Source organism: Vibrio sp. JZG10 (assembly GCF_054064075.1).
Genome location: NZ_JBSUGE010000025.1, coordinates 1 through 57,411 on the forward strand (window position 1 = coordinate 1; position 57,411 = coordinate 57,411).

The 57,411-nt window shown below is 45.1% G+C and carries 56 protein-coding genes and 1 pseudogene (1 of these 57 only partly in view); 18 read left to right on the forward strand and 39 right to left on the reverse strand.

The annotated features are described in order from the left end of the window. Positions 1-223: 223 nt before the first annotated feature. The gene (locus ACWYVB_RS20955; protein WP_104969926.1) at positions 224-1,012 is read left to right on the forward strand and encodes a hypothetical protein; all 789 of its coding nucleotides are present in this window, start codon (positions 224-226) and stop codon (positions 1,010-1,012) included. 172 nt (positions 1,013-1,184) lie between these two features. Here ACWYVB_RS20955 and ACWYVB_RS20960 read toward each other — a convergent pair whose 3' ends face one another. Continuing rightward, complete coding sequence (locus ACWYVB_RS20960; protein WP_258683957.1) at positions 1,185-2,747, reverse strand: sensor domain-containing diguanylate cyclase; 1,563 nt, start codon at positions 2,745-2,747, stop codon at positions 1,185-1,187. Positions 2,748-3,115: 368 nt separating this feature from the next. Between ACWYVB_RS20960 and ACWYVB_RS20965 the strand changes: the two genes are divergently transcribed. Together ACWYVB_RS20965 and ACWYVB_RS20970 are read left to right on the forward strand one after the other, a co-directional pair. Then, entirely contained in the window at positions 3,116-4,651 is a 1,536-nt protein-coding gene (locus tag ACWYVB_RS20965; protein ID WP_104970084.1) for a putative bifunctional diguanylate cyclase/phosphodiesterase, read from the forward strand. Positions 4,652-4,780: 129 nt separating this feature from the next. After that, positions 4,781-4,978, forward strand: a pseudogene (locus tag ACWYVB_RS20970) (IS5/IS1182 family transposase); the annotation flags it as partial. A 31-nt stretch (positions 4,979-5,009) separates the two neighbouring features. Here ACWYVB_RS20970 and ACWYVB_RS20975 read toward each other — a convergent pair. Genes ACWYVB_RS20975 through ACWYVB_RS20985 form a run of 3 tightly spaced genes read right to left on the reverse strand, consistent with a single transcriptional unit; the run spans position 5,010 to position 8,933 of the window. Next, a complete protein-coding gene (locus tag ACWYVB_RS20975; RefSeq protein WP_086046846.1) occupies positions 5,010-5,855 on the reverse strand; it encodes a dimethyl sulfoxide reductase anchor subunit family protein in 846 nt (281 codons plus the stop codon). A gap of 1 nt (position 5,856) precedes the next feature. After that, entirely contained in the window at positions 5,857-6,477 is a 621-nt protein-coding gene (locus tag ACWYVB_RS20980) for a DMSO/selenate family reductase complex B subunit (RefSeq protein WP_005393756.1), read from the reverse strand. 11 nt (positions 6,478-6,488) lie between these two features. Continuing rightward, positions 6,489-8,933 (reverse strand): DmsA/YnfE/YnfF family dimethyl sulfoxide reductase, encoded by a 2,445-nt coding sequence (locus ACWYVB_RS20985; RefSeq protein WP_005393758.1) that lies wholly within the window; start codon positions 8,931-8,933, stop codon positions 6,489-6,491. A gap of 197 nt (positions 8,934-9,130) precedes the next feature. Between ACWYVB_RS20985 and ACWYVB_RS20990 the strand changes: the two genes are divergently transcribed. Further along, on the forward strand, positions 9,131-9,700 hold the full coding sequence (locus tag ACWYVB_RS20990; RefSeq protein ID WP_258683946.1) for a TorD/DmsD family molecular chaperone: 570 nt from the start codon (positions 9,131-9,133) through the stop codon (positions 9,698-9,700). Next, entirely contained in the window at positions 9,693-10,214 is a 522-nt protein-coding gene (gene napF, locus ACWYVB_RS20995) for a ferredoxin-type protein NapF (protein ID WP_258683945.1), read from the forward strand. The genes ACWYVB_RS20990 and napF overlap by 8 nt, the downstream gene beginning before the upstream one ends. 585 nt (positions 10,215-10,799) lie before the next feature. Here napF and ACWYVB_RS21000 read toward each other — a convergent pair. The 4 genes from ACWYVB_RS21000 to fabR all read right to left on the reverse strand — a co-directional run bounded on the left by ACWYVB_RS21000 (position 10,800) and on the right by fabR (position 14,716). Next, positions 10,800-11,711, reverse strand: coding sequence for a sensor domain-containing diguanylate cyclase (locus tag ACWYVB_RS21000; protein ID WP_192943661.1), 912 nt, complete (start codon positions 11,709-11,711; stop codon positions 10,800-10,802). Between the two features lie 434 nt (positions 11,712-12,145). Continuing rightward, positions 12,146-13,414 carry a tyrosine-type recombinase/integrase gene (locus tag ACWYVB_RS21005; protein WP_258683944.1) on the reverse strand — a complete coding sequence of 423 codons (1,269 nt, stop codon included), beginning with the start codon at positions 13,412-13,414 and terminating at the stop codon, positions 12,146-12,148. Positions 13,415-13,709: 295 nt separating this feature from the next. After that, positions 13,710-14,075, reverse strand: coding sequence for a YijD family membrane protein (locus tag ACWYVB_RS21010; RefSeq protein WP_005378634.1), 366 nt, complete (start codon positions 14,073-14,075; stop codon positions 13,710-13,712). Further along, positions 14,075-14,716 carry an HTH-type transcriptional repressor FabR gene (gene fabR / locus ACWYVB_RS21015; RefSeq protein WP_005378632.1) on the reverse strand — a complete coding sequence of 214 codons (642 nt, stop codon included), beginning with the start codon at positions 14,714-14,716 and terminating at the stop codon, positions 14,075-14,077. Before fabR ends, ACWYVB_RS21010 begins: the two co-directional genes overlap by 1 nt. Before the next feature lie 263 nt (positions 14,717-14,979). On the opposite strand from fabR, the gene sthA reads away from it, so the two are divergent. Then, positions 14,980-16,410 (forward strand): Si-specific NAD(P)(+) transhydrogenase, encoded by a 1,431-nt coding sequence (gene sthA / locus ACWYVB_RS21020; protein WP_005389689.1) that lies wholly within the window; start codon positions 14,980-14,982, stop codon positions 16,408-16,410. Between the two features lie 57 nt (positions 16,411-16,467). Here sthA and dinF read toward each other — a convergent pair whose 3' ends face one another. Continuing rightward, positions 16,468-17,817, reverse strand: coding sequence for an MATE family efflux transporter DinF (gene dinF / locus ACWYVB_RS21025; RefSeq protein ID WP_457530027.1), 1,350 nt, complete (start codon positions 17,815-17,817; stop codon positions 16,468-16,470). Between the two features lie 55 nt (positions 17,818-17,872). After that, the gene (locus tag ACWYVB_RS21030) at positions 17,873-18,667 is read right to left on the reverse strand and encodes a class I SAM-dependent methyltransferase (RefSeq protein ID WP_005393777.1); all 795 of its coding nucleotides are present in this window, start codon (positions 18,665-18,667) and stop codon (positions 17,873-17,875) included. Between ACWYVB_RS21030 and ACWYVB_RS21035 the strand changes: the two genes are divergently transcribed. After that, on the forward strand, positions 18,650-18,850 hold the full coding sequence (locus tag ACWYVB_RS21035) for a hypothetical protein (protein WP_109170349.1): 201 nt from the start codon (positions 18,650-18,652) through the stop codon (positions 18,848-18,850). The genes ACWYVB_RS21030 and ACWYVB_RS21035 overlap by 18 nt on opposite strands. 7 nt (positions 18,851-18,857) lie before the next feature. Here ACWYVB_RS21035 and lexA read toward each other — a convergent pair whose 3' ends face one another. After that, complete coding sequence (lexA, locus tag ACWYVB_RS21040; protein ID WP_457530030.1) at positions 18,858-19,481, reverse strand: transcriptional repressor LexA; 624 nt, start codon at positions 19,479-19,481, stop codon at positions 18,858-18,860. A 368-nt stretch (positions 19,482-19,849) separates the two neighbouring features. Here lexA and plsB point away from each other — a divergent pair, with 368 nt between their 5' ends. Then, positions 19,850-22,276 (forward strand): glycerol-3-phosphate 1-O-acyltransferase PlsB, encoded by a 2,427-nt coding sequence (plsB, locus tag ACWYVB_RS21045; protein WP_457530032.1) that lies wholly within the window; start codon positions 19,850-19,852, stop codon positions 22,274-22,276. A 67-nt stretch (positions 22,277-22,343) separates the two neighbouring features. On the opposite strand, the gene ubiA is transcribed toward plsB, so the two are convergent. Both ubiA and ACWYVB_RS21055 read right to left on the reverse strand, forming a co-directional pair. Further along, entirely contained in the window at positions 22,344-23,198 is an 855-nt protein-coding gene (ubiA, locus tag ACWYVB_RS21050) for a 4-hydroxybenzoate octaprenyltransferase (protein ID WP_005393780.1), read from the reverse strand. Beyond that, positions 23,199-23,738 (reverse strand): chorismate lyase, encoded by a 540-nt coding sequence (locus ACWYVB_RS21055; protein WP_005393781.1) that lies wholly within the window; start codon positions 23,736-23,738, stop codon positions 23,199-23,201. A gap of 161 nt (positions 23,739-23,899) precedes the next feature. Between ACWYVB_RS21055 and ACWYVB_RS21060 the strand changes: the two genes are divergently transcribed. Continuing rightward, positions 23,900-24,310, forward strand: coding sequence for a flagellar basal body-associated protein FliL (locus ACWYVB_RS21060; protein ID WP_046874381.1), 411 nt, complete (start codon positions 23,900-23,902; stop codon positions 24,308-24,310). Between the two features lie 58 nt (positions 24,311-24,368). On the opposite strand, the gene glpG is transcribed toward ACWYVB_RS21060, so the two are convergent. From glpG to ftsY, 6 genes are all read right to left on the reverse strand, one after another. After that, the gene (glpG, locus tag ACWYVB_RS21065; RefSeq protein WP_374093610.1) at positions 24,369-25,211 is read right to left on the reverse strand and encodes a rhomboid family intramembrane serine protease GlpG; all 843 of its coding nucleotides are present in this window, start codon (positions 25,209-25,211) and stop codon (positions 24,369-24,371) included. Further along, on the reverse strand, positions 25,211-25,531 hold the full coding sequence (glpE, locus tag ACWYVB_RS21070) for a thiosulfate sulfurtransferase GlpE (RefSeq protein WP_005378691.1): 321 nt from the start codon (positions 25,529-25,531) through the stop codon (positions 25,211-25,213). Before glpE ends, glpG begins: the two co-directional genes overlap by 1 nt. 493 nt (positions 25,532-26,024) lie before the next feature. Continuing rightward, a complete protein-coding gene (gene rpoH / locus ACWYVB_RS21075) occupies positions 26,025-26,882 on the reverse strand; it encodes an RNA polymerase sigma factor RpoH (protein ID WP_005378693.1) in 858 nt (285 codons plus the stop codon). Between the two features lie 177 nt (positions 26,883-27,059). After that, complete coding sequence (ftsX, locus tag ACWYVB_RS21080) at positions 27,060-28,028, reverse strand: permease-like cell division protein FtsX (protein ID WP_226422165.1); 969 nt, start codon at positions 28,026-28,028, stop codon at positions 27,060-27,062. Continuing rightward, entirely contained in the window at positions 28,018-28,692 is a 675-nt protein-coding gene (gene ftsE / locus ACWYVB_RS21085) for a cell division ATP-binding protein FtsE (protein ID WP_005393800.1), read from the reverse strand. The genes ftsX and ftsE overlap by 11 nt, the downstream gene beginning before the upstream one ends. Before the next feature lie 22 nt (positions 28,693-28,714). Further along, positions 28,715-29,968: a signal recognition particle-docking protein FtsY gene (ftsY, locus tag ACWYVB_RS21090; RefSeq protein WP_457530037.1), complete on the reverse strand. Its 1,254-nt coding sequence runs from the start codon at positions 29,966-29,968 to the stop codon at positions 28,715-28,717. A 230-nt stretch (positions 29,969-30,198) separates the two neighbouring features. On the opposite strand from ftsY, the gene rsmD reads away from it, so the two are divergent. Beyond that, on the forward strand, positions 30,199-30,798 hold the full coding sequence (gene rsmD, locus ACWYVB_RS21095; protein ID WP_054868128.1) for a 16S rRNA (guanine(966)-N(2))-methyltransferase RsmD: 600 nt from the start codon (positions 30,199-30,201) through the stop codon (positions 30,796-30,798). Positions 30,799-30,823: 25 nt separating this feature from the next. Next, positions 30,824-31,090, forward strand: coding sequence for a DUF1145 domain-containing protein (locus ACWYVB_RS21100; protein WP_005378704.1), 267 nt, complete (start codon positions 30,824-30,826; stop codon positions 31,088-31,090). Between the two features lie 57 nt (positions 31,091-31,147). On the opposite strand, the gene ACWYVB_RS21105 is transcribed toward ACWYVB_RS21100, so the two are convergent. From ACWYVB_RS21105 to ACWYVB_RS21120, 4 genes are all read right to left on the reverse strand, one after another. Beyond that, the gene (locus tag ACWYVB_RS21105; protein ID WP_457530039.1) at positions 31,148-31,732 is read right to left on the reverse strand and encodes a YhgN family NAAT transporter; all 585 of its coding nucleotides are present in this window, start codon (positions 31,730-31,732) and stop codon (positions 31,148-31,150) included. A gap of 107 nt (positions 31,733-31,839) precedes the next feature. Further along, the gene (locus ACWYVB_RS21110) at positions 31,840-32,061 is read right to left on the reverse strand and encodes a YecH family metal-binding protein (RefSeq protein WP_053807604.1); all 222 of its coding nucleotides are present in this window, start codon (positions 32,059-32,061) and stop codon (positions 31,840-31,842) included. Between the two features lie 69 nt (positions 32,062-32,130). Next, positions 32,131-32,751, reverse strand: a complete 621-nt coding sequence (locus tag ACWYVB_RS21115) for a lysoplasmalogenase (protein WP_005393811.1) — start codon at positions 32,749-32,751, stop codon at positions 32,131-32,133. A 1,082-nt stretch (positions 32,752-33,833) separates the two neighbouring features. Further along, positions 33,834-34,202, reverse strand: a complete 369-nt coding sequence (locus tag ACWYVB_RS21120) for a hypothetical protein (RefSeq protein ID WP_005393815.1) — start codon at positions 34,200-34,202, stop codon at positions 33,834-33,836. A gap of 328 nt (positions 34,203-34,530) precedes the next feature. On the opposite strand from ACWYVB_RS21120, the gene ACWYVB_RS21125 reads away from it, so the two are divergent. Next, a complete protein-coding gene (locus ACWYVB_RS21125) occupies positions 34,531-34,860 on the forward strand; it encodes a DUF2500 domain-containing protein (RefSeq protein WP_005393817.1) in 330 nt (109 codons plus the stop codon). Here ACWYVB_RS21125 and ACWYVB_RS21130 read toward each other — a convergent pair. From ACWYVB_RS21130 to rhtB, 7 genes are all read right to left on the reverse strand, one after another. Next, positions 34,857-35,870 carry an acyltransferase gene (locus ACWYVB_RS21130; RefSeq protein ID WP_301605587.1) on the reverse strand — a complete coding sequence of 338 codons (1,014 nt, stop codon included), beginning with the start codon at positions 35,868-35,870 and terminating at the stop codon, positions 34,857-34,859. The two genes, ACWYVB_RS21125 and ACWYVB_RS21130, sit on opposite strands and share 4 nt — an antisense overlap. A gap of 275 nt (positions 35,871-36,145) precedes the next feature. Then, complete coding sequence (gene arsJ, locus ACWYVB_RS21135) at positions 36,146-37,363, reverse strand: organoarsenical effux MFS transporter ArsJ (RefSeq protein WP_114324082.1); 1,218 nt, start codon at positions 37,361-37,363, stop codon at positions 36,146-36,148. Positions 37,364-37,619: 256 nt separating this feature from the next. Further along, positions 37,620-38,114, reverse strand: a complete 495-nt coding sequence (locus ACWYVB_RS21140) for a cyclin-dependent kinase inhibitor 3 family protein (RefSeq protein WP_202600835.1) — start codon at positions 38,112-38,114, stop codon at positions 37,620-37,622. A 12-nt stretch (positions 38,115-38,126) separates the two neighbouring features. After that, positions 38,127-39,128 carry an ArsJ-associated glyceraldehyde-3-phosphate dehydrogenase gene (locus tag ACWYVB_RS21145; RefSeq protein ID WP_005393824.1) on the reverse strand — a complete coding sequence of 334 codons (1,002 nt, stop codon included), beginning with the start codon at positions 39,126-39,128 and terminating at the stop codon, positions 38,127-38,129. A 42-nt stretch (positions 39,129-39,170) separates the two neighbouring features. Then, positions 39,171-39,506, reverse strand: a complete 336-nt coding sequence (locus ACWYVB_RS21150) for a metalloregulator ArsR/SmtB family transcription factor (RefSeq protein WP_375223827.1) — start codon at positions 39,504-39,506, stop codon at positions 39,171-39,173. A 155-nt stretch (positions 39,507-39,661) separates the two neighbouring features. Further along, a complete protein-coding gene (locus ACWYVB_RS21155) occupies positions 39,662-40,885 on the reverse strand; it encodes an EAL and HDOD domain-containing protein (protein WP_005393827.1) in 1,224 nt (407 codons plus the stop codon). A gap of 24 nt (positions 40,886-40,909) precedes the next feature. Continuing rightward, the gene (gene rhtB, locus ACWYVB_RS21160; protein WP_139059601.1) at positions 40,910-41,527 is read right to left on the reverse strand and encodes a homoserine/homoserine lactone efflux protein; all 618 of its coding nucleotides are present in this window, start codon (positions 41,525-41,527) and stop codon (positions 40,910-40,912) included. Between the two features lie 65 nt (positions 41,528-41,592). Here rhtB and ACWYVB_RS21165 point away from each other — a divergent pair, with 65 nt between their 5' ends. Continuing rightward, positions 41,593-42,600 carry an alpha/beta fold hydrolase gene (locus ACWYVB_RS21165; RefSeq protein WP_457530044.1) on the forward strand — a complete coding sequence of 336 codons (1,008 nt, stop codon included), beginning with the start codon at positions 41,593-41,595 and terminating at the stop codon, positions 42,598-42,600. Between the two features lie 236 nt (positions 42,601-42,836). Next, positions 42,837-43,661 (forward strand): Cof-type HAD-IIB family hydrolase, encoded by an 825-nt coding sequence (locus ACWYVB_RS21170; protein ID WP_005393831.1) that lies wholly within the window; start codon positions 42,837-42,839, stop codon positions 43,659-43,661. Positions 43,662-43,714: 53 nt separating this feature from the next. Here the strand turns inward: ACWYVB_RS21170 and ACWYVB_RS21175 are convergent, their stop codons facing one another. Further along, positions 43,715-44,185 (reverse strand): EVE domain-containing protein, encoded by a 471-nt coding sequence (locus ACWYVB_RS21175; protein ID WP_457530046.1) that lies wholly within the window; start codon positions 44,183-44,185, stop codon positions 43,715-43,717. A gap of 47 nt (positions 44,186-44,232) precedes the next feature. Between ACWYVB_RS21175 and ACWYVB_RS21180 the strand changes: the two genes are divergently transcribed. Together ACWYVB_RS21180 and ACWYVB_RS21185 are read left to right on the forward strand one after the other, a co-directional pair. Continuing rightward, positions 44,233-45,783, forward strand: coding sequence for a COG3650 family protein (locus ACWYVB_RS21180; protein WP_457530048.1), 1,551 nt, complete (start codon positions 44,233-44,235; stop codon positions 45,781-45,783). After that, positions 45,783-46,397 carry a tRNA-uridine aminocarboxypropyltransferase gene (locus ACWYVB_RS21185; RefSeq protein ID WP_457530050.1) on the forward strand — a complete coding sequence of 205 codons (615 nt, stop codon included), beginning with the start codon at positions 45,783-45,785 and terminating at the stop codon, positions 46,395-46,397. The genes ACWYVB_RS21180 and ACWYVB_RS21185 overlap by 1 nt, the downstream gene beginning before the upstream one ends. Positions 46,398-46,469: 72 nt before the next feature. On the opposite strand, the gene ACWYVB_RS21190 is transcribed toward ACWYVB_RS21185, so the two are convergent. From ACWYVB_RS21190 to lptM, 7 genes are all read right to left on the reverse strand, one after another. Continuing rightward, complete coding sequence (locus tag ACWYVB_RS21190) at positions 46,470-48,956, reverse strand: EAL domain-containing protein (RefSeq protein WP_457530052.1); 2,487 nt, start codon at positions 48,954-48,956, stop codon at positions 46,470-46,472. A gap of 138 nt (positions 48,957-49,094) precedes the next feature. Continuing rightward, entirely contained in the window at positions 49,095-49,811 is a 717-nt protein-coding gene (yigB, locus tag ACWYVB_RS21195; RefSeq protein ID WP_006743011.1) for a 5-amino-6-(5-phospho-D-ribitylamino)uracil phosphatase YigB, read from the reverse strand. An 8-nt stretch (positions 49,812-49,819) separates the two neighbouring features. Continuing rightward, entirely contained in the window at positions 49,820-50,752 is a 933-nt protein-coding gene (gene xerC, locus ACWYVB_RS21200) for a tyrosine recombinase XerC (RefSeq protein WP_012841287.1), read from the reverse strand. Further along, the gene (locus ACWYVB_RS21205) at positions 50,718-51,449 is read right to left on the reverse strand and encodes a DUF484 family protein (protein ID WP_256952181.1); all 732 of its coding nucleotides are present in this window, start codon (positions 51,447-51,449) and stop codon (positions 50,718-50,720) included. The genes xerC and ACWYVB_RS21205 overlap by 35 nt, the downstream gene beginning before the upstream one ends. Further along, entirely contained in the window at positions 51,443-52,273 is an 831-nt protein-coding gene (gene dapF, locus ACWYVB_RS21210; RefSeq protein ID WP_006743008.1) for a diaminopimelate epimerase, read from the reverse strand. The genes ACWYVB_RS21205 and dapF overlap by 7 nt, the downstream gene beginning before the upstream one ends. Positions 52,274-52,283: 10 nt before the next feature. Continuing rightward, a complete protein-coding gene (gene lysA, locus ACWYVB_RS21215) occupies positions 52,284-53,537 on the reverse strand; it encodes a diaminopimelate decarboxylase (RefSeq protein WP_006743007.1) in 1,254 nt (417 codons plus the stop codon). Between the two features lie 61 nt (positions 53,538-53,598). Then, positions 53,599-53,715 (reverse strand): LPS translocon maturation chaperone LptM, encoded by a 117-nt coding sequence (gene lptM / locus ACWYVB_RS21220; protein WP_005378746.1) that lies wholly within the window; start codon positions 53,713-53,715, stop codon positions 53,599-53,601. A 74-nt stretch (positions 53,716-53,789) separates the two neighbouring features. On the opposite strand from lptM, the gene cyaY reads away from it, so the two are divergent. Next, entirely contained in the window at positions 53,790-54,104 is a 315-nt protein-coding gene (gene cyaY, locus ACWYVB_RS21225; protein ID WP_012841286.1) for an iron donor protein CyaY, read from the forward strand. Positions 54,105-54,173: 69 nt separating this feature from the next. On the opposite strand, the gene ACWYVB_RS21230 is transcribed toward cyaY, so the two are convergent. Next, a complete protein-coding gene (locus ACWYVB_RS21230; RefSeq protein WP_005393844.1) occupies positions 54,174-56,702 on the reverse strand; it encodes a class I adenylate cyclase in 2,529 nt (842 codons plus the stop codon). 346 nt (positions 56,703-57,048) lie between these two features. Here ACWYVB_RS21230 and hemC point away from each other — a divergent pair, with 346 nt between their 5' ends. After that, positions 57,049-57,411 carry the 5' end (the start) of a hydroxymethylbilane synthase gene (gene hemC / locus ACWYVB_RS21235; protein ID WP_243326859.1) on the forward strand. It continues 576 nt past the right edge of the window, so 363 of the gene's 939 nt are visible here — the first part of the coding sequence; its start codon is at positions 57,049-57,051; its stop codon lies off the right edge, out of view.

Sequence of the window (57,411 nt, forward strand, 5' to 3'; positions counted from 1 at the left end):
TGGCCCACGTTATGCTTATACCGAGCTTGCCTACCCTGACGACAGTGGTGTCATTTTTGAAGAATACGTACCACTAGACATGGTAAGTGAAGATGTATGGGATTCGCTTTATGAGCGCTATAAAAACAAACTGAAAGAACATGTAGAGTTCGCCCAATAACTCTTGTGTCTTACCTCTCATCAAACTAAGAAAATAACCGTCAATAATAGGAACCAAGAGAAAATGACCGCGACAATTTCAGTCAGTAAAAGTGCGATATTTGAGCTAATCATGGCTGGTTTAGAGGCTTATGCGATAAAGCACGAGGGCAGCAAATCAGTCTCCATAGAGACAGCGGCCCACCTTTGGGGATATGCGAATAAAGCCCACCCATTTAAATGTACGATAAATCATGTTTCTGTTGAAACATCAGCTAAAAGAAAACGCTCTTCAGTTGAATGGAACCCACTCTCTCTTTCAATAAAAAAAGATATCGCTAAAGTTTTCGGCGAGGATTATCAATACATTGGAACGGCTCATTCTCATCCTTACTTACGCGAAGAGGTCATTGACGCAGCAACGATTAGAAGCAATAAACTGTACGAGCTATCTTCTTCGGATCACTGGTGTGAGCTTGCGCGTCCTGAAATACAGGTTGCAGGAAGATCATACAGTGTGGCAATGATATTAACGGTTCACTCTATGCTAAAAGCCAACAATCGAATGGATGGGATTTATGGTGAAGCACCGCTTATTGAATTTTCACTAGGAAATATCAAATGCTGGTTATATGGTCGAGTATTTGAGCACAAACTTAAGTCATCTTTAACGGACGAAGAACAACGCAGCTTTGAGCGCTATCAGCTGGATATTAACGATTTCTCAGACGATGAAACTCTCGCAGTGCCTGTAGAAACCATCTTAGAAAGCGACATCGCTCTTGATGTATTATGTGAAAGTTTTGGTCGGCTGAAATTTGAAGGGAATAACTCAACATATCACTCGGCTGACGATGCTGAGGGCAGATGGTAAAGAAACGAAGCAGAAGTCTCGTGAAATAACTACCTCTAGCCACCTATCAAAACTTATTCGCCCCGACTTCTGTTCTTCAAAATACTTGAAATCAGGTATTGGGAAGGTGATTGCTCCTTCCTAATACTTAAGCACTGCGCATAATGGGGCTATATCATTAATTTCAGGCCTCTCACTTGAAGAGATCGAGTTCGGTGCGATTCCTACCATTATGTTTAGCTTGATAAAGAGCATCATCGGCACGTTTAAGAGTCGCGCTAATCGGCTCATCTTCTGCTGACCAATGAGACACTCCGATAGAAATCGTAACATGCCCTACGGCATCAAACTTGTTTAATGCAATAGATTTACGAATTCTCTCGGCAACGAGTTTAGCCTGATGTATGTCCGTTTTGACTAAGAAAACGATAAACTCTTCGCCACCAGAGCGGCAAACAATATCAACTTCTCGCGCCTGAGCCTTGATCATACTTGCCACACTGACTAATAAATCATCGCCGACATCATGACCAAAGCTATCATTCACTTTTTTAAAGTAATCAAGATCCAAAGCTAGCACAGAAAATGGAGTTTTTTGTGCTCGCAAGGTATCAATCGCCTTACCTAGACCTCTGCGGTTCAGTAGCCCAGTCATGGGATCAGTTAAAGTATCTAGGTGCAGCTGATCAATAGTGCTGGATACAATATTGAACGTGCTGAGAAATGAACGTTTCAAGTATGACGCTTCAAAATACCAAGGCTTCACTTCATTTAAGTCTTGCTTGGTAGAGTTATGGCTTTCAAAACTTTTGACTACACTGGCTAATTGCCATAAAGGTTTCGATATAAAAATCGAAGAAACCCAAATAATCAAAAATATAAGAACACTAATTGGGAGTGACTCTATAAACATATGCCACATTTGATCGTCAAGCATAGACAAAACGAGCTCTTCTGGCTTCTCAGCAATAATCCCCCAGCCAGCATGTTTTACGGGCGCGTATCCAGAGAGCATGTCAACGCTTTGGGAGTTAACGATAGCTTTTCCCCCTTCCTCACCACGACTTACCGCTCTTATTGCTTCGTTATTAGTAATAACTTCTCCAATTCGTTGCGGATCAGGGTGATAAATCAACGTCTGATGCTTATCGACAACATACAAATATGATCCATCTTTGTAACTATGCTGTCCAAGAATTGTCCTTAATATATTTTTTTGATCGAGGTAGATGGTTCCCGCAACATAGCCTAAGTAATCGCCGTTTTCAGAAAAGATAGGATACGACATGCTTGTCAAATAGTTACCAGCAGGGGATACAAATGGATTCGTGATAAGTGGAGTTTTCGCATTTAGAGACTGTAACGCGCTTTCTTCAGTTAATTGAACACCTTTCACTTCAATAGTTTCTGGTGAAACCGATATGATGACCCCGTCCGCATTCACAATTACGACAGAGTTGAAAGAGTCGGTTTGAGTTCGCAATCGATTTACCTCTTGCTGCAATACAAGCGGCTCAAGCATTCTACGGCTGATTATCGATGCGCTGTACTCTAGTTGGGATAAAGCAGAATCAATAAAAGTATCCGTCATCTCTGCCATTTTAACGGCATATACACGGTTGGACTCTATGGTATTGTTAACTACCAGCTCATGCTGAACTCTATATATGGAGTGAAAAGTATTAAGAAGAGTGACTAGTACACTGAACACACTTAGGCACAGAATTAACTTTCTCAGATTTAACTTATCCCTCATCTGTTTCATTTCCTCCATATACTCCATAAGTTAAATCATCCATTTTTTCATTAGATATAAAAGACATTGCCACTCACAGCTCTATACTAACTCAAAGACTTAATCAGACCTTTGAATACTCTGCATGAAACATCACTCCTTACTTAGAGTTATCTTGAGCTAAACCCCATAGAGAATAACTCCAAGACGTGACTAGCCAACATACGTTAAAACGCCAGAATAGCCTTAACAGTCTGTGATTAATGCTCGATGTAACATTTTAAACACTTTAGTGATGTGTCACTAGATTGATATGCAATGTAATGATAATTTACTTATATAAGTATGACCTTACTCATGGGCAGTACACGGATAATACTGTGGTCAGTATGAAAAGAAATATAAAATCCTCCACTAAGTTCGTTTTTACTTACTTTGTGTTTGCGTCGCTATGGGTTTGGTTCTCAGATAAAGCAGTAGAACTCCTATCGAGCAATCCACAAGTCTATACCTTGGTTCAATCACTGAAGGGAATGTTATTTATAGTGGTCACATCTTTATTGCTGTGGGGACTGGTAAAAAAGAACAATCGAGAACTTGAACAAGCGAATGACATTGACTCTGTAACAGGTTTACACAGCCCTTTGGTATTTTTTCGCTACTTAGAACAAAAAATCCAAAGTGCCAAAGAAGATGAACACTACGTTCTTTTTCTTCTTGATATTGATAACTTTAAACCCATAGCCGATCGCCTCGGTTTTATGAAAAGTAGTCAGTTTCTAAAGGATATAGCACAATCTATTGACTCTCATACGGTCTTTCCTCTTCTCTCATCACGAATACACTCTGATGGGTTTGCTTGTTTGGTACGAATGCATGATGAAAACCAAATAGCTCTGCACTTAGCTCGCGTTCAAAAGCAGTTTAATCAACATGCAAAAAATCATGAAATTGATGTGACATGCTCTATTGGTGTGGCCTTCTACCCGTATGATGGAGAGAGTGTCAAGCAACTCATGTCATCGGCAAAATATGCTCTAGCTCAGGCAAAAAAAACAAAAAATACTATCCGATACCACGACAAAAAACTCGCTGAAGAAGATTTCCAAAAACAACGCATGATTATAGAGTTGCGTCATGCGATTCAAGAAGAGCAAATACAGATAGTCTTTCAACCAAAATATCGCCTAAAAGACAAGAGAATGACGGGAGTTGAAGTGCTATCTCGCTGGACCCACTCTCAATACGGAGATATACCTCCATCAGTATTTGTCACGCTGGCAGAAGAAAATAATCTTAGTAGCGCTTTAACGAAGCTAGTAATCAAGCAAGCATCAAAGCAACTTAAAGAAGCTCAGCTCCTAGGCCGTGTCATCCAAAGCGTATCTGTAAATATTTCAGCGACTGAGCTAAATAGCACTGAGGGTATTCATCAAATTGAGTATCAGCTAAATCAAGACACTGAACTTTCAAAGTACCTATGCCTTGAAATCACAGAGACAGCCACACTTAAGAATATAGAAAAATGTGCAAGCCTAGTAAAAAAAATGAAAAGGTCTGGTGTAGCGTTCTCTATCGATGACTTTGGGGTCGGTTATACCTCATTTGGAATTTTCAATAGACTCGACGTCGATGAAATCAAGATAGATCGTAGTTTCATCAAAGATATTGCGGTTGATTATCGTTCAAGAGCGATCACTTCAGGCATTATCGACATTGCAAAAGGGTTCGGAATTCAAGTCGTTGCGGAAGGAGTAGAAACCGATCACCAGTTACGAATTCTTGAAGAGTTAGGCTGTGAACAAGCCCAAGGTTTCTATCTAAGCCACCCAATACCTGTTGAAGAATTAAAAGAGAAATTAAATATAACTTCGCAAGACAATAAAGTTGATTTCATTGCAGTGTCTAGCAGGCCCAAAAACTGAAGGAGCGTTGTTTTTAAATACACAGCAATCCCATTTATAGGAAGTAAATGTTTTTATCGTAGGCAGAGGCTAGGAAAATGAAGCTCTGAAAGCATATATATGTTTAAAGTTGAGGCAAGCCTCACTCCCAAAAGGAACGATGGTCAGGATGTAGATAAAAAATGTGTAGATTGGTGCTTATATACATACCGACATCAAGTTGAGAATGCCTCCGCAAGGATTAAGCACTCTCTGTCAATATCAACCAAATATGGCAAGTTAGAAAGAAAATACGCCAGCATGGTATCACTGGCGTTTACTATGATGTTGCTACCGATGTATTGCTGAGAACAATATGTACAGCAAAGCTCAACACGCCCTAGAAACCCACCGTCATGTGTAAGCTGTAAAACAGGCCACGTCCTATCAACTCAGACGCTAAGATCAACACCAGCGCGACGGTTAAGTTAACTGGGTTGACACTCGACTTATTGATCATCGGTAACACCCAAATGAGTAGACCAGCCAGCAGAAGAGCCACTTGCACACTCAAATAACCGCCAAGTCCATCCACCAGTTCAGAAGCTTTAATAATTGAACTTTGTACTTCACTCACAAGGTTCATTTTGCCCACCGTCACGACCAAGCTAATCGCAACCGCAACAACAGCCAACATCACGATATTACGATCCACAGTAAAGCGGCTATCCTTGGCTGATACGATCACCAGCTGCGATAGCAACAAACCACCGACCACCATTGTCATCACAAAGCTTAGCGGCGTGTAAATATTGAACCAGGTTGGAACAGTATTGATCATGTACACATTCACCATGGAATACATAAAGATACAACCCAGAACCATCGCGCCAATCATTAAGATTTTTTGAACTGCTGCACCGCCTTTATTCAGTACTGATAGCAGCCACTGTAGCCCACCAACAACGAAGAACGCAGCGCCAAAGAACACTTCATTTGACAGCCACGCTGAACCTAGCTGGTTAAATGAGTTAAATGCGCGGAGCGGAGAACCTAAATGGGTGATCGAGAACAGAAAGCCCAATCCCATGATCGCCCACAGAGCAAACATCGGCACTTTGTAACTGTTGATTTTTGCTTCATCAAAACCCATGGCCAACGCACGCGCGCTAACGAGTAAGTAACCACCGACGGCCGTTTGCGCCAGCACCGTAAAGAAGATTAAAGAATACTCATGGAAAATCATCTTAAACCTCCTTAGGGTTTGCTAAGTAGCCAGTTGTATCGCCCGTTGGCTTAGCATTCTTGTTCAACTTAATCACAATATTGGGCAAAGTCAGGTGTGAAGAAGGTAGTGGCGCAACATCAGCGGTTGTACCGTATTTCTCACGTAATACCTGGATTTCCCCAAATTCCAACGCACGCAGCGGACAAGATTCAACACACATTGGTTGCTTACCATCAGCCACGCGCTCGTAGCACCCATCGCACTTAGTCATATGGCCTTTCTCTTTGCTAAACTGAGGCGCACCATACGGACACGCGTTGCTACAGTGCTGACAGCCAATACAAACCTCTTCGTTTACCACCACCAAACCATCTTCTTGGCGTTTGTGCATCGCGCCTGACGGACACACTTTCACGCAAGCTGGATTTGAGCAGTGATTACACGCGATGGACAAATAGTAAGAGAACACATCATTTTGAATCCACGTATCTCCATCTTGGACAAAGCCGCCGCCAGCGTATTCATACACACGACGATAATTACGCTTCACGTCCAAGTCCCGATAGTCTTTACAAGCAAGCTGGCAAGTTTTACAACCTGTGCATTTACTTGAATCTATGTAAAAGCCGTATTGTTTCATCTTTACCTACCTTATGCTTTGTTCGCCAATTTGATATCAACCAGATTGGAGTGTTGCGGATTACCCTTAGCGAGTGGACTTGGTCGCTGAGTCGTTAACACGTTAATCGAGCCAGCATGATCGACTTTTTGTCCATCGGGTGCATACCAAGCGCCTTCACCTAGCGCGACTACGTGAGGCAAGATACGTGGTGTCACTTTGGCGGGAATCCACACTTCGCCGCGATCATTAAAAATACTCACCATGTCGCCATTTTTGATGCCACGGGCCTCGGCATCGATCGGATTAATCCATACTTCCTGACGTGCCGCCGCTTTAAGCAATGCCACATTGCCATAAGTAGAGTGGCAGCGAGCTTTAAAGTGGAATCCCGTCAGCTGCAGTGGGTACTTGGCTGTTAATGGGTCATTGTGTCCCTCAAACGAATCCACATAGATAGGTAGTGGATGAATCACTTCATCTTCTTTTAGCGTCCACTCTTTGGCAATGTTCGCTAGTGTTTCAGAGTAAATTTCAATCTTGCCACTTGGGGTTGAAAGCGGATTGGCTTCAGGATCATTACGAAAATCTTGATAAGCGATGTAATCACGCTGATATTGACGCTTATAAATGCCCAACTCTTTCATCTCTTCAAAGGTTGGTAGAGATGGGTCTTGCTTGCGGGTTTCCGCATACAAATGCTCAACCCACTCTTGCTGTGTCCGCCCTTCAGTAAACTCTTTCTCTACTCCCATCCGTTTGGCGATTTCAGAGCACATTTCGTAGATACTTTTTGCTTCGAACTGAGGCTCAATCGCTTTCTGGGCGTAGATGAAATAAGGCGCATTCGATGCTTTGCCGTCCATTGCCCAGTCATCTTGTTCAGAAGTGGTTAAATCCGGCAGGATAATATCGGCGTACTTAGCAGAAGAAGTCATGTGATTGTCGATCACGACAATCATTTCACACGCTTTGTCGTCTTGTAAGATTTCATGAGTTTTGTTGATCTCGGCATGCTGGTTAACCAAGCAGTTACCCGCGTAGTTCCAAATCATCTTGATCGGATTCGCTAAGCGCTCTGCACCTCTCACACCATCGGTTTTATCTGTCATTTCATGGTGGCGATAAATTGCATCCGTCCACAAGAACATCGAGATAGAGGTTTTTACTGGATTAGGAACCGTTGGGAAACGCACAAACGGAATATTGATATCACTCTCACGAGCACCAGTTGAACCACCAGATACACCTACCGAGCCAGTCAGTAGAGACAGCATAGCAATAGCGCGCGATGCCAATTCACCGTTCGCCGTGCGTTGCAAACCCCAGCCTTGGTGAATGGCACATGGTTTGTTTGCGCCCATTTCTCGGCCCAGCTTAATAATGGTGTCGACAGGAATCCCTGTGATCTTTGAAGCCCATTGCGGCGTTTTTTCTACCCCATCGTCACCCAAGCCTAAGATGTATGACTTGTAGTCGCTGTTTTTTGGTGCGGACGCTGGCAGGGTTTTCTCATCGTAGCCGATGCAATATTTATCGAGGAAAGCCTGATCGACATAGTTCTCCGTGATAAGCACATGCGCTAAGCCTGCTACTAATGCCGCATCAGTAGAAGGACGAATTGGGATCCATTGGTCTTCACGCCCGCCTGCGGTATCGGTGTAACGAGGGTCAATAATAATGGTTCTAACGTTGGACTTATTTTTACTCTCGACATAGTGATGGATCAAACCACCACCAGACATCCGAGTCTCAGCAGGGTTATTACCAAACTGGATATTAAGCTTTGCGTTGGCCAAATCAGAAAACGAGTTGTTCATCGCCCAGCCGCCGTAGGTATGACTGAGGCCTTCCGCAATTTGCGCTGTGGAGTAATCGCCGTAGTGATTTAAATAGCCACCGCATAAATTCATTAAACGAGCAATCAATGTGGATGCTGGTGGCCATGACTTAGTCACTGTCCCGCCAAGCGTGCCCGTACCGTAGTTCAAATAAATTGCGTCGTTGCCGTAGTCTTTGATTAGCCGTTGCATCGTCTTGGCAACTTCATCGTAAGCTTCTTCCCAACTGATGCGCTTAAACTTACCTTCACCACGCTTACCTACCCGTTTCATTGGGTACTTCAATCGGTCTGGGTTATATACCCGGCGGCGCATAGAACGGCCACGTAAGCATGCTCTTACTTGAGGACTGTCACCAAATACGTCTCCACCGGTATTATCGGTTTCAACATATTTGATCTCACCATTTTGTACATGCATGCGAAGCGGGCAGCGTGAACCACAGTTTACTGTGCATGCACTCCAAACAACTTTCTCGTCACTTGTTACTGATTCTACCGCGCGTGCAGGGCTAGACTTAAATGGTAAGCTAATACCACTGGCTAACGCCGCTGCACTACCTATCGCAGAACTCGCTTTAATGAATCCGCGACGAGTCAGATTCATCAAGTCAGATTGCTGTTTATTCTTCGTCATAATTGGATGCCTTAACATTGCTTGCGCATACCACTTTAGGGTTAAATTCGTGCTATTAAAATGATGAGAGCACCCACTATTGATATAAATCAAAGTGAATATTAATTTAATTTTAAATTGTCAATTTTGTGATTAAACTTGGCGTGAATATGAAAGAATAGAAACACACACTGTTAATCTAATTTATTGAAATGAAAATGATTATCCATACGCTAAAGATATTAGGCACACTGTTCTATCACAAACGAAGCAAGTCAGAATCGGTTGAGTTGGTACGTTCTTTAGTAACAGAAAATGTTCTTCAAACAGAAACATTGAATTCGCTCACTTCTTTAACGGAAGAACAACTCGAACATGATTTCAGCGTGGTATTCGAAGGAATGGGTACTATGCCAGTCCCACCTTGGGGATCGGTATATTTAGACAAAGAACAGGTATTGTTCGGTGAATCAAACACGCAATATCGATTATTTTTACAGCAGAATGGTATCGAATTAGATTCAGGCCAACGCGAGCCAGAAGATCAATTTGGTTTAATGCTGTTAGCATGCGTATACTTTCTTGAACAAGACCAAACACAAACAGCATGTGAGCTACTCGGAGAGCATTTAATGCCTTGGGGCTCAAGCTATCTTGAGCAGCTCAGATACAAAGCGCCAAATCTGTTTTATCAGCGGTTGGCAGAAGACGTCTCGAAATGGCTAAACGCATTGATTCAACAACAACAGATTGAAGTAGTGAAAAGGAAGATCTATTTGAATGAGTGAATCTATCGATACTAATCGACGAGGCTTTCTGAGTCGCTTCAGCCAACCAGTAAAACGGGCTCAGCAAGCAGAAATAACACCGCGCCCCGTAGCACGCCCACCTCACGCGGTGGATGAGGCGTTGTTTGTGCGTCTTTGCGACGGATGTGGTGAATGCCTCAAAGTTTGCCCAAACAGTGTCATAGAGCTCGATGCTCAACTGGCGCAACTCAATCTCGATTACAACCAATGCAGTTTATGTAGCGAGTGTGTCAAAGCCTGCCCTAGCGATGCGCTGCATGCTTCTGTACCACTAGACATCAACTTGCGTCCAGACTTTACGCAAAGCTGCGACAATTATCTTCAGACGGAATGCCAGCAATGTGCCTCTGCCTGCCCACAGCATGCCATCTCCGTTCAAGATGATGAACTACCACACATAAACAACGAACTCTGCAATGGTTGCGGGCAATGTCGTATTAGTTGTTATTCAAACGCGATTTTAATGAAGCTGTATAACAAACACTATAGATGAAGTGCATCAAGTGACTTCCTTAACTCTACGTCCTCTACCGAAAGGGCTTTGATGTGATGGACGCACTTCACTTCTAGTACTGTTGTACCGAACTAATGGTACAACCAATAAAACAGAACTAAGGAGCGCTTGTCCCAAACAGCATGCTGTGGAGGATTGCTGAACTGCCGACGACGAGCATCATTAATTGAGCGCGTTACTCAATACTGGTGTGATGCTAGACAACTTGTTCTATCGAGGAGAAACAGCTCCCACTGAAACGGTTTTCAGTGCTTGATGTTTACTTTTGCTTTTTGTTTTTTTCTGCTTCAATTTTGCTAGTAGCTTAACTGCTTCAGCCCTAGTCAAGTGAGGTTCATTTTTAAGCAGCTTCTCTAGTTTTCTCTCTATACGACTGACCACAACTCAAATCACCTACGGTATCTTAGTTCATCAGTCAAACTACTAAAACTTTCGAGTAGATACCATACTCTTTGCAAATCGCTTTGTCCCATTGTGAGTTACGACACCAGCAGATTCGCAGTACGACCTAGTTGTCCTAACCTGTGGGTTTGTAAGGTCAAGCATGAGTTGCGACACTTTAGTTCAGTCTAAATCTTCTTTGCTCGCGCTTTTCTCGTAGTACATATTCTCATCGGCTTTAGTTATCGCTGACTCTAGGGAAAAGTCTGCTCCTTCAATAATATACTTACCTATTGACGTACCTACCTGCACCTTACCTTTGCCGATATTTATTGGACCAGCGAGTGCACTCTCAATTCTCGACATCACCTCTTCCGTGTAGTATTCGGCTTCTCTATTGCTACTCCCAACGCTCCCTAAAAATACGACAAACTCATCTCCGCCATACCTTGATACTAGGTCGGAAGCCCTCACACTACTTTTCATACGTTCACTTACTTCACGTAATATGTGATCGCCTACTGTATGGCCATGATCATCATTAATTTTTTTGAAATCGTTCAAGTCAATAAATAGCAAAGCAGAAAAAGTGTTTTCACTTATCCTCTTTTTTAGGTCTCGTTGTACGCTTTCGATGAGTCCACGCCTGTTGAGAAGTTTAGTTAATTCATCCATTCGAGCTTGCTGGTATGCCTTCTTTTCGAGTTCCTTTTGCTTTGTAATATCAGTCGAAATACCTAAGATAGCTACAACCTCATTAGAGGATTCGGAGCTATAAATTGGTGATTTCATCTCAAGATAAATCCGTTGCTTACCATTTGCATCATTAATGAAAACCTCTTCCCTAGTCGTTTCTCCCTTGATGACCTTAGCATCAATATGCTTTATGAACTCAACAGTATCCTCTGGTAAAAAATCCGAATCTCTTATTTGACCCAGTTTTTTATTATCAATTCTCATTAACTGCAGGCTTAGGTTATTTGCATAGATATATCTGGATTGCGTATCTTTGATGAACACATATGTCTCGAGATGATCAAGAGATTCAATAAGATCATTAAGATTAACTCCCAACCTTCCTAATTGAAGATACATTATGGCCTCCAGCATGCAGCAAAATATTTTATGTTTATGATAATTTTTTGTTATGTTTATTGGTATCACATTTGAGAATGTTGATTTTAGCAATACTAAAGAGATATTAAACATACCACTCAATAGTAGTATCAACGCACCGTCAATGTGAGGGACTTTTTGGAGTAGTTATTTGATCTATATGACAGTCAACGTTTTGATGAAGGTTAACCCTAAGCTCGTTTAGTTGGAGAGATGATAGTGGATGTTGCCGATGGACAGGGGAAAGGAGCATACGAAAAATCTCAGCGAGTTATGCATTCTCTCTATCGTCTTCCAAAAGACTTCCCCATTCATGAAGCCCACATAGTCAAAGAGCCACGATTAAATTTCGCTCAGATAAAGAGTAACACCCCCTAACTAGTAAGAATAATCTCTAAGAATTTTACAAATGCTTAGGCAAACTTCATCGACTCTAGAGGAATGACATTGCTTGTATCTAACGCTTGCAACTTCTCTCCCCATGCTTGCAGTACCACTAACTGCTCTTCAAGGTAGTCGTGATGGTTATATACCCGCAACATACCTGGTAGCTGGTGACCAACCGTCTTTTCAATCGCCACGATATCCAGCCCCATTTCGCTACAACGGCTGATAAAGGTGCGGCGCAGATCGTGTGGCGAAAAACGCTCAAAATCTTCCGGTAAATTACGTTTGATTAACGCACGTACTGCTGCGGGTTCTTGAAGTTTGTCATCCATAAGCTGAGGCCAAACAAGTTTCCATTTGCTTGGTACATTCTCACGCTGCTCTTTAAGAAGTTCCAGTAGGTAATCACTTAATGGTACTTTTCGGCTCTCCTGACTCTTGGTGTGACGTTCTTTTGAACTGGCTGGCAACAACCATACCTTCTCTTGCAAATCTACCTCACTCCAACGCATTTCAAGCACAGCACTAATACGTTGCCCACTCCCGAGCAAAAACTGCATTAGACGCACGTTTGAGGGCTCTGTACGCCAAGAAGGCAAGCTTGTTAGCAATGTTTTCAATTCTGAAAAGCTCAAATTGCGTTTTGTGACCTTAGAACCACCACCGACATCCTTGGATTTCAAATGTGGTGCAGGATGAGCACCAATCATATTCAAAGCTAGTGCATGGTTGAGCACCTGATTGATTATTCTATGGCATGCACTAATCGCACCCGCCTTTCTTTTTCCACTCTCATCAACCTTTGCGTCAAATACTTTATTAAGATCATGAATTCTCAACTCTTCTAGTTTGATGTGACCTAGAAACGGTTTGATATCGCGGGTGTAGATTGCCCTCGCCTGTTCTCCCCGCAGCTGCTTGGACAAACGCTTTTCATCAAAACTGACAAAAGCATCATCAAAAGTTTTTGCTTCCTCTTGTTCGCGCTGTTCACGTGCCAGTTCCTGCTTCGGATTTTTATTGTTTTCCAGCCAGCTACGGTAACGCCCCGCTTCTGTTCGAGCCTGTTCAAGCGTCATCCCCGTTTCCGGTTTTAACTTAACATACCGCCCCATGGTTATTTTTTCGTGCTTGTTACCAGCCTGAAAGCGAAAGATCCAAGTCATCGTGCCCGTTGGTCGAACGCGAATATTCAATCCTTCTATTTTCTTATCTGGAATTAAATATTCCTTGTTTTGTGGCTTCAATGCTTTCAGTGTGGCGTTCGTACTAATTTTATCGACTGGCTTGATCATGACTGAAAAACCTCTGTATTTCTGGGTACGGCTCTGGGTACGGCGTGGGGTACGGGAAAAGACGAGTTTTCATTGTACGGCTAAAGACACCCCTGGACAACGAGCAATTAAAAACCAAATAAAAACAATAAATTAAAATTCAAATCTGGATTTTGGAAGACATTACAAGATTCAGAGTTCGATTTACCCACCATATGGAAGCGGGCGTGCTATTGGAGCGTAAAGCGTAACCCACCGCGTCAAATACAAAAAAAGCGAGCTCAATGGCTCGCTTTTTTTAATTTGATTCGTTTGCTTATTCCGCAGAAGTCTTCTTGCTGACAAACCCTAGCTTCTTACCAATCCATGCGAGTAAGATCATTGAAACCATGATCGCAAAGAAGTTTGAGCCTGCTTCTGGGTATTGCGCTTTAATAAACGCAGAGTGACCAAACGCACCTACGAAGAAACACGCCAAGCCAACTAATGGGATATCTTCTGATACCGGATTATTTAGGTACTCTTGGTAAAGAGCTTGTACAGCCAGTACGAGTGCAATCAATGGGAAGATTGAAAAAGACACTTCACTCATGGTCAACCATGACAACAAAGCATCACCACACATACCTGCAACCAGTGCCAAAATCAGCGTTTTCTTTTCAGATTTATTTCCATTCGACATTATTCTATCCCGCCTTTTAATCGGTTACGTTCACGTTCTTTGCGATACCAATAGGCCCCTTTGGCTATCATTCGCAATTGCATGATCAATCGCTCGGCGAGTTCATCGCGCTCACGTCGATCTAAATCTAAAGCTTCAGCCCCCGAACTGAAAACCAAAGTCACAGACGCTTCTGCTTGAGTATACGCCTCTTCTCTGGTCACGCCGGTGCTCATTAAATACTCGGTTAATTCTGCCGCAAAATGCTGGATTTCTCGAGCAACAGCGGTACGAAATTCAGCAGAAGTGCCGGAGCGCTCACGCAACAATAAACGAAAAACGTTCGGACTACTTTCAATGAATTCCATAAAGGTTTCGACCGAGGTACGAATTACGCTACCTTCTTTCACAATACGTTGACGCGCCTGACGCATCAGTTGACGTAGTAGCAAACCGCCTTCATCAACCATGGTTAAGCCTAGCTCATCCATATCTTTGAAGTGACGGTAAAAAGAAGTCGGTGCAATCCCTGCCTCTCGGGCGACTTCTCGCAAGCTAAGGCTGGAAAAGCTGCGATCCGCACTTAATTGACTAAATGCCGCATCGATCAATGATCGACGTGTCTTCTCTTTTTGCTGTGCGCGGATTCCCATCGATTTCATTCTTAACTTGCTCTTTTTCTGTAGGGTACAAGAGCCTCAATATAACGCAATTTGCTCCTACGGAGAAAGATATGTTGCTTCGCTCGCTCTGAGCGCCGAGAACGTTACTATTGGCATGCATCTAATTGCAATGTTCTCGATGCAATTTATAGACATACAACATACCAAATCATCCTTTTGGTCGATTCTGCGTGATCACTTCCACTCTCTAACAGGCATTACGTGTACCAATAGAGTAAATGAGTTAAAATCGCGCTAAAGCAATGTTAAGCAAATATAACAAGGAAGGCATCATGGCGCATGTTAATCACTATGACGTGATCGTAATCGGTAGTGGCCCTGGCGGAGAAGGGGCTGCAATGGGATTAACCAAAGCGGGACTGAATGTTGCCATTGTCGAGAAAGAAAGCAGTGTCGGCGGCGGTTGTACTCACTGGGGTACTATTCCATCAAAAGCGCTGCGTCATGCCGTTAGCCGCATCATCGAATTTAATAGCAACCCGTTATTTTGTCGAAACAACACCAGCGTTCATGCAACATTTTCTGACATTTTAGGTCATGCTAAATCGGTCATTGATAAGCAAACTCGACTTCGTCAGGGCTTTTATGACCGTAACTCATGCACACTTTTGTTCGGAACCGCGCGATTTATCGATAACTACTCAATTGCAGTAATGCAAAGCGACGGCACAGAAGAAATCTATTCAGCGGATAAGTTTGTCATCGCGACTGGTTCTCGTCCGTATCAGCCTAACGACGTTGATTTCTTGCATGAGCGCATCTACGACAGTGATTCCATTTTGAGCCTGAAACACGACCCTCGTCATATCATCATTTACGGTGCAGGCGTTATCGGTTGTGAATACGCTTCTATCTTCCGCGGACTTGGAGTGAAAACCGACCTTATCAATACCCGAGACCGCTTGTTGGAGTTTTTGGATAACGAAGTGTCAGATGCGCTGTCTTACCACTTCTGGAACAGCGGTGTGGTAATTCGTAATGATGAGACCTATGAAAAAATCGAAGGCACAGAAGATGGCGTGATTATTCACCTACAATCTGGCAAGAAGATGAAGGCGGATTGCTTGTTGTATGCGAATGGTCGAACAGGTAACACCGATAAGTTGAATTTGGGTGCAGTGGGTCTGGAAGCGGATTCTCGCGGACAACTAAAAGTAAACCGTAACTACCAAACCGATATTGAGCACATTTACGCTGTAGGCGATGTCATCGGTTACCCTAGCCTTGCAAGCGCCGCTTATGACCAAGGGCGATTTGTCGCACAAGCCATTACGAAAGGTCAGGCAGAAAACTATCTGATTGATGATATTCCAACAGGTATCTACACCATCCCAGAGATTAGCTCTGTGGGTAAAACCGAGCAAGAGCTAACAGCTGCGAAAGTACCGTATGAAGTAGGACGCTCTTCGTTCAAGCATCTAGCTCGTGCACAGATCGCAGGGAAAGACATCGGCAGCTTGAAGATATTGTTCCATCGTGAAACCAAAGAAATTTTAGGGATTCACTGCTTTGGCGAACGTGCCGCGGAAATTATCCACATCGGTCAAGCCATTATGGAGCAAAAAGGCTCAGCGAATACCATCGAGTATTTCGTCAATACCACCTTCAACTATCCGACGATGGCCGAAGCGTATCGTGTCGCTGCATTGAATGGTTTGAACCGTTTGTTCTAATCTATGCTTCTTGATAGCAGACAGAAAAACAGCAGGCTTGGACCTGCTGTTTTTATATCAACATTGTGCGAGGAAGGTATCCTTGTGCCATTGGTAGAGAAAGATAACCCCTAAACCAATACCCCGCATCAACATAAAGCTCGTCATTGCAAACCACAGCGCGTGATTTTCCCACTCGGCGAATAAGTAAAAGACAACGAAGAAACTGCTGGTCGCGACAAACATACTATTGCGCATGTCTTTGCCTTTGGTTGCACCGACAAAAATGCCATCCAATAGAAAGCACCACATCGACGCAAGTGGCATCACCACCAGCCAAGGTAGATACACAGCTGCTTGCTGTTGTACCGCCTCAATTGAAGTGATCATGGCGATCAACTGCGCTCCCGCCAAACCAAAGAGCGCGGTCAGTCCTAAGCAAATAACCAAACTCCAAAAGAAAGTGCCGACAAGCGATGCACTCAATTGTTGCCTATCTTTGGCACCAATCGCCTTCCCGACCATGGCCTCCATTGCATAAGCAAAGCCGTCCATGCCATACGAGATAATCATCAGGAAGCTCATCAGAACCGCATTTGCAGCGACAACCTCATCACCAAAGCTCGCGCCTTGGAACGTCATAAAGCTAAAAGCCGCTTGCAGACACAAAGAGCGTAAGAAAATATCGCGATTCAATTTCACGAATCGCCCTAAACCGTGTTGAGTGCTGGCTAGCAACTTTTGAGGTGATGGTAATTGCCTCTCTCGCCAGGTTTTCCAGACACACATGAGACCAAAACCCATGCCTGAGTAGTCAGCAATCACCGATGCCAGCGCAGCGCCTTCTACTTTCCATCCCAAACCAATCACAAACAACAAATCGAGGGCAATATTAGTCACGTTGGTGATGATCACCATCCACATTGGGGCTTTGGAATTTTGCGTTCCGAGCAACCACCCCAACAACACAAAGTTCATTAGCGCAGCGGGGGCACTCCACACACGGATAGAGAAATATTGCATGCCGTAGTGCTTCACTTCAGCACTGGCGTCACTCCAACCAAAGATCAAATCAGCAATCGGGTTATGGGCAATAAGGAAGACTAACGCAAACAGCAGCGCCATGAGTGAGCCTTGCATAAACACCAAGGCAAGTTGTTTTCGGTCTTCACCGCCATAGGACTGCGCTGCCAACCCAGTAGTCGACATACGCAAAAAACCAAGCAGCCAAAATGTCACGCTGATCATGGTACTGCCCAACGCAACACCGCCCAAATACCAAGCATGGTCTAGATGACCAATCACCGCAGCATCGACCAAACCGAGCAATGGAACAGTAATATTCGACAGCACCATAGGTATCGCTAAAGCTAATACCTGGCGATGAACTTTTGGATTAGATAAAGGAGAGAAGATTGAATTTGTCACAGGCACCTCATCAGTAAGATCGACGAGTGTACCTGAGCGCTTAACGACTAGCCAATTACCACTTGATATGAACGAGTACTGGCGTGAGGCGATGCTTCAACATTGGAATCTTATTAAGCCAACGCTGCCAAGCTTTCCAACGAGAACAGAATCTATCGAATGGCGAGAAAGCTTTCACCCACTGTGCCCATGGTAACCATTGCAATATCTGTTCTGCAGGCGCTTCAAAGCCATGAGCATAACGATCAGAACCAAGCTTTTGTCCCCACTTGGTTTCCGTTAAATCTCCTGCCAGCACCATACACAGTTCAGCAGAGACAAAATGTCGACCCAAGGTTTGAATAAATTTCGCGACTTGACGCTCTGTGCAATCGAGCAGTGCCATTTCACATAAAATGAGTACCGGTGCTTGCTCTGGAATGGCTAACGTCTCTAGCCACGACATTTCATCCACACTGCCACAGCGATGTTCATAGCGTTCATTTTTGTGGAACAAGCGCTGACGCCATACCAAATTTTCCGTCACATCCAGCTCTATCCAATGGCAGCGTCCATTATCCAAACGATAAAAGCGGGTATCCAGCCCAGCTCCGACATTGATAATCCAAGCATCGGGATACTGCTGTAAGAAGTGACTAACCTGCTGGTCACAAAGCTGGGTCAGCGTCACGTGCAGCAATTGCTTCTGCGCAATATCACCACTCAAACAATCCGGCGCCATTTTACAGCTCAAACACGCTTTAGCAGCTATCGGATCGTACACCAAGCCATTGTCGACCATGCTTTCACGGCTACGCAATAACAGTGGCTTTAATAAATGGTTAGGAACTTGATGTTTAGACTGAGACATGGGCATTTCCTGCGCCAGAGAGAAAACATAGACATCAATAAAGATGATAATGAATATCAATTACATTATCAAGCTTATAAATTGCTCAAAACAAACAAGGTCAAGATGATAAGCAAGCTTTTGGAGGAAGTAGAACAAAGAGAAGAGAAAAGACAAAACAGCCCAGAAGAACTGGGCTGCTAAAACACACTTACATCCAATCGGTATTGCGAATAATACCAACGGCTAAGCCTTCAATCGTAAGGTGCTGAGACGTTAAGTCCACTTGAATTGGGGCAAAGTCTTCATTCTCAGCATGCAGTAATATGGTTGAACCTTTGCGCTCTAAACGCTTTACCGTCACATCATCATCAACGCGCGCAACGACAACTTGACCGTCTCTCACGTCTTGGGTTTTATGCACAGCGAGCAAATCGCCATCCATAATCCCGATGTCTTTCATACTTTCGCCATTTACACGAAGTAAGAAATCCGCTTGCGGTTTGAACATCGCAGGATCGACTTGGTAATGCGCTTCTACGTGTTCCTGAGCCAATATGGGCTCACCCGCAGCAACTTGACCAATCAAAGGCAAGCCCTGTTCGTCATTAGCGGCAGAGTCATCAAGTAGGATACGAATCCCACGCGATGCACCTGGGATAATTTCAATTGCTTGCTTACGAGCAAGCGCTTTTAGGTGTTCCTCTGCGGCATTCGCAGAGCGGAAGCCAAGCTCACGCGCAATCTCTGCACGAGTTGGTGGCATTCCGGTGTCATCGATTTTACTTTTGATCAAATCGAAGACTTGTTGTTGGCGTGGCGTTAACGGCTTCATGTCTCACCTGTCTTTTTATACAGTTAACTGTGAGTATATCCAGTAAATGCTCAAATGAAAACCCAATTGGTTGTTTTTTAATTTATTTGTGGAGTGCACTTCGTTTGCTGCCCAAGTTCATTATTCATGCCTTTAAAACATCGCCTTTTCAGTTAATCAAAGTAAAGCAACAACTTAGGAGTTCGACTAATTTACAGCCAATAAAATTAAAAGGTTTGACCAGTTTCTGGTATCCTTGCTGCGCTTAAATTTTATCGCCTAGGCTTATTTCTTTTGCCGTACTCATTTCTTTTTCTATAGAAGACATGCAAAGCGGACACTGAAATAAGGTTAGGCCTGTTTGAATACCTATTGAGGCTGTGAACTTTATGTCTTCTGGACAATCATTTTCACGTTCATTACTAAAACTACCTTTATCGGTACTGGTAAAGGGCACCACAATCCCGTCGAACCCGATTGAAGATCTGAATATCGACCTCGCTAAGCCGATTGTATATGCCCTACCGTTCCGCTCGAACGTGGATTTGCTGACACTGCAAAAACAAGCCATGAGCCTTGGTCTGCCTGACCCGCTCAGTCCGCTGGAAATCAATGGCAAAACGCTGAACCGTTTCGTCTTTATCGCTGCGCGTCCAACTGTGATGAACAACGATAATGATGTCCCAACCGACTCTGTCTCTCTGTTCTCTGACTTACTGGAACTGCATAAGCTGGATAGTGAGTTGGACGTTCAAATGATCCCTGCAACCGTGCTTTGGGGTCGTAAACCAGGTAAAGAAGAAAACCAAAAGCCTTACCTTCAGCCAATGAATGGCCCGCAAAAGGCGAAAGCGGTAATAGCAGCAGGACGCGACTGCTTGGTTCGCTTTAGTCCCGTGGTATCTCTGCGTTATATGGCAAACTCTCACGGTACCGACAGCGCAATTGCGCACAAATTGGCTCGCGTGGCGCGTATCCACTTCTCACGCCAGAAACTGGCTGCTTCAGGCCCAAACCTGCCACAACGCCAAGTGTTGTTTGCTCGTTTATTGAAATCTCCAGCTATTGAACTGGCGATCGCTGACGAAGCCAAGAGCAAAAATATCTCGATTGATAAGGCACGTAAAGAAGCACATGACATCATGGATGAAATCGCCGCCGACTTCTCATATGGTCTAGTGAAAAACGGCGACCGCATACTGAGTTGGCTATGGACAAAGCTATACCAAGGGTTGCACATCAATAACGCCTCGACTGTGCGTCGTTTAGCGCAAGACGGCCACGAAATTGTGTACGTTCCGTGTCACCGTAGTCACATGGACTACCTACTGTTGTCTTACGTTCTATACCATGAAGGCATGGTGCCTCCGCACATTGCGGCAGGCATTAACCTGAACTTCTTCCCGGCCGGTCCTCTTTTCCGTCGCGGTGGGGCGTTCTTTATTCGTCGTAGCTTTAAAGGTAACAAACTGTACTCAACCATTTTCCGCGAGTATCTAGCTGAGCTGTTTGCCAAAGGCTATTCAGTCGAGTACTTCAGTGAGGGTGGTCGTTCACGTACAGGTCGCTTACTGCAAGCGAAAACGGGTATGCTGGCTATGACCATCCAAGCAATGCTACGTGGTCTAAACCGCCCAGTAACACTAGTGCCGGTCTACATCGGTTACGAGCACGTAATGGAAGTGGGCACTTACGCGAAAGAGCTGCGTGGCAAACGCAAAGAGAAAGAAAACGCAGGGCTTGTACTGCGTACTCTGCGTAAACTGCGTAACTTTGGTTTGGGCTATGTGAACTTCGGTGAGCCAATTCAGCTCAACCAATACTTGAACGAGCATGCTCCTGAGTGGACGAAAGACATCGACAGCATGGGTGGTAACAAACCACAATGGATGAACCCTGTGGTCAACGACCTTGCTAATAAGATGATGACGCACATCAACGATGCGGCGGCAGCAAACGCGTTGACCTTATGTGCAACCGCACTGCTTGCTTCTCGTCAACGTGCACTTTCTCGTGACTCGCTGATCAACCAGATTGAGTGTTACTTAAAGCTACTCAAAAACAACCCGTACTCAAGCACCTCCACTATCCCTACCGAAAGTGCTGAGGAGTTGGTCGATCATGCAATTTCGCTTGATAAGTTCGTGATTGAAACCGATAGCATGGGTGACATCATTTCGCTGGATCGTAGCCAGTCGATCCTGATGACCTACTACCGCAACAACATCATCCACTTGTTTGCTCTGCCATCATTAATTGCTCAGATGATCATTCGTCAGCGCAACCTCTCGGTAGAAAAGATTCAAGCGAATGTCGCGCAAATCTACCCATTCTTGAAGAAAGAGTTGTTCTTAAGCTATCAAGAAGACGAGTTGGATGAATTGGTCGTTAAAACACTGCATGAGTTTGCCGATCAGAAAATGATTAGCCTCGATGGTGATAAGCTGGAGATCAATCAGTCGAACAACCAGCCTTTGGTTCTGCTAGGTCGTACAATCACGGAAACACTGCAGCGCTACTCTATCGCGATGAACTTGCTTGTTGCTTACCCAGAGCTCGGTAAATCGGACCTAGAACAGAAGAGCCAAGATATTGCTCAACGTTTAGGACGCTTACACGGTATTAATGCGCCAGAATTCTTCGATAAAGGTGTGTTTACCGCTATGTTCAATACGCTCAAACAGCAAAAATACCTCGATAACGATGGTAACTGTGACACGAAGAAAACGCAGCAATTTGCACGATTACTATTCACTCTGCTTTATCCAGAAGTGAAACTGACGATCGAAGAGAGTATTCATCAACTTCAGTCGTAACCGTTTTACCTTCTTCCAAAATAAGAAAAAAGGCATCCAATCGGATGCCTTTTTGCTATTTCTTCGCTTACCAAAATGCGACCAATAACCCTATCGCTATCACCATGCCAACATAGTTGTTGTTGAGGAAAGCCTTAAAGCACAACTCCCGCTCACGGTGACGAATTAAGTGCTGCTGATAAACAAACAACGACGCTGCAATCAAAAGGGTCCAGTAGTAACTTTGCCCCAATTGGTAGAACTGCCCTAACCAAACCAACATCGCGAGCGTAATCAGTTGCAAGACCCCAATGATGAGTTTGTCATGACGACCAAACAAAATTGCCGTCGATTTAATGCCAATCTTTAAATCATCATCGCGATCGACCATCGCATACTGAGTATCATAAGCAATGGTCCATAAAGCGTTAATCAGAAACACAAACCAAACTATCAGTGGTAGCTCCCCGGTTTGTGCAGCCCACGCCATTGGAATTGCCCAGCTAAACGCCAAGCCTAAAAAGAGTTGTGGAATATGAGTGTAACGCTTCATAAATGGATAGATGAACGCCAACACAATGCCAGCGAAGGATAGCTGAATCGTCAACGGGTTCATGGTCAGCACTAACAAGAATGAGCTGATACCCAAAACTAAAAATAATCCAATCGCTTCTTTTGCTGTCACTTTCCCTGATGGCAGTGGGCGTTGTTTGGTACGTTTTACATGGCCGTCGACTTTGCGGTCAGCAAAATCATTAATCACGCACCCCGCGCTACGCATTAGAAATACACCCAATACAAACACGATAAATACATCCCAGCTCGGCATCCCTTGGGCTGAGATAATTAGCGCCCAAATCGTTGGCCACATCAGTAACAGTGAACCAATCGGGCGATCCATGCGCATCAGTTGCCAATATGCTTTGGCTTTTTCTGCGGACATTTACACTGTCTCCTTAGCGTAAACTGGTGAATTAGATAAGAATAACTCGGCGACCAGCATCGGTTTGTGATTCATCCACAACCTTGAGCGTCGCGCTAACAAACGTCCTTCTGGTACGGCTACCCATCCCATTTGCAAAGAGTCTCGCTCAACGTTGTCTGCGCTGAACACTGTTAGTCCTAATGGGATATCCCCTTGTTGAGCCAAATCATACTGCTGATCAACTAAGGTTGAGCGAGGAATTAATGTCCGTCCGATAACCCAGTTATCATTGTCACCACACAAAATTACCTCTCGCAGTAAGCAATCTTGTTCGGACAATAACTGGCTTTCGTCCTGTTTTAACGTCGCCGCAGTGACGATCTGATTTTGTAGCAATTCTACCGTTAATGCTTGGCAGTGTTGCTTTAAACGACGTGACAAAGACCCTTGCTCTTCAAGCCAGTGCTTGGCAAATTCATTTGGAAATTCGAATTCTTCGGGGTTTTGCCACTCTACTTCCAATAAAGAAGCAAGATAGAGTGATGTTGGCTGATTCATACTAGTATTCAATTGGAGGCTTTATGCGTACAATAAAGCAACAACTTACCGTCCATAGTAATGTATGTAACCGTAAGTTCCGTTATTTGTTATAGACGGCCCATTGTATCAAGACTGAAGCGATTCGAATATCGCGATCCAGAGAAAGAAAAGTTAGAAATATGTACAAACGTTATATAGCCCAAATTATTTTTGCGTTAACCATACTGTTCGCCGCACCAAGTTGGGCTGAAACGGAAGAAGCTGGACCTAAGTTGGCATACTTTACCCTTGAGCCTGATCTCACTACTAACTTTTACACCAAAGGCAAAAAGTTAGGTTATGTGCAAGTGCGCATCGACATCATGGTAATGAGCCAACAAGATTTATCGATTGTTGAGCATCACCAACCTTTGATTCGCGATGCAGTGATTGAATTACTGGGTAAGCAAACAGAAGATACTATTAAGTCCCTTTCTGGCCGAGAAGATCTGCGCAAAACCTTAGTGACGACCCTCAACGAAACACTTTTGCCCGAAACAGGTAAAACCATCATTGCCGATTTGTTGTTTACAAAATACCTTTACCAATAAACCCAAATCGTTTTGAACATAAAAAAGACCGCTCTTGAGCGGTCTTTTCATTTCAGCTTTAGGCTTGCTGTTGGTATTTCATCTTGCCTGAATCAAACAGCGCAATCGCCATCCCCGACAGTAAACCCACTAAGTGAGCGGTGTTTGCAATCGCCATGAACGGCTGCACAAAACCAAGAACTAACCATACCAACATAAAAACGATGATTGGCTTGGGTAGCGTAAGGCCTAAATGTGGCAAGCGGTAACCCAATATCCACAAATAGCCAAGCAGTGCATAGACCACGCCAGACAAGCCACCGAAGTTTGCCCCTTCAACATAGAATTGGCCAGCCCCAGAAAGCGCTGCCGACACCACAAAGAGTTGCAATAGCTTACCGGAACCGAGACGACGTTCGATGTCGCCCCCCAACTGCCACCACCATAGTAAGTTGAACACGATGTGAGTCACTGAAAAGTGCAGTAACGCATGGCTTAGCCATCGCCACACTTGCCATTGTTGCCCCTCAAAAGCCGGGAAGTGCAACAACTTAAACACGCCATTGCCAAAGCCAAACATTTGTAACAAGTAGATGATGGTACACACCGTCATGATCAGCAAAGTCATTGGGCCTGCTTTTGCTTTGACCATGCTCATGATACTCGGGCTAGAATAATGAAATGTGCTCTTGCGAGTATCGGCAACGTTCCACGAGGCAGCGCTGTATTTTGAATCAGATGGGTTAGCGAGGAACTGCTTAAGTTCCGCTTCCGCTTCTATTTCATGCTGGCTATCAGTCAGCCACAGCGCAAATTGCCCGTCTCCTTCTGGCATCATTTCGATGTCAATTTGGCGAGAGGCCATATAATCAATAAAGGCTTGCGCCATACGTGGATTATTTAACGTTACCAATCTCTTCATTAACTTCTCACTATCGGTAGTTCTGCTCGGTGCCAGGCTTCAAAGCCACCATCCACACTGTACACCTGTTCAAAGCCTTGGTTAACTAAATATTGTGCGGCACCTTGGCTACTAATGCCGTGGTAACACATCACCAGAATGGGTTGTTCGAACTCCACTTCATCCATAAACGCAACGATCGTATCGTTGGTTAAGTGATACGCGGACTCCGCATGCGCAACGGCAAACGATTGAGGGTCACGGATATCTACAAGCTTCGCATCACCCTGCTCGAGCAGCGCTTGCGCACCTTGTACATCGATATGCTTAAACTGATCCATTTACTTTCTCATTGTCTTATTAATATACCCAAGCAACCTCGAACCTAACGTACTAATCAGCACCCGAGGTACAGCATAAAATCTATATTTGAAGCCGCTTGGGTATACTGCCGCTATTGTAACCTATCCAACGGCAAACTTAGACACATGGATAATCAGGGTTTTAAAAAGTGTACACATTCCAACCATTTGTGGATAAAGCTGTGAATTGCGTTGATAAAGTATATTTGGATCTTTTGATCCACAATATGTAGTGATGATCCTGATCTAGCTGTGTGTATATCTATAACTATCCCCAGATGAAAAAGTGCTTGAATCCCTTATTTTGCCCGGGTTTCGAACAATTGATAAATAATTAATTCACAGAGTTATACACAGGTAGCACATAAAATATGGATCGCAAACGCTATCGATTTTCGATCGACAATAAAAAAGCCGAGATCACATGATCTCGGCTTTCTATGAAAATCTTACTTTCAATTAGCAGTGGAAATTAAAATTCACCCACGGCCAATTTTAGTTTCTTCATTGCGTTTTTTTCTAGCTGGCGAATACGCTCGGCAGAAACACCAAACTCATCAGCTAAGTCTTGCAATGTTGCTTTCTCATCATCTAACCAACGAGAACGCACGATGCGCTGACTACGCTCATCCAAACTCGCTAATGCATGACCCAGACGATTGTTGGTATGCATTTCCCAGTTTGCAGCTTCGATGTTGTCAGCCACATCAGACGATTTGTCTTCTAGGTACAGCATCGGCGCTGTGTAAGCGTTTGAGCTGTCGTCTTCGTCAGTTGGCATATCAAAGGTTGAATCCACCGCCGCTAAGCGTGATTCCATCTCGCGAACTTCAGAAGGTTCAACACCTAACTCACGCGCAACGGTTTCGACTTCACCGTTGTTAAACCAACCCAAGCGCTTTTTCGACTTACGCAAATTGAAGAACAACTTACGTTGCGCTTTAGTGGTCGCAATTTTCACGATACGCCAGTTACGTAGCACGTATTCGTGGATCTCTGCTTTGATCCAGTGGACAGCAAAAGACACCAAGCGAACCCCTACTTCTGGGTTAAAACGCTTAACGGCTTTCATTAGACCGATGTTACCCTCTTGCACAAGGTCCGCCATTGGCAAACCGTAGCCAGAGTAACCACGAGCAACGTGAACAACGAATCGTAGGTGCGAAAGAATTAGACCTTTTGCAGCCTCAATCTCACCTTTGTAGTGTAATCGTTCTGCCAGCTCACGCTCTTCGTCTGCAGTCAGCATTGGGTAGCTGTTTACTGAGCGAATATAGCTATCAAGGCTATCTTGCGTGACTAGAGCCATCGGATACGCTTCTTTTGTCATTCAATTCCTCATCAATCTCTGATCTGGAGCATTACATTGCAAATTTAGCTTCGATATCTTGAACTCAAAATGAACAAGTTTCAAGAAGGGGAAGCAATTATCCATAAACATTCGGTCTAAACAAGGGATCCAGATTAGCTAGTGCTAATAAAATCCAAGTAGTAAGACCTTCATCACTTAAACTGGTTCAATTTCTTTTAAATGTCGTTGCGCAGAAAAGCGCGCCGCAATGCATCCCAAAAGACTCCCAATGATGATTAATAGCAAAGATTCATCCCAGCTTAGACCAATCAGGCGAAACTGGCTGTCGTACAACGCAGCAAGATCTTCCACCGCACTATTCATAACAATGGTCACTAAAGCCGTTACCAACCAAGCGATGGTGGCACCTAATACGCCAAACCACATACCCGTGTACAAATAAGGGCGCAGAATAAAACTGTCCGTCGCACCGATCAGTTTCATGGTTTGAATCTCTTCTTTATTCGCCAGCACATTAAATCGCAACGTGTTGCCAACGATTAAAAATACCGCACCGAGCATCAACACTGTCAGAGTAATGACAATAATACTCGCGAGAGTTTTGATCGCATCAAGACGCGCCAGCCAGTCTTCGTCAAGTCTCACATCGGTCACGTCTTGTTGATCTCGAACGTCTTTGGCTAATGACTGAATATCACTTTTTAGCTCCGAGGCTGGCGTAATCACCAACACACCGGGTAGCGCGTAGCCACTTAAAAGGCTGATAGCCTGATCGAATCCTGCATATTGGCTCAAATCAGACAGACCTTGTTGCGGTGAAATATATTCTACTTCTTTTACCAAAGGCCAAGTTTCAATTTGATCTTTGAGAACCATCACACGTGCATCCGGCATGCCTTCTACTAAGTAAGCACTAACTTGCGAGGGAGATGCCACATCTTCCGCGGCACCCGCGACGTTTTTCCCCAGTAGATACAAACAAGCTGGCATAGCAAGTGCCATTGAAATCACGGCTAGGGTTAGGATATTACCTAAAGGTCGTTGCCATAAGGCGCTAAAAGAGGATTTTGCTTGTTTTGCGTGGACAGAGAAAAAACCATCGGTATTTGCACGCTTGGCACTGCGGCCTTTCCCCTTCTTTTGGGAGTGCTTGTTACCTGCCATAGTCTTCTACCTCACTTAGGAAGCCTTGGTTTAATTCAAAATGACGATACTGTGGGCGAGTGTTTACTAACCCCACATCGTGCGTGGCGAGTAAGATGGTCACTCCCGCACGATTAAATTCTTCGAATAGACGCAACACACGGTTGGATAATTCTGGGTCAAGGTTACCTGTCGGCTCATCAGCCACCAGCAACGTTGGTCGATTGACTACGGCACGAGCAATACCGACGCGTTGTTGCTCACCACCAGAAAGTTGACTAGGTAGACAACGAGCTTTATCGAGTAAGCCTGTTTTATCTAACGCCGCAGAAACACGGCGTTTGATTTCGTTTTCAGAAATCGATTCGATGCGCATTGGCAGAGCGACATTGTCGTATACGCTGCGATCCATCAATAGACGATGATCTTGAAAAACAATCCCAATATTGCGGCGCAAAAAAGGGATGTCTTTGCTTGGAATACGCGTGATGTCGTGGCCATTAAAATGGATTTTCCCATCAGTTGGTCGCTCTATCGCGCAGATCAATTTCAGCAAGGTACTTTTACCAGCCCCGGAATGCCCGCCTAAAAACGCCATTTCACCGCGCCTCAGGTGAAAATCGACTTTTTGCAGTGCTTGTCGACCACCTCGGTAAGCTTTGCTTACTTGCTGAAATTTGATCACCGTTGATTTCCTCTAACTCTTTTTATTCTTCACGACTAAACAGTGCGTCAATAAACTCTTGAGTTTCAAATGGACGCAAGTCTTCGATACCTTCACCCACACCGATGTAACGAATTGGAATACCAAACTGGTCAGCAATAGCGAAAATTACGCCGCCTTTCGCTGTACCATCCAGCTTAGTCAAAGTAATCCCGGTTAGAGGGGCAACATCACTGAAAAGTTTCGCTTGGCTAATGGCATTTTGTCCTGTACCTGCGTCAAGCGTTAGCATGATCTCGTGTGGTGCTGAGTCATCAATTTTCTTCATCACACGTACAATCTTACGCAGCTCTTCCATTAGGTTCGCTTTGTTCTGTAGACGACCCGCGGTATCAGCAATCACAACATCCACACCACGTGCTTTTGCCGCTGCAATCGCATCATAGATAACAGAAGCACTGTCTGCGCCAGTATGTTGAGCAATCACAGGAACATTATTACGTTCACCCCATACTTGTAGCTGCTCAACCGCTGCGGCACGGAAAGTATCGCCCGCTGCAAGCATCACTTTTTTGCCTTGAGTTTGGAACTGCTTGGCAAGCTTACCGATGGTCGTGGTTTTACCCACGCCATTTACACCCACCATTAAGATGACGTAAGGCGTTTTGTTGCTGTCGATTTCTAGTGGCTGTTCGACTTTAGAAAGAATCTCAGCCATTTCTTCTTTCAACAAACCATAAAGGGCTTCGCCGTCTTTCAGATCGCCACGTGTGGCTTTTTCTGTCAGGTTGTTGATAATTTTTGTTGTGGTATTCATGCCCACATCAGCAATAAGCAGTTGCTCTTCTAGCTCTTCAAATAAGTCTTCATCGATTTTCTTACCGCTGAACAGACCGAAGAAGCCAGCACCAATATTTGCTTTTGTTCGGCTTAGGCTGCGTTTGAGGCGAGCAAAAAAGCTCTCTGTTGGCTTTTCTTGTTCTTGAACGCGAGGTGCAGCAGGCTCTTGAGGCTCTTCTGCTTCTGCTTCTGCTTCTGCTTCTGCTTCTGCTTCTGCTTCTGCTTCTGCTTCTGCTTCTGCTTCTGCTTCTGCTGGGGCAGCCTCTGATTGTTTCGCTTCTTCTTCAAGTTCTGGCGTTGCTTCCGCTTGCTCAGCAGCCGCGTCGGTTTGCTGCTCTTCAGAAGGCGCTTCCACTGCTTCTTCTTTTACTGTTTCTTCAGTTTTTGGTTTTGGGCTTTGTTCTTCGTCACCAAAACCTAGCCACGAAAGTAATCCGCGCTTCTTTTTTTCCGTCATCTGGGGCTATCCTAGATTGTTCTTTTATCTATTAATGACTCTTTTTTGACAAGATTATTATCTGTCTAAAAAAGGCTAATGACAAAGTTGTGAAAACTTTCCGATTAGGTAATTCTAATCTTATTAGTGTTACACTCTGTCATCTTGAATATTCTGGGCTGTATCCAAGCTCCAAGCTCACGGCTTGGGCGATTAGATATAGTATCACTTTATTAGCGGTCAAAAAATCTATGGTAAGACGTCGCCAGCAAAACTCATCACAAAAAAAGCCAACAACGGGCTTTGTTCGCATTATTAGTGGCTTATGGAGAGGCAGAAAACTTCCTGTACACGATGCTGAAGGCTTACGCCCAACGACCGATCGCGTCAAAGAAACGCTATTTAACTGGCTGGCTCAAGATGTGCCGCAAGCAAAATGTCTCGACTTATTTGCCGGCTCCGGCGGTTTAGGCTTTGAGTCGGCTTCGCGCCAAGCAGAGCAAGTGACCATGGTCGAGCTGAACCCACAAGCTTTCCAACAGTTACAAAAGAATGTTGCCTCTCTTAACGCGAACAACATCCAAGTGGTAAATACCGACGCACTGAGCTTTTTAGAACAGCCGGGTACTGCTCACCATGTGGTGTTTATTGACCCACCGTTTCGTAAGGGACTATTAGATGAAACCGTGGCTCTGCTAGAACAAAATGGCTGGCTCGCGGAAGATGCGATGATTTATATTGAAACAGAAAAAGAACTCAATATTGCCGACTTACCAGAAAACTGGCAGTTACATCGAGAAAAAACAGCAGGCCAAGTGAGCTATCGTCTGTATGAACGTACCTCCGCATAACGCCTCGATTTAAAAGGATACTTAAATGAAAGCACTAATTATGCTGGCCAAAGCGGCTATCGCCTTTGTTTGGTTAGTATTAATCCTAAATATTTTTATGCCGTTTCCCGGTAATGCCGCGATTGCGCTGTACATCATGACCGCTTTTTTGTTCATCATGCACGGTTTACAAATGGCCATCTTCATTGGCGCATTTGGCGACAAAATTAAAATGAGCAGTTGGGAAAAATATTCCATCCTGATCTTTGGTATTTTTGCCCTGCTCGATATTCGTCGTAAACACATGATGTAATCGCCCAAATACTAAAAAGCCGCTCACAAGAGCGGCTCTTTTATTGCGTTTCTTCCATCACCCAAGATAGCTCTTAACACCATCCAAAAACATTTGAGTAGAGATCATCACCAGCAACAAGCCCATTAAACGCTCTACCGCTTTTAAGCCACGCTCGCCCAACAAACGATTAAAGAAGCCATAAAACATTAGAATAAAAAATGTTACGCCCCACGCAATCACAACTGATGCGGACATTTCCAACATTTTTTCTGGATGCTGTGAAGAGAGCAAAAGCAATGCTGCAATCACTGAAGGGCCCGCGATCATAGGAATGGCCATCGGAACAATAAAGGGTTCCTCGCCTGCCGCCAGTCCAGTGATGCTGCCAGCACTCGGAAAGATCATCTTAATCGCGATAATGAAGAGAATAATGCCACCTGAAATGCTGAGCGTTTCTGGCTGGACATGCAAAAAACTTAAGATGCTTTGTCCTGCAAACAGAAACAACATCAAGATCAGTAAGGCAAACAGTAGTTCACGAATCAATACCTTACGGCGACGCTTAGGATCGATGTGCTTGAGAATAGACAACACAATCGGCAAATTACCGAGAGGGTCCATGATTAGAAACAGCATGGTCGCTGCAGAAAGAATGTCCATATTCTGGCCTCACCTAAAAAATGGCGGCCAGTGTATAGCAAACTGACAACGTGAGTATATGGCTGAGGGCGAAAACAGCATATTCACCCTCGCATCATAGCCGCCGCTTAGTGATTGCAGACACGCGCCATATTGACCACAAACTTACCTTCAAGCTCACGGATTTTGTCGCGCTTGAGCAAAAATGCTAGCAATGTATCTAAGTCTAGATCATTCAGTTTACAGGTGTGAAAGCGAACGGTGTTGCCAAAGTGCTGTGCCAGCGCTTCGCGATCCATTGGCGTTTCTCGAAGTAGGTTTAGCAGCTCGTGGGCATGGATTTCACTCATTATTTACTCCAGTCATCAAGAACAATACGTCCAGTTTACTGAAATCTTCGGGAGCTGCTTTGACTTAAATTAGTAAATGATGGAGGCAACAATGAGGGCGTGGGCAAAGAAGTAGCTACCACTTACCCACAAATAGGCGTGTTTCATCGGTTTTCGGTAACCGTGTATCGCATACGCCAACGCCGAATAGATCAAAACTAGGGTTCCGCTGAAACCGATAGCATTGGCATAGCTCGGGGCCTGCAACCAAACTTCACCCGCCGCCCAAGCAAGCTGAACCAACATCATCCCCATGATCACAACAGGAAACACCAAAGAGTCGAGTTGAGGTAGCAACAAAAAGAACGCCACGATACTCGCTGCGAGCAGTAGGGCCAAAAGCCACCAGACAATCTCACCATTAAGCTGCACCCAAAATGACTTGCTATAGCACACCTGAGCAAGTAAGTACGCAGCAAAGTAAATTAGCTTGCGAGTTTTAAACGAGTGCAGCGTATCTGCCACCATAGACACAATAAGCCCACCCGCAATCCAGTAGGTATATGTTGCGGATGCGCCTTGAGTTAACACCAACACAAGAAGAAGTAGCAGAGTAAAGATTTTAAACACGAGGGATTGTGTCGGGTTAGCTTGTTTTGCTCCCAACACGGAATACACACCTGATAGCCCTATCGCCAGCCAACTCCACATGCCGTATACACCTTTTACTTAAACTCGCCGCTAGTCTAGGTAGACCAGTTTTGATGTAAAGACACAATCTGCGAAAGTTGGATCTCGCTAGCGATTCGAAACATTTTGTAACCCTCAGTCTGCACAACAATTAAGTCGATAAGCCTTAGTGACGGCCATAAATATGGGACAGAGCCCTATCCCATGAGCCAAGTTCATCAAATCACACGGCACAATAACCCGCGCTTAGTCAGGCCATTTAACTAAAAAGCAGCCCAATGGCCTTGGTAACCCATCACGTCAAAAACTGATGACTAAACCATCAGACTGTATACATCACAGGCAACAAGAATAAATAACAGACACAAAACAGAAAATCGTCTTGGTAGCGAGCTAAGATAGTAGAAACCACCGATGAACAGATTAGAACAACATGAAAAATCAAACTTAACTCAATAACAAAAACATCAAATAACGAACGTAAGCTAATGATAAATAAAGCCACATTCTCAATAACCATCGAAAACACCGACTTCATAAACCATCAAATCACTAAACACTTTTTAAGCCCATATTTTCTCATTAGATAAGAAAATTCCCCTTCCACACCTCAACTCAATGATGCACCTCCATAGCACATCTTTTTATTTTCTCAATTTTTGAGAAACACAGACAAAATCGGCAATCAACATACCAACCGAAACAAAAAACAATTTCCAAGCCAACAACAAACTAAGATTGACACTTTAAAATCACACACTTAAACAAAATACGAACAACAATCACACAATACGAGCATTTTAAATACAACACAAAAAACACAGTTTCATTAGTCAAAAACACGTAAAAAAAGACAAGTTAAGTGTATTTTTTGAAAAGATTATCGAGCATATGTTGATCAAACCCCAAAAACAGTGCTATATTAAATTCATCGAGTTCATCAAAGATTAAGGGGTAGTGTTATGATTTCATCTTCTCAAAAACAAGGGCTGGTAATGATTGCAGTGGTTGTGGGTTTAATGACACTGCCAATGATGTACTAACCTACTGATTAAAAATAAAAAAGGACGCAAATGCGTCCTTTTTTATTTATCTGTGCTTTTCTACTGTATGTGTTTGGACAAGATATCCCAATGCATGTAGTAGAAACCAAGAGCGGCGAGCGTAATCAACGTCATTAGCAAAATTGCTGCACGCCAAATAAAACGAGAGCTTCTTGGCGTTAGCTCTTTTTCACAAGCGTCACATGCCGCCATAAAGCCTTTCCGATCATCCAGCTTATAATCGTCTTCGTGAACCACTTTATTACGCACAGTAGCGATAAAACGAAGCTTCGCTATCACGTCATGTGGTAAACGTTCTTCACAACTATTAATAAGTTGGTGTAACCCTTTCCCTTCTGCATGGTACTGAGTACGCAAAAGTTTTTCGATCGTTCGGGTACGCATGACTACTTTTTCAATATCTGACATCGTAACCCTCCTTACCAGACCCTTCCCGTGTTCGTTATTTTTATTCTTCTATAAATTTAGAGCTTTTTCGAGCCGTTAAGTGCAATTTTACTTTCAATTTGTGCCCTTGAGCGCATATAGCCAGACAAGTGAAAGCTGCTTAGTTCAGCTTTAGTGACGTAGCTTGCAGATGAAGCAACGATTTCATCGCGCGCCCATTGAGGTAAACCGTGAAGTGCGCCGAATAAAATTCATGTCCCTTTCATTAGATTATGAATAAGTTACCTCAACTCATCGTTTCATCAGTGAGTTCTGTAGAATAGAGCTCAATGAAACATCGGAGGTTAACATGCCAATCTCACTTATTGTCGCCCTGTTCGCCCTTATTGCCTTGGGCGCATGGGTATTTTTTCGTTTCTATAGCAAGCACTATGTGGGCGAAGACGCTCCAGAACAAAGCGCGCAGGTAACTATTTTAGATAAGCAAGCTATCGACATCCCAGATGCACCACCAGGCCAAGACGACCAAGAATATTGGATTTATGTCCAACGCGGTTCTATTGGCCCTAAACGAGAGTTCCAAATTGGAGTGCACTACTACCATGCACTCAACCCTGGAGATAAAGGAACGCTAACCTATCGTGGTAACAAATTCCTTCACTTCGCCATCAAACGTTAAGGCAGTAACCAACGAGTCTTGGCAGAGCGAGAAAATAGATAGCTCATCGCCAAGGCTCCAGCTCCACTGATAATGATCCAGACTGGAATCACCCATGCGGGATGTCCGGTGTACCAACCAAACGCTTTCATCGGCCATAAGAAAATTGGGTGAAGTAAATAAATCCCCAAGCTGTGCTGACTGATCACACTCACCACTTTTTGTACTTTTGGTGACAAGCCTTCCCCAAAGTAACGACCGATCATGAAAATCATCGAAGCCGCTAGAATGACATTCAGTGTTTTGTAAGACAGCCAGCGTCCAACCGTGTACTTCTCCGCCTCTAAACTGTTCGTCACGACCATAGTAAATGTCACAGCCAACGCGACGAGGCCAAACCCTGTAAATAAGGTCACCATAGAGCGGTTCAAAGGCACTTTTTGAAATAGAACATAACCCAGAGGAAGGTAACCCATGTAGAGCCACATTTGGTTACTCCACGGACCATCAACCTTGAACAAAAACAGCGTGCTGGTGAAAATCCAAAATGCGAGATAGGTATACAACACATTGTCATCAACGTTGCGTACCATCCATTGGAACAACGGAATCACAAAATACAGCGGTATAAAGTAATAGAAAAAACCGAGGTGATAATACGTTGCGTGAAATGGGCTATTGCTTAACACCTCTTTTACGGTTTCAAAGTCAAACCCTTGAGCCGTCCAGCCAGAGAGGTATGCATAAAACATCGACCAAATAAGAAATGGGACTAAGACTTTGCCTAAACGCCTTTTGATATAATACTTACCGTCAAATGGTCGAGTGTCACTGAGCATCAGCGCTCCGGTGATCAGAATGAAAACTGGCACCGCCCAGCGGGTAACGCTATTAACGCCTACCGCCGTCAACCATTGGTCAAATGGAATCACTCCTAACTCATTTCGATAAGGGGCCAAGACGTGAATGGCGATCACTGCCACCGCAGCAAAGCAGCGCAATAAATCAAAAAACAGAACCCTTTCTCTCATACCTTTCCCTACTTTGAGTCGCTTATCGTTTATAGCATAGGGTAAATCTCAGCCAGTGAAATGGTTAACAATCTGTTTTTGCTTATTTTTAACGCAACAATGACCTACAACGGGGATTTCATCACCACTCTAATCAATTAACGAGAACCAAACATCAGCATTCACTCTCGATGCCAAACCCACACAGTTTGATTACATCAACGGCGCATAAGAAACAAAAATGGCTCCGATTTGGAGCCATTTATACCATCTACAGATAGCAATACTGGGAATAGTTACGCAGTGGCAACGTTAGCTTTTGGCAACTTAATCGAAATCAACGTCGTCAGCGCCAAGAAAGCAAAGGAGACCCATAAGCACGCCGCAAGACCAGCCTCTTGGTAGATCCAACCCGATAATACCGTGCCAATCAAACGTCCCATCGCATTGGCCATGTAATAGAAACCCACATCCAGAGATACGCCATCGCCTTTGGCATAGCTCACAATCAGATACGAGTGCAGTGAAGAGTTAATGGCAAACACAGCACCAAAAATCATTAACCCCACAACAATTACCAACTCAGGCTGCCAGCCGATTTGCACACCATAAGCAATACCGCCCGTAATTAACGCAAGAGTTCCCGCCCATACTAATGCTGCACTACCATCAGGCACGCGACCTTGCGCTTTGCCAGTAATACGCGGCGCAAAGCCTTGCACAAACCCATAAGCAATGACCCATGCGGCTAAAAAGCCACCGACCCACAAGTGATCCCAGCCAAACACACTGCCGAGATAAATAGGCAGAGCGACCACAAACCACACATCACGCGCCCCAAACAAGAACATACGTGCCGCAGATAAAATATTTATAGATTCGGACTTGGAGAAAATTTGGCGAAACTTAGGTTTGCTCTTTGCTTTACCCATGTCAGCTTCTAGCCAGATCATGCTGCAAACAAACACCAATGCCAGCACACTCGCCATAATAAACATCGAGTTTTGGAAACCCACCCAAGACAACAACAAGCCACCGACAAAGAAACCCGCTCCTTTGAGCGCATTCTTCGAGCCCGTCAAAATGGCCACCCATTTGTAAAGTGCGCCTTGCTGCTCGTCTGGTACTAATGTTTTAATCGCACTCTTGGCACTCATCTTGTTGAGATCTTTGGCAATCCCCGACAAAGCTTGCGCCGCCATCACCCAAGGAATCGTCAGCCATGCGTTGGGTACTGCCAGCATCAACAGCGCAAACACTTGCATCGCTAAACCAATGTTCATGGTTTTGTTCAGGCCTAACCTTGCGCCCAACCAACCACCAATCAAATTGGTCACCACACCAAAAAATTCATAGAAAAGGAACAGTGAGGCAATAGCTAACGTGGAATAACCCAAGTCGTGAAAATAGAGCACCACCAGCATACGCAGCGCTCCGTCGGTCACGGTAAAGTTCCAATAGTTAAACGTCACTAACATGTACTGACGAATACTTTTGCTCAATTGAGAAATCATATTGACCTCTTATGTACAGCGATAGATGCATTTAGATCATCATGTGCCAAATGCTTATTAACCTGTACACCAACCATAAGGCGATACAACCTTAGTTCGAATTCACAAACACACCGAAATTTACAAATGGACAAAGATAACCAATAAAAACAAAAGCTTAAATTAAAATCTTTAGTTTTACTGCTGACCTATTTTCCATTATATAAACTGGAAAATAGCTTTTGGATCATGATGTTCCAAAAGCTATTTAAGCTGATCAAGCGTCTTTCGCCACGCGTTCGATGTACTCAAGCTGCACCGGTTTTGTAAACGCACCAGGGCGAAGAGCTTGCACTTCTCGCACGATATCTTCTAACTGCCATTTCTTCTCTAGCAACAAGTGAGCCGCAAACAAACCTGTGCGACCCGAGCCACCCATGCAGTGCATCGCGACTTTGCCACCTTGAGCAAGAATCGCATGCAGTTCCGGACTGGCTTGGTGCCACTTCGCCGCAAATTCTTCACTTGGTGCGCAGTCATCTTCAATCTCGATCTGGAACCATTTCATGCCCAGCTGCTGAGTGGTGTCACCCAAAGCCGCAACGTCTTTCGCTGCTAACTCGCTATCGTCCAATGCAGTAACGACCGCTTGAACCCCCTGCTCCTTCAACTGTTCCAACGACGCTTTCAACTCGACGCCTTTGGTACCCGGGCACGGTGTTAGGACTAATGCACCAGAATCCAAATCTAATTGCCATGTAGGATGAGACATTATGAACTCCTGTTATGCCAGACCAACGTTACGAACCAATTCTGCGGTGCGCGTTGCGTAACCCATTTCATTGTCGTACCACGCGTAAATCTTTACCATTCGTGAGCCAACCACCATGGTGGATTGTGCATCAACGATGGTTGAGCGTTGGTCGCCTTTGTAATCGATCGACACTAACGGACGTTCCTCAAAGCCAAGAATGCCTTTTAACTCCCCTTCCGACGCCTCTTTCAGCAAAGCGTTCACTTCTTCTGCTGTGGTATCGCGTTTTACATCGAAGATGATGTCGGTCAATGACGCATTCGCCAATGGTACACGTACCGCGTGGCCGTTAATCTTGCCTTTTAAGTCTGGGAAAATTTCCACAATTGCTGTCGCACTACCGGTAGTGGTCGGGATAAGACTCATGCCGCACGCACGAGCACGACGCAGGTCTTTATGTGGCGCATCCAAAATGGTTTGCGTATTGGTCAAATCGTGAATTGTCGTGAAAGAGGATTGCTCAATGCCCAACTTCTCATGAATGACTTTCACCACAGGCGCTATACAGTTTGTTGTACATGAAGCGGCTGTCACGATACGATGTTTTTCAGGGTCGAAAATATGATCGTTCACGCCAACAACAATGTTCGCAATGCCTTCTTCTTTCACTGGCGCACTCACCACCACGCGCTTCACACCTTGATCGAGGTATTGGTCTAGATACGAGGTTTTGCGGTGTACACCTGTCGCTTCAATCACAACATCGCAGCCAGACCAGTTCACGGCATCGATGTCACGTTGCTGAGTCGTGGCGATGCGCTTGCCATTGATGACGAGTTCATTGCCTTCAACCTGCACTTCATGGTGCCAACGACCTTGCACTGAATCGAACTCTAATAAGTGGCCAAGCGTCGCTGCATCACCTGCGACATCGTTGATTTGCACAAACTCTAACTCTGGCCAGTCGAATGCCGCTCGCAGTGCTAAACGACCAATTCGGCCAAAGCCATTAATTCCTACTTTAATTGTCATAGTTTTACCCTTTAATCTTCTACCTTGAATCTCTGTTTGCTATTAACAGCAAGCCTCACGACTTTTATCGTGACGGCGTGTGATGTCGTCTTGGTACTCTTGCTTTAAACAGTTTGATGCCACTAAGTCTTCAATCAGCTTACGCATCCAACCTGGTAATTGCTGCGATAATTCGTAGTACACCCATTGCCCTCGGCGTTTATCCACCAAGATGCCACTAGAGCGTAACTGAGCAAGATGACGAGAAACTTTCGGCTGACTCTCTTGCAACGCAAACGCCAAATCACCCACGCAAGTTTCGCCTTCACGGGCCACCAGCATTAAACAACGTACGCGCGTTTCATCGGATAACAGCTTGAAAAACTGATGTGGAAGCATAATAAACATACCTATATATGGATATGCGTATATATTTATTTAACTCTGAGATGTCGTCAAGAGTGATCCCATCATCGTCATAAAAGTTTCACATCGAAACAGCCAATAAAGATTGAGAGAAGAACGGTTAGAGAGACTAAAGATACGGCAGAAATTTACGCGGTTGCGACGTTTTGACTCCAGCGAACCGCTTCGCCTAACGAGAGCTTAACCTCTTCCAAAGACAATCCCAACTGCGTCGTGATTTTTTCAACGCCTGACCAGTCGGCACGCTCGTAACACTCTTCGAGAGAAATCAGCGCACCATAAACCCCCTTGCGATGTAATAAGGCTTGTTGTACAGATTCGCTAAGTGGCAATTGCTTGACTAAAGATTCCACCGACAAATCAAGCATCGCATCTAAAATCGATAATAAACCGACCATAAACCCTTGTTCGTTGAGGTGGGAAAATGGCTGATAACGCGACATTAATTGGCAGAACTGCGCTCGTTGTAATGAAAGGTGATACAGCTCTCGAGGCTTGTTACTAGAGATATACGACGCCACGACCAAGGAGACAAACTGCTTAAGATTATCCTGACCAAGGTAGATCAAGGCCTGACGAAACGAGCTGATTTCGACAGCGAGGTTTGGCGCTTGCGTATTTACAAAGCGCAATAATTTGTACGACAACGCGACATCTTGCGTAATGATGGTTTCAATACGAGTAAAGTCTGGCTCTGGTGAGCAGACTTCACGAAAAAGCTGTAGCGCTAACACTTGCTCAGGGCTCACGTATTTTGTTTGCGAAACTAATGGCTTACTAAAAAAGTAGCCTTGGAAAAACTTAAAGCCAGCCGCTTTGGCTTGCTCAAACTCTTCTGCGGTTTCAACACGTTCCGCCAAAAAGTGGTATTTGACGCGTTTAGCAAGGTGAGCTTTGACCAACGCACACGCTTTTTCCAGCCCCATTGCCATGATATCGAGTTTAACGATGTGCACGTAAGGTAAGAAGCGACGCCACTCCGGCGTTAAGGTGAAATCATCCAGCGCAATCAAATAACCTTCTCGATACAACTCGCGAATCGCATCGAGAAGATCATCGGTCGGCTGGCAAGTTTCCAGAACTTCGACGACGATTTTGTTTTTTGGCAAGCTGCGCGGTAAGCGGCGCACCAAGCTTTGATGAGGAAAATTGATAAAGCATCGCGAAGAAGCAATCACTGGGTTAGTGCCCAGTGATAGGAAATTCTCGACAATTAATCGGTATGTTGCTCGGTTTGACTCAATATGCGAAGGGTATGCATTACTCTCCCCATCTCGAAACAACAATTCATAACCCAGCGTCTGTCTTTTGCGGTTAAAGATCGGCTGGCGAGCAACATACGTTGTATTCATGCTAAAGAAGGACCTATAAATGGCTTATGACTTTGCAGCTGCTAATAATGCACCACAACCCATAAACATTGAACCGAAGACTTTGTTTATTTTCCCCATGATTTTATCGGAGCGAATAAAACGTCCCATTTGCGCCGCCAAGGTGGTGTAACCCAACATCACGCACGCGTCGATCACAACAGTCGTAACACCAAGCACCAACAGTTGCGTCAGTTGGTCTTGTTCCGGGTCAATAAACTGTGGAAACAACGCCACCAGAAAAACAATCGATTTAGGGTTCGTCAGGTTAATCAAAATAGCTTTGTACAAGAGTGCCATGCCAGACATGTCTTTGTGGCTCTCAGCCGCCACCAAGCTGGAGGTGTCTCGCCATTTCTGGATACCCAACCAAACCAAATAAGCCGCGCCAACCCATTTAATGACAGAAAATGCCGTTGCCGACTGTGCGACCAGCGCACCAATTCCCGCCCCAACTAACGCAATGTGAATGGCCAAACCAATTTGGAGACCGATCACAGCCCCCAAAGATTTGCGAGTACCGTAACTCAAACCATTGCTGATTGAGTTCACCGTGCCAGACCCCGGAGCCAAACTAAAAACGATTGCAGTTACTACATAAGCTAACCAGACGTGTGTATCCATTGCATTTCCTCACTAATTCTTCGATGATACATCGCGTAAACAACGTATCTTCAGGTAATCGACTAATGGCTACTAACCATTCACCTTTGACTTATACTCAAGAGTCATTATTTGAGCAAGCAATTGGTGGTCCGATCGCGGCACTTTGGCAAACTCGCCAAGAAGGCTTTGTTAAAGGAACTGAGAAAAAGAACATCTACTGGTGCAAACTGACCAACCCAGAACATAAAAAAGCCGTGCTCATCGTTAATGGGCGCATTGAATCTTCCTGGAAATACCAAGAACTGTTTTACGATCTTTATCGCCAAGGCTTCGACGTCTATTCCTTTGACCACCGCGGACAAGGTTTATCAGATCGTCTATTGTCTGACTCAGATATGGGTCACGTCTATGACTTTACTGATTATATTGACGATATGGACGTGGTCGTAAACAAACACAACCTTAGCGACTATCAGCAATGTTTCATCATTGCCCACTCCATGGGCGGCGCAATCGCTACACGTTATCTGCAAACTCACCCAGAACATCCCTTTACTGGTTTGATTCTCAGTGCGCCTATGTTTGGTATTAATCTGCCATGGTACTTATCGCCAATAGCGATTCCAGTGACACAAATTATGTCAGCGGTATCCACTTTGCCACGTTATGCGCCAGGACATCAGGCCTACTTTCCTAAACCCTTTGAAGATAACCCGCTCAGCCAAAGCTATGGTCGCTACCAATGGTTCCGAAATCTCTATACGGAAAAACCGGAACTGCAAGTCGGTGGACCGAGCACACGATGGGTATGGCAAGGGCTAATGGCAGCAAAACAGTGCTTTTTATTGACTCGCCAAGTCAAAGTACCGGTGCTCCTGATTCAAGCTGGAAACGATCGTATTGTCAGCAATCTGGCACAAAAACGTTTTATCGATAAATTGCGTAAAACCAACCCACATGCGGAGCTACTTTCTATCGAAGGCGCACAGCATGAGATCTTATTCGAGACCGACCAGTATCGTAATCAAGCACTCGATGCAATCTTCCGCTTTATGAATGACCCGAAATCATCGCCAAACGAAAAAACATAATAAGAACTCTAGGCGACCATTTCACGGCCATGATTAAAGAGGAAATGTCTGCACATTGATTTACCCTCTTTTTCATCCTCATTTTGACGTACACTGCTTGGGTCTGGCTGCGTTGAACCATGCAGATGCAACCGACCAAAGTTCCCCCGCATTCGGAGCAGCATGATCTAGTCAGTCTGCTGTACTCCGTTTGCAATCACCTGTTCCACACTATCCAAACCGTTTACGAGGACTTCATGAGCACATCGCTACCTTGCAAAGAGATCACTAAAATCGTTGCCTCTGATCTGGATGGCACGTTACTCGCACCAAACCATCAGCTCAGTGCTTACTCAAAAGAGACGCTAAAAGCGCTGCATGAAAAGGGTTACACCTTTGTCTTTGCAACAGGCCGTCACCACGTAGACGTTGCGAGCATCCGTCGTCAGGTCGGTATTCCGGCTTACATGATCACCTCGAACGGTGCCCGTGTGCATGACCAGGAAGATCAGCTGATGTACAGCGAAAATGTCCCTGCAGAACTGGTTCAAGGCGTGATCGACACGATCAAGCACGATCAAGAAATACTTATCCACATGTATCAAAATGACAGTTGGTTGATGAACAAAGACGACGAAACATTGCGTGATTTCCATGACGAATTCACATACGTCTTATTCGATGAAGACCAAGCGCCAACTGACGGTATTGCGAAAATCTTCTTCACTCACCCAGCACAAGACCACGAACGCTTGGTGGTGTTTGAAAACAAACTACGTGAACAATTTGGCGATAAGCTGAATATTGCGTTTTCAACACCATGGTGCTTGGAAGTAATGAGTGCTGGTGTGTCTAAAGGCCATGCTCTTGAAGCGGTAGCGAAAAAACTCGGCCTCACGTTAGAAAATTGCGTGGCATTTGGTGATGGCATGAATGACGTAGAAATGCTGTCGATGGCAGGTAAAGGATTGGTCATGGGTACATCACACGAGAAAGTGATGAAAGCATTGCCAAATAACGAAGTGATTGGCAGCAATGCAGAAGATGCGGTTGCACACTACCTACAAGATCACTTGCTGTAAGCAGCAATACTCCAAACAATAACAAAGGGCTGCACATTCGCAGCCCTTTTCTTTTATCGCTGACTTGGCAACTTCTCTTTGCCAAGGATCGCTTCCCACTCTTCTTCTGTCACTGGCATGATCGACAAGCGATTTCCACGTTTCACCAATGGCATGTTCTCAAGTTCTGGCATCGCTTTCATCACCGATAACGGAATCACTCGCGCCGTTTTACGCACGAATTCGACATCCACCATAATCCAACGCGGGTTGTCTGGGTCTGACTTTGGATCGCAATAATCACTTTCAGGATCGAACTGGAAATGATCGGGATAGGCATCTCTCACGACTTTAGCAATACCGGCAACACCAACATTCTTGCAAGAAGAGTGATAAATCAGGACGAAATCGCCCACCTTCACTTGGTCACGCATCATATTGCGCGCCTGATAATTACGAACTCCCTCCCAACATGAAACCTTTTGGGTTCGAAGCGTGTCAATAGAAAAGGTATCTGGTTCAGTTTTAAATAACCAATATGCCATAATGCCATCCGATGCCGATTGAGTAACAATAATGAGGAAGATATAACATGAAGGCTTTGAAAAACCCAGTGGCGCTTGCCACTCTGCTGGTTCTGCAAGCATGTAGTTCGCAGCCGCCACAATCTGGCGCTGCCGACCCAGCTTCTCCACCAGCCACCTTAGATAAGCCTGACACCATTCAACCTCAAACCTTTATGCTACGTGGAAAAGTGATCGTCGGTCACGAGAGTCAATACATCATGCCTTGTGGCAGCGACAAGCAATATTGGTTACAACTGTCACCACAGCAAATGCAACGAGCAATTCAGTTAAATAACGAGCCTTACCAGACCATGTATGGCGAGGTTATTGGCCATCTCAACCCACCGGGCATCGATGGGTTTTCTGCCGATTTCGATGCTAACTTTGTCGTGGAACAAGTGAACTTCCTCACAACGGAAAATCCAAACCGTTGTCAGCAACCAAACAAACCAACTCGCGTGTTTGGTAATGAGCCTTCTTGGTCGGCAAGCTTTGAGGCTAATGGAGTGACATTCCAACCAATCGGCAAACAAACCACAAAATTAGCGATTAAGAGCAGTCAACTTCAACCTCGCCAGCGCACATATCAACTACAAGATGGTGAACTTCGCCTAACAGAAAACCTCTGCTCAGATACGATGAGTGGTTCTTTGTATGGCTGGAAAGCGACGCTAAAACATGATGGAGACACTTATCAAGGTTGTGGTACGGCTGCAAACGTGGACGCTACGCTTGGCTGGGCCAATACCTATGTCGCGACTTCAACCCAATCACAAGGTTTTGAGGTGCAAATGACCTTAAACCCAGACCACAGCGCCACAACAAAATACAGTTACGCCAATGGGCAAGCACCGTTAATCGAACGTGGGTACTGGCAACAATTAAGTCCGTCTCAGGTTCAAGTCGTCATGACGCATCATCAACAACAAAGACTGATGTCAGAGCGACTGTTTACGCGAGAAGGCAATCAGCTCAAAGCGACCAAAGAAAAAGTCGGTAACTTGGTATACCCAATCGCCGATGGTGGTTTAGTGCTTTACCCTGCCACCACTCGTGATGAGGGCATGATGCAACCAGCCGAGAAACGCGCCAACAAGCCCATCAGCAGTGCAGACGTACCTTCTAGTGCGGAGTTTGACTCCAAAGTAGATGCCGCCGTGCGCAACTACTTCTTCATTCACCAAACCAACCCCAACAACAACCAGTACCGTTGGCTAACTTACGACCTCAACGGCGATGGTAACGAAGAGCTATTAGTACAGCTGGATTGGTGTGGTTCCGGTGGCTGTACATTGCTGATATTTGAACATCACGAAAAAGAGTGGCGCTTCAATAGCCGCATCACACTGGTACAAAGCCCGATTATGCTCGGCCAACAAACCTCTCATGGCTGGCGAGATCTTATTTTTAATGTCAGCGGTGGCGGATCTAAGGCAGCCCAACACGTGATGCAATACAGTGGGGTTAGCTACCCACTCAACCCAAGCATGGCACCAACGGCAACGCCAAACCAAATCAGTGGCGTGCGTCTGTTCTCGGATGGGGTTAGCCCTGTGCGCGAAGGAGTTCGTCTGTAATGTCGCAACCGTGTCCAAATTGTGGTTTTCAATTCAACTGTATGTGCTCACTGGTGCCGAAACTTACCAGCGAGCACAACATCTTGCTGTTGATGCATCCGAATGAACTGACGCGTGATACTAATACCGGCCAGCTACTAGAGCAGTGCCAACTCAATATTGAGCGAGTAATCTGGGACCGAAAACAACCACCAGAAGAATTGCTCGTTCGATTAGCTGATCCGTCACTGTATCCAGTGCTTCTATTCCCAAGTGAAGAAAGCGTCACACTCGAACATGTGGCGATCCAAAGCCAGCAACAAACCAAAAATCCCCTGTTTATTATTTTGGATGCCACCTGGCAAGAGGCGCGCAAGATGATCAACAAGAGCCGTTGGTTAGAAAGTATCCCTACTATGGCGCTGTCTGCATCGGCGGACTCGCAATATCAGCTGCGACGCAACCAACAACAAGGTAACTTGTGCACGTTTGAAGTCGCCGCACATTTACTCGGACAACTAGGCGAGCAAAATAACCAGCAAAAAATGCTCACATTCTTTGCTCACTACCTTGCACTATTTCAAGCCGAAAAAAGTGGACACGCTCTCAAGCAATCACCGAGCTCACGCAACTAAAACCGAATTGCTCTAAATAAAAACGCAGCCTTGGCTGCGTTTTTATTTAGAATGGTTTCACGTGAAACACAACTAAAACAAACGCGTAGGTTCACCCAGGTAGTAGCCCTGCAGATAGTCGACGCCCATATCCTGCGCGATTTTGCACACCTCTCGATTGTGCACAAACTCCGCCACCGTCTCCGCGTTAAACACCTGACATAAACGTACCAACTGAGAAGCTATTTTGCGCTGCTTTAAGTCTTTATCGATATCACGGATCAAGCTGCCATCGAGCTTTATGACTTCCGGCTCCAGCTTTAGGATTTCATCAATATTGGAATAACCTGAGCCAAAATCATCAACAATGATACGCGCTCCTAAGCTTCTGAAATGACTGCATACTTCGATCATTCGACCGTAGTCTTTGATTTGCTCAGATTCCAACACTTCCAAACCAATTCGCCTAGGGTCATTGAGCTGACAAATTTCATGCTCTAAAAGCATTAAAGTTTTATCACTAAGCAAATCTTGCGGCGATAAGTTAATAGAAAAGTCACCTTGCTTATCTCGCATGTAATATAACGTAGAATGGATCATGTGCCGACTCAATCGAGTATAAAGATGCGTATCGGAAATAATAGGCAGGAAGCGCCCTGGCGCAATCACCGTTCCATCCTCCTCCAAAATGCGAACCAAACATTCTTGGCTTGCCAATTTATGGCTATCCGCATGCACTATCGGCTGGCTATAGGTGATGATGTTCTGTTTGAGAATGGCTTTACTGACGCAACTCAACCATCCAAGTTGCTCTTTACGCACATCCTCACTGACTTCGATGTCTTTCGCATTGCAGATATGGGTATTACTGCGCACACCGGAACGCCTCGCTTCAATGCCTTTAAGCAATAGCTCATCCGCAGAAGCTGATGGAAAATCTCGACGACTCACTAAGCCGCCGCACAGCGAGATAGAAAGATAATCTATTTCGCGCAGACCAATTGGTTCAAAATTAGTTTGCTCTACCGCGTCGGCAAAACGAGTAAAGTGCTGTTTGATGGTTTCGCTGCTTTGGTCAGCTTTAAATATGAACGCCCACTCACCAACCCCAATACTATAAAGCTGCAAAGCCGTTGGCATGCCAAAACGCTTTCGCAGTCGATTCGTAAAATGCATTGAGAGGTCTTTAAGTAGCTGATCCCCTACTCTATAACCATATTTTTCATTGATATGGCTGAAGTTAAGTAGCTTTAGAGTCAGCAAGTGCTCATCCAAATCGATGCTACTCAGCCGCTCTTGCAGCGCGACTCGGTTTTGTAATCCAGTGCGACTATCTCGCCGATAGCTTTCTTGTAACTTGCGCGTTTGGCGATCGAGTTGATACCCCATATGCGCGTTCATATGGTTGAGGTCGCCGATCGCATTTCTAATCAAGCTAAATAGCGGAGAAATAGAGGAGCTAACGGGCGACTTAGGCAAGTTCAATGTTTGCACTTCGTCTCCCTCTCGCATCGCTAAATACGTCAGGCTGTGATGAAGAATTTCTGGCTGTCCAATACCGCCATGCAGCTCCCCCATACAATAACTACCAAACGTCGTCGCGATATCTTTGAAGGCTTGGACTTCGTCGCTGCTGTCAATAAAGTCTAACCGTGACGCGCAGTTAAAAATCATCACGACTTCAGGTTGGTGCATGGCTAACTCAACCACACCATGTCGCACCTGTTCGAGCGTTAATGAGGGGTGGTTATAGCAAAATTGTACTTCGTCACCAAGACACCAAGGCCTGTCGAAACTCATACTGCCATCAGCGTGCAGCTCCGTTACCGTGCAAACTTCCTTGCGCCCCAAGCTTTCTCGATATAAAGGAAAGCTGAGCAGTTGACTCAGCGTCACGTCATGCCCATCCGCCAAGTAACGCTTGTATACGTCCAACGCTTTCTGTTCACCTAAGCAATACAAGCGCGTTCCTTTTGCATGGGTAACTTTATGTGGCATGCCAATCGGGTTCCATTCCGAATACGCATCCGTCCATAGCTTCAAGGTATCGCTGTGCAAAGCTACGGCGACTACGGCATTATCGTAAACTCGGTTTTGATATAGCACCCAACAGCCATCATCAATACTTTGCGCCAACCCTCCAGAGATCACGACTTCTTCACTGGCGAAGGTTTGAAACAAGGGATAGTCACGTCGTTCAATTTGCACAGCAAAGCTGAGGATCACTTGCGAATTATGCTGCAACAGAAGCGAGCGTTTGAGCTCTCCACCATCAATATCGGGGGAGTAAGAGTAGGTTTGGACGGCAGAAGTAAGCGTGGTTTGTTCGAACTCAGTCACACTGATCAGGCAACCAGAGGTAAATATCTCCCCCTCCAGAATGACATTACGCGTACTATGCCCCATGACATGAGAATTCGGCAGCAACAATAAAGCAGCGTCCGCAAGTGTGGTCGTAAAGTCGCGTGATTGAGTCGACAATATTTGCACCAAATATTGTTTACTTGAAGAGAACTGAGAAGTGACTAAAAAGTCATTTAACTGACTGACATCATAAACCAGTTTTGAAAAAGCTCGCATGCACCTACCACTGCCGTAACACTATCTTCACCACGACGTGTGGCGTTACTCTTTTTACTTAATAGTGAATAATTTACGTGGCTTTACGCTGCTTTTCTAGACACAAAATGAGATTAGAATGGATTAATGCGAAAGTAATTAAAAAAGTGTGAGTAACGGCTGCAAACTATTGATTTCAATATCAGGTAAAGTACGTGTTTTTGAATGGTTAATGACATTTTTATTCATATCATTGAACCAACAAGCCGCAAAACCAGCCGACTTTGCACCATGCACATCTGTGGTTAGGTGATCACCGACATGCAGAATATTCTCTGCTGGAATATCCAAGAACCGTTTCGCCTTAGTAAACATATCGGTGGCGGGTTTCGCTAACCCATCTGGCCCCGCTTTGAGCACACATTGAAAATACGGCGTTAAGCCAATTTTATCTAAATCGACGTTGCCGTTTGTGATCGCCACGAGCGGAACTCGCTCTCCCAATTGTGTCAAAACATCTAAGCTTGATTGGGGCACTTCAAACTGACTGCGCCAATCCAAAGCGAGCTGCACGCCCTCTTCAGCTGCGGCTTGAGCTTGCGCTTCATCATAGCCAACTGAAAGAAAACCATGCTTTAGCTGCACTAAACGCCAAAGCGTCACATCGCTTCTGAGATCCGGTCTCTGCTGGAGCACATGTTTTTTTACCTGCATCCAATCAGCCTTATCCATGTGCGCCACGGCTGGATGTGTTTGCTGCAACCAAGCTAGCAACTCACGCTCCATACGGATAATCACCGGGTAATTGTCGTACAGCGTATCATCAAGATCGAAGGTCATGGCCTTAATAGGCTCGATACGGCGATAAAATTTCATACTTCGGCTCACTCCCCGTTCTTTTTACGTGCGCGTGGGTGGGCTTGGTCGTAGGCTTGCGCTAAATGTTGGAAATCCAAATGCGTGTAGATTTGGGTCGTCGAAATGTTCTCGTGCCCTAAAAGCTCTTGCACCGCACGTAAGTTATTGCTGGATTCGAGCATATGTGTCGCAAACGAGTGACGCAATTTATGCGGACTAATATGGCTCGCCACAGACTGTTTCTGTCCCCATTCTGCCATACGTTTTTGCACGCTACGGTGCGAAATACGCGTTCCGAGTTTAGACACAAACAAGGCGGGTTCACCTGGCGCAGCAAGATCGCCCCTGACTTTCAACCACTTGGCAACCCATTCAGTTGCCATGCCAGAGAATGGTACTTTACGTTCTTTGTCGCCTTTACCGATAACACGAAGCTCGCCACTGCGCAGTTGTACATCACGTACATCCACACTCACCAACTCAGCCAAACGCAAGCCTGCACCGTACATCAGCTCCATCATGGCACGATCACGCACAGCCAACGGGTCGTCTTCGTTGACCTCAAGCAGTTGGCTCACTTCATCAACATCGAGGTTTTTCGGCAACGGGCGCTTTTTACGTGGCGCTGAAACCCCTTTGGCAGGGTTAGCTGACATCTCGCCACGCAGAATAAGGAAATCGAAAAAGCTACGCAGCGATGAGAGGCGCGTCGCCAAACTGCTGGCTTTCATGCCTTCCCGCATGCCCTTACCTGCTAATTGGCGCACCCAGCCTGCATCCACTTGAGACCAATCTTTAAGCCCCATTTCAGCCAAGTGCTGCGCCATGGTTTCTAGCTGCTGTTTGTAATTGCGTTGAGTATGTAGGCTGAGCCCCTTTTCGCTTCGTAAGAATTCATAGAAGCGCTCAAGAGGCTTTTGCAGACTATTTGGCAGAGGAGTGTTGGGAGTTGTCGTCATCGTAACTTTGCCATACCAATGTTTGAGCGAGATGTGCCACTACTAATGATAGGTGACGCAAAAACAAGGTATCCATATCTGGTTGAAAATGACCGCCATCCTCACTAGAGAACGCAAGCACGCCCAGTGTTTGCTGTTTCACCAGCGGTAGTACCACATAGGACCCCATTTCCGGCACATCCATATTGCCAAACAAAGCTTCACGATCCACTTTTCTCAGACGCCCTAAGTACGCATCTTTGCCATTTAAGTGAGTGGTCGCAAAACGTTGATAACTTTCCTTACTCAATTGAATCGATGCGTCGCATTGACTAAACAATCGAACAAACGCGCGTAAGCCAAGTGCTTTAGCTTTCCCTTCAATAGAATGAATGACTTGTTTAAAGTCACCACACTTTAGAATCTGCCCCTGCAAATCCATAAATTCGTAAAAGGTGCGATCGTTGTTCGCCGCAAGCGACATCAGTGTGGTGATCTCTTCCTCTAACTCTTCAATGCGCTGACGTTGGCGATTCATTTGTATGTGCACCAAAGACACCGCACCCAAGTCTGAGTGTGGGAAAGATAGACGATCCACAAGCTCTGGACGCTGCACAAAAAAATCGGGATGATCTTTGAGGTACTCGGCCACCACTTCAGCCGTTAAGGCATCTGCTTCTACTTGAGACAAACCGTTTCCTTTTTCTTCTACTAGCAAGACAATTGACCATCAAATACATGCGTTGTAGGTCCGGTCATAAACAACGGCTTACCCGGACCTTGCCACGCAATTCGCAGTTCACCACCTGGTAGAGAAACCTTAACGTTTTCATCCAGCAGACCCTGAAGAATCCCTACCGCTACCGCCGCGCAAGCGCCGCTACCACAAGCTTGTGTTTCACCTGCGCCTCGCTCGTAAACTCGAAGACGAATATGGTCACGACTCACCACCTGCATAAAGCCAGCGTTGACGCGCTCTGGAAAACGCTCGTGCGACTCAAGCAGCGGGCCTAATGTATCGACATCAGCAGTATCCACGTCATCGACCACCGTCACCACATGCGGGTTACCCATGCTTACCGCGCCACAGAACAACGTTTTTTCACCAGCGCGCATGATGTAGGTTTTCTCTTTTTGCTTGGCTTTAAAAGGAATTTTGTTCGGCTCAAACTCTGGAACACCCATGTTGACCGTCACTTCTCCATCATCTTCGATGTTGAGAATCATCTTTCCTTTTTTGGTGCTTACGCTGATGCTGTATTTATTGGTCAACCCTTTCAAGCGAACAAAGCGCGCGAAGCAGCGCGCGCCATTCCCGCACTGCTCGACTTCACTACCATCGGCATTGAAAATCCGATAATGGAAATCAGTTTCAGGGTCGTAAGGGGCTTCTACCACGAGCAATTGGTCAAAACCAACGCCGGTATGACGATCCGCCAAACGGCGGATCAGGTCTTGCGAGAAAAACACGTTCTGGGTAATACAGTCGACGACCATGAAGTCGTTGCCCAAACCGTGCATTTTGGAAAAGTGGAAATGCATTTGTTGTGTGTTACTCCGGTAGAATCTGTTCCAGCTGCCACAAACTGGTCAGCTCCTCACGCTGGCGAACTAAGTGGCTTTGTTTACCATCCACCATTACTTCTGCCGCTCGGGTACGAGTATTGTAGTTCGAAGACATCACAAAACCATAGGCACCAGCTGAACGAACCGCGAGTAGATCACCTTCTTGCAAAACGAGTGCGCGATCTTTACCCAAGAAGTCGCCGGTTTCACAAATAGGGCCAACCAAATCGTAAGTCTGTGCTTCACCCGTGCGCGGCGAAACTGGCACGATATCTTGCCATGCTTGGTATAGTGCAGGACGCATCAAGTCGTTCATTGCCGCATCGATGATGGCAAAGTTCTTGTGCTCAGTATGTTTTAAAAACTCAACACGCGTTAGCAAGATACCTGCATTCGCAGCAATTGCTCGGCCCGGCTCAAAAATCAGCTCCAAGTCTTGGTGATTTTCAAGACGACCAAGTAACGCTTTGGCGTAATCTGAAGGCTGAGGTGGTAATTCATCACGATAGACCACACCTAAACCGCCGCCGACATCAAGGTGACGAATGTTAATGCCTTGCGCTTTTAAATCATCAATCAAGGCTAATAAACGGTCTGTCGCGTCGATAAATGGGTCGATATTGGTCAGCTGAGAACCAATGTGGCAGTCGATACCTTGCACATTCAAGTTAGGCAGGCTTTGCGCGAATTTATAAACATCTGGCGCACGATCAAACGCAATGCCGAATTTATTGTCGCGAAGACCAGTCGAAATGTAAGGGTGTGTTTTCGCGTCGACATCTGGATTGATACGCAGAGAAATTGGCGCAATCACACCAAGCTCACCCGCAACCTTGTTCAAACGTTCTAGCTCTGGCTCAGATTCAACGTTGAAACATTTGATACCTAGCTCAAGAGCGCGCTTCATTTCTGCAGGTGTTTTCCCAACACCAGAGAAGACGACTTTCTTCGGATCACCGCCTGCGGCAATCACACGCTCAAGTTCACCACCTGATACGATATCAAAGCCCGAACCCAAACGCGCCAGTGCGTTCAATACGCCTAGGTTTGAGTTCGCTTTCACCGCGTAGCAAACTAGATGAGGATGTTGACCCACAGCACTATCAAACGCCTTCCAGTGGCGCTCTAGCGTGGCTCGAGAATATACGTAAAGAGGAGTGCCATATTGCTCTGCAAGAGCTTGAAGTGGGACGTCTTCGGCCCAAAGCTGGCCATCATCCTGATAGTTGAAGTAATCCAAAATTCGCTTCCCTTATTTTATTCGACTGCTGAACCCTAATTTCACCCTAAGGCGCGGTTATTTATTGTGATTGCTCATTCTGTTGAGTGTCATCTGGAATGTATAGTGAGCCAGACTGGCCACATCCCGCTAACGTCGCGGCAACCATCACAAACAACACAGTAACTAATTTTTTCATTTCGCATATCGTGATTATTGAATCAATGCCCCCTATAATCGCACCACACTCAGGAAAAGCAATAGGATAGACGGATGAACGATACTGAATTTCATCAACTGGTGGATGCGCAGATGCAAATCATCGAAGAATCCATCGATGATTCAGGCGCAGACATTGATTACGAAGTCACTGGCAACGTAATGACATTGGAATTTGAAGACCGCAGCCAAATCATCATTAACCGCCAAGAGCCGATGCATGAGATCTGGCTAGCGTCCAAATCTGGTGGTTTCCACTTCAAGCTTATTGAAGATAAATGGACCTGCTCAAAAACGGGCATGGAGCTATTTGAAATGGTGAAGCAAGAGTGTGAAAAGCACGCGGGCGAAGCCATTGATTGGGCATAATGTCCGTCAATCGTCACCAAAACAAAAAGAGCACCGAAGTGCTCTTTTTGTTTATTGATACGGGTTTAATTACGCGTTCACCGCTTTCGTCGGACGATGCGGAGAGCAACCATCATTACGATAAGGGATGATATAAGCATTGCCCTCTTCTGGATGGATAATCTGGTAGTACTGAGGCAGGTTAAAGTTGATAAATTTCGACGCAACACGACTGTCGTCTTTTACTGATGTGTAAAAGCTGTTCACGGACGAAATCATCTCGTCTTTGGAGCCACTGAATTGGTGATACACTTCAACTTGGTTTGACTCATCCAACACATAAATATTGAAGCCATCTTCATTATCTTCAAAGAAGAACTGCACCAGACCTTCACTGGCAAAACCATCCACCGCTTCTGGCATTTGATACTCTTGCTCACGATCGAGCATTAATAGCGGCGAGCCTTTAAGTTTGTTAGTAGAAATACTGCGATAGAAATCAATGGAGTTTTCTAACTTCTGCACCGACACACCACGACGTTCAAAGAACAGCCCGTAAGTTTGATTACCAAGGCGCATCGCTTTAAAGCGGCGGCGTTTTTCTTGCTCTACTGGCTTCAAGCGTAAGTCGATACATTCCGCTAAAAGCTGGTAGACCATATTACGCATCACACCACGCATGTTCTTCGCATAACAGAACACATCCACCGATTCTGGTGGCAACGCGTCTTGGTGCATTTTGCCCAGAATGGTTTTCAGTGCGTCCAGCATCGCCGTTTCCCCTTTGAAATGCAGCGTACGCACTTCATGCCAGGAGTTACGGTAAACCAAGTCGACACTGCCGACTAAGTTTTTATGTTCCGGACCAAAACTGAAGATATCGGTATTTTTTACATCCACTTTCAGTGAACGGCCCGAAAGCTCTGACGTAGGATCATTTTCAAAGTTGATGAACATCGCTAACTGGCTGATTTCACATGGGCTCGCTAATGCCTGCATCGTCGGACGGCGCTTACGCAGCGCAAAGGTATTTCGTAAGTCGCTCACCATTTGGTAGAACTTATCGATATCCAGTTGCGCTTCACGCACCACCGCGTGCAAACGAGTCGACTCGGTGATTAAACCATTAAAGAATGCCCAAGAGACTAACTTGCTCAAGTATTCATGATGTTCTAAGTATGGCTGCCCCAAAATGCGGTGCGCGATCAGAGGTTGTTTATAGAGATACCAACCAGACTTGTTCACACCGCCATCTTTCACTTCGATGAAGCTTAAATCCGGTTCATGCAAATCAGGGGAAATCTGCGGGTTGAGCAACGTCACTTTGCCCGGCAATACTTCAAAAGCGGCGTAAAGCTTACGAGCCAAAATACTGATGTCTTGCGGGCTGATAGCGGAGGTAATGTCGTTGCGACGCGCAAATTGAATCAAATTACGGTAGCTCTGCATCAACGCATCCAACAACGCATGATGCACCACTTTTACCTGTTCAACTTTCCAGTTGCGGCGATCATCGAGCTCAGCAACAACGCTGGCATCCCAATCCCATTTTGCAATCATGTCGCTCAGCGCTTCACGGCGCCAAGCCACTGAACCGACATCCGGTTCACGCGACAACTTTTCATGGGTTTTGAGATAGAAGCAACGGCGCACCAAATCCAAACGAGTGTCGTCTTGGATTCGCTCTAAATAGCGAGTCACTTTTTCCAGCATTAAGTAGTACGCATCCATGCCATAGAGGTCTGGCTCATGGGCAAAGAAACGACGCTTGGTGTCGATGCTTAACAGTTGCGTATGCGGGTATTCCCACGAATAAGCTTCAAGCAGAATGGCTTTTAATACCGATTTGTAGGGAGAATCGATACTTTTGTATAGCTGCCACAAGTTCGAGCCGAAGTACTCTTCAGCAGGAATGCGGTTCAATTTGCCAAAGTCGATCCATTCACTACAGTCAATGTAACCTTCACTGCACAATTGAGAAACGTACTCGTCGTAACACTCTTCCATTTCTGGCGGCACGATTTGCCATAATAAACGCTGTCCAGCAATACGCACCGCGCTGCGATAGAATTCATCAAGCAAAAGTAAGTGCTGAGATGAGCCACAGTTATCACCTGTCATCTCTTCAGAATGGTTGCTTCTAAAGCGCTCTTCATCCATTAAGAAGAAGTTCGCCTCCACCCCTTGGCTTTGTGCCCAGTCGGTGATCAGCAAGCATTTATTGGTCAGCAATTCTCGCTCGTCACAATCCATATCTGGCGAAATACACACCCAAATATCCAAATCACTAGAAGTACTTTGACCAATTGATGAGGTACTACCCATGGTGTATAAGCCCAAGATAGCCGGCTTCTCAGCCGTCTTAAGTGGCTGACCAATCGCAAGTTGAATGTCATCAATGAATTGCTGTTGAATGCTATTTAGCGCCAGCCCATGTACACCAAACGGGACATCGGCATCGTAATAGCCAGGAATCACAGGGTGGTTGTAGTTCAACAAGGCAGGAATCAAGTGGAAGACTTGCTGGCTTTGCGAATCCATAAGCGCCAGCGCGCGATCAACTCGCTGCTGATTCAAATTATCTAGTCGCTGAATGATTTTTTGGGTGTAAGCCTGCAAGGGGAATTCCTTGGTTGAACAATCACGAAAATCTGCTGACGTTTTAAACCAAAACGGCCTAAAAACGTGATCAATTTAACACTTTTATTGGTGCGGGTAAAGTTTCACGCCCACGCACGACTCAGGATGCAAAACCATACTTTAGTCACAAAATTAATCGCGCGGTAGTGTCGCTCTTATTACCTATTACTAATAATAGTCCTTAGTCTAATTGAGAATCCAGTCACACTATTTTCATAACGTCATGTAATTCCATTCATAGCTCTCAGAGATAACGAACTAACAGTAAGCATTTCTTGATGAGAATGGTAGGATAAACCCAAATCCAAACAGCATTGAGAAGATCATGACACAATCCACACCGATTCGCATTGCAACTCGAAAAAGCCCTCTTGCTTTATGGCAAGCTTACTTTGTCAAAGACGCCCTTCAAGCCGCTCACCCTGGTTTGGAAGTCGAGTTAGTAACCATGGTGACCAAAGGTGACGTGATTTTAGATACACCGCTAGCAAAAGTTGGCGGCAAAGGCTTATTCGTAAAAGAGCTAGAAGTCGCAATGCTAGAAGGCCGTGCAGACCTTGCCGTTCACTCAATGAAGGACGTGCCCGTCGATTTCCCGGAAGGTCTTGGCCTCGTGACCATTTGTGAACGTGAAGACCCTCGTGATGCTTTCGTCTCCAATACCTATAGCAATATTGATGAACTCCCT

What these genes read in the sequence shown, in the direction of transcription:
- rsmD (WP_054868128.1), top strand. Translation starts at nt 30,199, where the DNA reads ATGGTAAGACGTCGCCAGCAAAACTCATCACAAAAAAAGCCAACAACG.
- ACWYVB_RS21125 (WP_005393817.1), top strand. Translation starts at nt 34,531, where the DNA reads ATGCCAATCTCACTTATTGTCGCCCTGTTCGCCCTTATTGCCTTGGGC.
- ACWYVB_RS20965 (WP_104970084.1), top strand. Translation starts at nt 3,116, where the DNA reads ATGAAAAGAAATATAAAATCCTCCACTAAGTTCGTTTTTACTTACTTT.
- ACWYVB_RS20955 (WP_104969926.1), top strand. Translation starts at nt 224, where the DNA reads ATGACCGCGACAATTTCAGTCAGTAAAAGTGCGATATTTGAGCTAATC.
- lptM (WP_005378746.1), bottom strand. Translation starts at nt 53,715, where the DNA reads ATGAAAAAATTAGTTACTGTGTTGTTTGTGATGGTTGCCGCGACGTTA.
- ACWYVB_RS21060 (WP_046874381.1), top strand. Translation starts at nt 23,900, where the DNA reads ATGTACAAACGTTATATAGCCCAAATTATTTTTGCGTTAACCATACTG.
- glpE (WP_005378691.1), bottom strand. Translation starts at nt 25,531, where the DNA reads ATGGATCAGTTTAAGCATATCGATGTACAAGGTGCGCAAGCGCTGCTC.
- ACWYVB_RS21030 (WP_005393777.1), bottom strand. Translation starts at nt 18,667, where the DNA reads ATGTCTCAGTCTAAACATCAAGTTCCTAACCATTTATTAAAGCCACTG.
- fabR (WP_005378632.1), bottom strand. Translation starts at nt 14,716, where the DNA reads ATGAAATCGATGGGAATCCGCGCACAGCAAAAAGAGAAGACACGTCGA.
- ftsX (WP_226422165.1), bottom strand. Translation starts at nt 28,028, where the DNA reads ATGGCAGGTAACAAGCACTCCCAAAAGAAGGGGAAAGGCCGCAGTGCC.
- ACWYVB_RS21180 (WP_457530048.1), top strand. Translation starts at nt 44,233, where the DNA reads ATGAAGGCTTTGAAAAACCCAGTGGCGCTTGCCACTCTGCTGGTTCTG.
- ACWYVB_RS21190 (WP_457530052.1), bottom strand. Translation starts at nt 48,956, where the DNA reads ATGCGAGCTTTTTCAAAACTGGTTTATGATGTCAGTCAGTTAAATGAC.
- ACWYVB_RS21000 (WP_192943661.1), bottom strand. Translation starts at nt 11,711, where the DNA reads ATGTATCTTCAATTAGGAAGGTTGGGAGTTAATCTTAATGATCTTATT.
- xerC (WP_012841287.1), bottom strand. Translation starts at nt 50,752, where the DNA reads ATGACGACAACTCCCAACACTCCTCTGCCAAATAGTCTGCAAAAGCCT.
- ACWYVB_RS20990 (WP_258683946.1), top strand. Translation starts at nt 9,131, where the DNA reads ATGATTATCCATACGCTAAAGATATTAGGCACACTGTTCTATCACAAA.
- plsB (WP_457530032.1), top strand. Translation starts at nt 19,850, where the DNA reads ATGTCTTCTGGACAATCATTTTCACGTTCATTACTAAAACTACCTTTA.
- ACWYVB_RS20975 (WP_086046846.1), bottom strand. Translation starts at nt 5,855, where the DNA reads ATGATTTTCCATGAGTATTCTTTAATCTTCTTTACGGTGCTGGCGCAA.
- ACWYVB_RS20960 (WP_258683957.1), bottom strand. Translation starts at nt 2,747, where the DNA reads ATGAGGGATAAGTTAAATCTGAGAAAGTTAATTCTGTGCCTAAGTGTG.
- yigB (WP_006743011.1), bottom strand. Translation starts at nt 49,811, where the DNA reads ATGAAATTTTATCGCCGTATCGAGCCTATTAAGGCCATGACCTTCGAT.
- ACWYVB_RS21005 (WP_258683944.1), bottom strand. Translation starts at nt 13,414, where the DNA reads ATGATCAAGCCAGTCGATAAAATTAGTACGAACGCCACACTGAAAGCA.
- ubiA (WP_005393780.1), bottom strand. Translation starts at nt 23,198, where the DNA reads ATGTCCGCAGAAAAAGCCAAAGCATATTGGCAACTGATGCGCATGGAT.
- ACWYVB_RS21150 (WP_375223827.1), bottom strand. Translation starts at nt 39,506, where the DNA reads ATGCTTCCACATCAGTTTTTCAAGCTGTTATCCGATGAAACGCGCGTA.
- ACWYVB_RS21120 (WP_005393815.1), bottom strand. Translation starts at nt 34,202, where the DNA reads ATGTCAGATATTGAAAAAGTAGTCATGCGTACCCGAACGATCGAAAAA.
- ACWYVB_RS21110 (WP_053807604.1), bottom strand. Translation starts at nt 32,061, where the DNA reads ATGAGTGAAATCCATGCCCACGAGCTGCTAAACCTACTTCGAGAAACG.
- glpG (WP_374093610.1), bottom strand. Translation starts at nt 25,211, where the DNA reads ATGAAGAGATTGGTAACGTTAAATAATCCACGTATGGCGCAAGCCTTT.
- ACWYVB_RS20980 (WP_005393756.1), bottom strand. Translation starts at nt 6,477, where the DNA reads ATGAAACAATACGGCTTTTACATAGATTCAAGTAAATGCACAGGTTGT.
- ACWYVB_RS21175 (WP_457530046.1), bottom strand. Translation starts at nt 44,185, where the DNA reads ATGGCATATTGGTTATTTAAAACTGAACCAGATACCTTTTCTATTGAC.
- ACWYVB_RS21185 (WP_457530050.1), top strand. Translation starts at nt 45,783, where the DNA reads ATGTCGCAACCGTGTCCAAATTGTGGTTTTCAATTCAACTGTATGTGC.
- ACWYVB_RS21130 (WP_301605587.1), bottom strand. Translation starts at nt 35,870, where the DNA reads ATGAGAGAAAGGGTTCTGTTTTTTGATTTATTGCGCTGCTTTGCTGCG.
- dapF (WP_006743008.1), bottom strand. Translation starts at nt 52,273, where the DNA reads ATGCATTTCCACTTTTCCAAAATGCACGGTTTGGGCAACGACTTCATG.
- napF (WP_258683945.1), top strand. Translation starts at nt 9,693, where the DNA reads ATGAGTGAATCTATCGATACTAATCGACGAGGCTTTCTGAGTCGCTTC.
- ACWYVB_RS21165 (WP_457530044.1), top strand. Translation starts at nt 41,593, where the DNA reads ATGGCTACTAACCATTCACCTTTGACTTATACTCAAGAGTCATTATTT.
- ACWYVB_RS21170 (WP_005393831.1), top strand. Translation starts at nt 42,837, where the DNA reads ATGAGCACATCGCTACCTTGCAAAGAGATCACTAAAATCGTTGCCTCT.
- ACWYVB_RS21035 (WP_109170349.1), top strand. Translation starts at nt 18,650, where the DNA reads ATGTTTAGACTGAGACATGGGCATTTCCTGCGCCAGAGAGAAAACATA.
- rhtB (WP_139059601.1), bottom strand. Translation starts at nt 41,527, where the DNA reads ATGGATACACACGTCTGGTTAGCTTATGTAGTAACTGCAATCGTTTTT.
- arsJ (WP_114324082.1), bottom strand. Translation starts at nt 37,363, where the DNA reads ATGATTTCTCAATTGAGCAAAAGTATTCGTCAGTACATGTTAGTGACG.
- ACWYVB_RS21155 (WP_005393827.1), bottom strand. Translation starts at nt 40,885, where the DNA reads ATGAATACAACGTATGTTGCTCGCCAGCCGATCTTTAACCGCAAAAGA.
- rpoH (WP_005378693.1), bottom strand. Translation starts at nt 26,882, where the DNA reads ATGACAAAAGAAGCGTATCCGATGGCTCTAGTCACGCAAGATAGCCTT.
- ACWYVB_RS20985 (WP_005393758.1), bottom strand. Translation starts at nt 8,933, where the DNA reads ATGACGAAGAATAAACAGCAATCTGACTTGATGAATCTGACTCGTCGC.
- ACWYVB_RS21105 (WP_457530039.1), bottom strand. Translation starts at nt 31,732, where the DNA reads ATGGACATTCTTTCTGCAGCGACCATGCTGTTTCTAATCATGGACCCT.
- ACWYVB_RS21115 (WP_005393811.1), bottom strand. Translation starts at nt 32,751, where the DNA reads ATGTGGAGTTGGCTGGCGATAGGGCTATCAGGTGTGTATTCCGTGTTG.
- ftsY (WP_457530037.1), bottom strand. Translation starts at nt 29,968, where the DNA reads ATGACGGAAAAAAAGAAGCGCGGATTACTTTCGTGGCTAGGTTTTGGT.
- ACWYVB_RS21010 (WP_005378634.1), bottom strand. Translation starts at nt 14,075, where the DNA reads ATGTCGAATGGAAATAAATCTGAAAAGAAAACGCTGATTTTGGCACTG.
- ACWYVB_RS21140 (WP_202600835.1), bottom strand. Translation starts at nt 38,114, where the DNA reads ATGTCTCATCCTACATGGCAATTAGATTTGGATTCTGGTGCATTAGTC.
- ACWYVB_RS21055 (WP_005393781.1), bottom strand. Translation starts at nt 23,738, where the DNA reads ATGAATCAGCCAACATCACTCTATCTTGCTTCTTTATTGGAAGTAGAG.
- lexA (WP_457530030.1), bottom strand. Translation starts at nt 19,481, where the DNA reads ATGAAGCCGTTAACGCCACGCCAACAACAAGTCTTCGATTTGATCAAA.
- ACWYVB_RS21100 (WP_005378704.1), top strand. Translation starts at nt 30,824, where the DNA reads ATGAAAGCACTAATTATGCTGGCCAAAGCGGCTATCGCCTTTGTTTGG.
- cyaY (WP_012841286.1), top strand. Translation starts at nt 53,790, where the DNA reads ATGAACGATACTGAATTTCATCAACTGGTGGATGCGCAGATGCAAATC.
- ACWYVB_RS21145 (WP_005393824.1), bottom strand. Translation starts at nt 39,128, where the DNA reads ATGACAATTAAAGTAGGAATTAATGGCTTTGGCCGAATTGGTCGTTTA.
- sthA (WP_005389689.1), top strand. Translation starts at nt 14,980, where the DNA reads ATGTTAAGCAAATATAACAAGGAAGGCATCATGGCGCATGTTAATCAC.